This is a genomic window from Mesorhizobium sp. CCNWLY176, from assembly GCF_037153935.1.
Classification (GTDB): domain Bacteria; phylum Pseudomonadota; class Alphaproteobacteria; order Rhizobiales; family Rhizobiaceae; genus Mesorhizobium_M; species Mesorhizobium_M zhangyense.
In genome coordinates, this window is sequence record NZ_JBBBDZ010000023.1 from 1 (window position 1) to 56,491 (window position 56,491).

53 protein-coding genes (1 of these 53 cut by a window edge) are annotated in these 56,491 nt (G+C 60.0%); 14 read left to right on the plus strand and 39 right to left on the minus strand.

Going from position 1 to position 56,491, the window contains the following annotated elements; genetic code table 11:
• Nucleotides 1-165: 165 nt before the first annotated feature.
• Nucleotides 166-933: a DUF6236 family protein gene (locus WBQ96_RS26105; RefSeq protein ID WP_442920855.1), complete on the minus strand. Its 768-nt coding sequence runs from the start codon at nucleotides 931-933 to the stop codon at nucleotides 166-168.
• Nucleotides 934-1,074: 141 nt separating this feature from the next.
• Complete coding sequence (locus WBQ96_RS26110) at nucleotides 1,075-1,644, minus strand: hypothetical protein (RefSeq protein WP_336552756.1); 570 nt, start codon at nucleotides 1,642-1,644, stop codon at nucleotides 1,075-1,077.
• A gap of 307 nt (nucleotides 1,645-1,951) precedes the next feature.
• Between WBQ96_RS26110 and WBQ96_RS26115 the strand changes: the two genes are divergently transcribed.
• Nucleotides 1,952-2,218, plus strand: coding sequence for a hypothetical protein (locus WBQ96_RS26115; RefSeq protein ID WP_336552755.1), 267 nt, complete (start codon nucleotides 1,952-1,954; stop codon nucleotides 2,216-2,218).
• A gap of 1,222 nt (nucleotides 2,219-3,440) precedes the next feature.
• On the opposite strand, the gene WBQ96_RS26120 is transcribed toward WBQ96_RS26115, so the two are convergent.
• From WBQ96_RS26120 to WBQ96_RS26135, 4 genes are read right to left on the minus strand one after another with little or no spacing between them, the layout of a single operon-like run.
• Complete coding sequence (locus tag WBQ96_RS26120; RefSeq protein WP_336552754.1) at nucleotides 3,441-4,364, minus strand: ABC transporter permease; 924 nt, start codon at nucleotides 4,362-4,364, stop codon at nucleotides 3,441-3,443.
• A gap of 15 nt (nucleotides 4,365-4,379) precedes the next feature.
• A complete protein-coding gene (locus WBQ96_RS26125; RefSeq protein WP_336552753.1) occupies nucleotides 4,380-5,435 on the minus strand; it encodes an ABC transporter permease in 1,056 nt (351 codons plus the stop codon).
• Entirely contained in the window at nucleotides 5,428-6,981 is a 1,554-nt protein-coding gene (locus WBQ96_RS26130) for an ABC transporter ATP-binding protein (protein ID WP_336552751.1), read from the minus strand. Before WBQ96_RS26130 ends, WBQ96_RS26125 begins: the two co-directional genes overlap by 8 nt.
• Nucleotides 6,981-8,096, minus strand: a complete 1,116-nt coding sequence (locus tag WBQ96_RS26135) for a BMP family ABC transporter substrate-binding protein (protein ID WP_336552750.1) — start codon at nucleotides 8,094-8,096, stop codon at nucleotides 6,981-6,983. Before WBQ96_RS26135 ends, WBQ96_RS26130 begins: the two co-directional genes overlap by 1 nt.
• A 222-nt stretch (nucleotides 8,097-8,318) precedes the next feature.
• Between WBQ96_RS26135 and WBQ96_RS26140 the strand changes: the two genes are divergently transcribed.
• Both WBQ96_RS26140 and WBQ96_RS26145 read left to right on the plus strand, forming a co-directional pair.
• A complete protein-coding gene (locus tag WBQ96_RS26140) occupies nucleotides 8,319-9,278 on the plus strand; it encodes a LysR family transcriptional regulator (protein ID WP_336552749.1) in 960 nt (319 codons plus the stop codon).
• The gene (locus WBQ96_RS26145) at nucleotides 9,275-10,333 is read left to right on the plus strand and encodes an isopenicillin N synthase family dioxygenase (protein ID WP_336552747.1); all 1,059 of its coding nucleotides are present in this window, start codon (nucleotides 9,275-9,277) and stop codon (nucleotides 10,331-10,333) included. The genes WBQ96_RS26140 and WBQ96_RS26145 overlap by 4 nt, the downstream gene beginning before the upstream one ends.
• A 55-nt stretch (nucleotides 10,334-10,388) precedes the next feature.
• On the opposite strand, the gene WBQ96_RS26150 is transcribed toward WBQ96_RS26145, so the two are convergent.
• A complete protein-coding gene (locus WBQ96_RS26150) occupies nucleotides 10,389-11,330 on the minus strand; it encodes a phosphoribosylaminoimidazolesuccinocarboxamide synthase (RefSeq protein WP_336552745.1) in 942 nt (313 codons plus the stop codon).
• A 266-nt stretch (nucleotides 11,331-11,596) separates the two neighbouring features.
• On the opposite strand from WBQ96_RS26150, the gene WBQ96_RS26155 reads away from it, so the two are divergent.
• The 6 genes from WBQ96_RS26155 (at nucleotide 11,597) to WBQ96_RS26180 (ending at nucleotide 18,779) form a co-directional block, all read left to right on the plus strand.
• Nucleotides 11,597-14,632: an ATP-binding protein gene (locus WBQ96_RS26155; RefSeq protein ID WP_336552743.1), complete on the plus strand. Its 3,036-nt coding sequence runs from the start codon at nucleotides 11,597-11,599 to the stop codon at nucleotides 14,630-14,632.
• Nucleotides 14,633-14,647: 15 nt separating this feature from the next.
• Nucleotides 14,648-15,829, plus strand: coding sequence for a YcaO-like family protein (locus WBQ96_RS26160; protein ID WP_336552740.1), 1,182 nt, complete (start codon nucleotides 14,648-14,650; stop codon nucleotides 15,827-15,829).
• Nucleotides 15,819-16,601, plus strand: a complete 783-nt coding sequence (locus WBQ96_RS26165) for a TfuA-like protein (RefSeq protein ID WP_336552738.1) — start codon at nucleotides 15,819-15,821, stop codon at nucleotides 16,599-16,601. The genes WBQ96_RS26160 and WBQ96_RS26165 overlap by 11 nt, the downstream gene beginning before the upstream one ends.
• 62 nt (nucleotides 16,602-16,663) lie before the next feature.
• Nucleotides 16,664-17,869, plus strand: coding sequence for a hypothetical protein (locus tag WBQ96_RS26170; RefSeq protein ID WP_336552736.1), 1,206 nt, complete (start codon nucleotides 16,664-16,666; stop codon nucleotides 17,867-17,869).
• Between the two features lie 24 nt (nucleotides 17,870-17,893).
• Nucleotides 17,894-18,427, plus strand: coding sequence for a hypothetical protein (locus WBQ96_RS26175; RefSeq protein ID WP_165113922.1), 534 nt, complete (start codon nucleotides 17,894-17,896; stop codon nucleotides 18,425-18,427).
• Between the two features lie 40 nt (nucleotides 18,428-18,467).
• Nucleotides 18,468-18,779, plus strand: coding sequence for a hypothetical protein (locus WBQ96_RS26180; protein WP_336552734.1), 312 nt, complete (start codon nucleotides 18,468-18,470; stop codon nucleotides 18,777-18,779).
• 305 nt (nucleotides 18,780-19,084) lie between these two features.
• On the opposite strand, the gene WBQ96_RS26185 is transcribed toward WBQ96_RS26180, so the two are convergent.
• The 11 genes from WBQ96_RS26185 to WBQ96_RS26235 form a co-directional block, all read right to left on the minus strand.
• Nucleotides 19,085-19,528, minus strand: a complete 444-nt coding sequence (locus tag WBQ96_RS26185) for an acyl-CoA thioesterase (RefSeq protein WP_336552732.1) — start codon at nucleotides 19,526-19,528, stop codon at nucleotides 19,085-19,087.
• A 5-nt stretch (nucleotides 19,529-19,533) separates the two neighbouring features.
• Entirely contained in the window at nucleotides 19,534-20,694 is a 1,161-nt protein-coding gene (locus WBQ96_RS26190) for an iron-containing alcohol dehydrogenase (RefSeq protein ID WP_336552730.1), read from the minus strand.
• A gap of 46 nt (nucleotides 20,695-20,740) precedes the next feature.
• Entirely contained in the window at nucleotides 20,741-21,214 is a 474-nt protein-coding gene (locus WBQ96_RS26195) for a YbaK/EbsC family protein (RefSeq protein ID WP_336552728.1), read from the minus strand.
• Nucleotides 21,215-21,232: 18 nt separating this feature from the next.
• A complete protein-coding gene (locus WBQ96_RS26200) occupies nucleotides 21,233-22,051 on the minus strand; it encodes an MBL fold metallo-hydrolase (RefSeq protein WP_336552727.1) in 819 nt (272 codons plus the stop codon).
• Between the two features lie 3 nt (nucleotides 22,052-22,054).
• The gene (locus tag WBQ96_RS26205; protein ID WP_336552725.1) at nucleotides 22,055-22,849 is read right to left on the minus strand and encodes a TatD family hydrolase; all 795 of its coding nucleotides are present in this window, start codon (nucleotides 22,847-22,849) and stop codon (nucleotides 22,055-22,057) included.
• A gap of 12 nt (nucleotides 22,850-22,861) precedes the next feature.
• Nucleotides 22,862-24,412: a methionine--tRNA ligase gene (gene metG / locus WBQ96_RS26210; RefSeq protein WP_336552723.1), complete on the minus strand. Its 1,551-nt coding sequence runs from the start codon at nucleotides 24,410-24,412 to the stop codon at nucleotides 22,862-22,864.
• An 89-nt stretch (nucleotides 24,413-24,501) separates the two neighbouring features.
• Nucleotides 24,502-25,557, minus strand: coding sequence for a DNA polymerase III subunit delta' (locus WBQ96_RS26215; protein WP_336552721.1), 1,056 nt, complete (start codon nucleotides 25,555-25,557; stop codon nucleotides 24,502-24,504).
• The gene (gene tmk, locus WBQ96_RS26220; protein WP_336552719.1) at nucleotides 25,554-26,225 is read right to left on the minus strand and encodes a dTMP kinase; all 672 of its coding nucleotides are present in this window, start codon (nucleotides 26,223-26,225) and stop codon (nucleotides 25,554-25,556) included. Before tmk ends, WBQ96_RS26215 begins: the two co-directional genes overlap by 4 nt.
• 78 nt (nucleotides 26,226-26,303) lie before the next feature.
• Nucleotides 26,304-27,419 (minus strand): D-alanyl-D-alanine carboxypeptidase family protein, encoded by a 1,116-nt coding sequence (locus tag WBQ96_RS26225; RefSeq protein WP_336552767.1) that lies wholly within the window; start codon nucleotides 27,417-27,419, stop codon nucleotides 26,304-26,306.
• Nucleotides 27,420-27,584: 165 nt separating this feature from the next.
• Complete coding sequence (locus WBQ96_RS26230; protein ID WP_336552717.1) at nucleotides 27,585-28,811, minus strand: septal ring lytic transglycosylase RlpA family protein; 1,227 nt, start codon at nucleotides 28,809-28,811, stop codon at nucleotides 27,585-27,587.
• A gap of 185 nt (nucleotides 28,812-28,996) precedes the next feature.
• A complete protein-coding gene (locus WBQ96_RS26235; protein ID WP_336552715.1) occupies nucleotides 28,997-29,863 on the minus strand; it encodes an AraC family transcriptional regulator in 867 nt (288 codons plus the stop codon).
• A gap of 121 nt (nucleotides 29,864-29,984) precedes the next feature.
• Between WBQ96_RS26235 and WBQ96_RS26240 the strand changes: the two genes are divergently transcribed.
• Nucleotides 29,985-30,929 (plus strand): phytanoyl-CoA dioxygenase family protein, encoded by a 945-nt coding sequence (locus WBQ96_RS26240; protein WP_336552714.1) that lies wholly within the window; start codon nucleotides 29,985-29,987, stop codon nucleotides 30,927-30,929.
• A 62-nt stretch (nucleotides 30,930-30,991) separates the two neighbouring features.
• Here WBQ96_RS26240 and WBQ96_RS26245 read toward each other — a convergent pair whose 3' ends face one another.
• The 6 genes from WBQ96_RS26245 to WBQ96_RS26270 form a co-directional block, all read right to left on the minus strand.
• A complete protein-coding gene (locus tag WBQ96_RS26245; RefSeq protein ID WP_165113957.1) occupies nucleotides 30,992-31,681 on the minus strand; it encodes a D-lyxose/D-mannose family sugar isomerase in 690 nt (229 codons plus the stop codon).
• Nucleotides 31,678-32,709 carry a hypothetical protein gene (locus WBQ96_RS26250; RefSeq protein ID WP_336552711.1) on the minus strand — a complete coding sequence of 344 codons (1,032 nt, stop codon included), beginning with the start codon at nucleotides 32,707-32,709 and terminating at the stop codon, nucleotides 31,678-31,680. The genes WBQ96_RS26245 and WBQ96_RS26250 overlap by 4 nt, the downstream gene beginning before the upstream one ends.
• A gap of 10 nt (nucleotides 32,710-32,719) precedes the next feature.
• Nucleotides 32,720-33,835, minus strand: a complete 1,116-nt coding sequence (locus WBQ96_RS26255; protein WP_336552709.1) for an ABC transporter ATP-binding protein — start codon at nucleotides 33,833-33,835, stop codon at nucleotides 32,720-32,722.
• A gap of 3 nt (nucleotides 33,836-33,838) precedes the next feature.
• Nucleotides 33,839-34,783: a carbohydrate ABC transporter permease gene (locus WBQ96_RS26260; RefSeq protein ID WP_336552707.1), complete on the minus strand. Its 945-nt coding sequence runs from the start codon at nucleotides 34,781-34,783 to the stop codon at nucleotides 33,839-33,841.
• Nucleotides 34,780-35,733: a carbohydrate ABC transporter permease gene (locus WBQ96_RS26265; protein WP_336552705.1), complete on the minus strand. Its 954-nt coding sequence runs from the start codon at nucleotides 35,731-35,733 to the stop codon at nucleotides 34,780-34,782. Before WBQ96_RS26265 ends, WBQ96_RS26260 begins: the two co-directional genes overlap by 4 nt.
• 84 nt (nucleotides 35,734-35,817) lie before the next feature.
• The gene (locus WBQ96_RS26270) at nucleotides 35,818-37,071 is read right to left on the minus strand and encodes an ABC transporter substrate-binding protein (protein WP_336552766.1); all 1,254 of its coding nucleotides are present in this window, start codon (nucleotides 37,069-37,071) and stop codon (nucleotides 35,818-35,820) included.
• A 246-nt stretch (nucleotides 37,072-37,317) separates the two neighbouring features.
• Between WBQ96_RS26270 and WBQ96_RS26275 the strand changes: the two genes are divergently transcribed.
• The gene (locus WBQ96_RS26275; RefSeq protein WP_336552703.1) at nucleotides 37,318-38,367 is read left to right on the plus strand and encodes a LacI family transcriptional regulator; all 1,050 of its coding nucleotides are present in this window, start codon (nucleotides 37,318-37,320) and stop codon (nucleotides 38,365-38,367) included.
• A 70-nt stretch (nucleotides 38,368-38,437) separates the two neighbouring features.
• Nucleotides 38,438-39,262, plus strand: a complete 825-nt coding sequence (mazG, locus tag WBQ96_RS26280; protein WP_336552702.1) for a nucleoside triphosphate pyrophosphohydrolase — start codon at nucleotides 38,438-38,440, stop codon at nucleotides 39,260-39,262.
• A gap of 6 nt (nucleotides 39,263-39,268) precedes the next feature.
• On the opposite strand, the gene hflX is transcribed toward mazG, so the two are convergent.
• The 8 genes from hflX to dusB all read right to left on the minus strand — a co-directional run bounded on the left by hflX (nucleotide 39,269) and on the right by dusB (nucleotide 49,987).
• Nucleotides 39,269-40,666: a GTPase HflX gene (gene hflX, locus WBQ96_RS26285; protein WP_442920854.1), complete on the minus strand. Its 1,398-nt coding sequence runs from the start codon at nucleotides 40,664-40,666 to the stop codon at nucleotides 39,269-39,271.
• Nucleotides 40,667-40,912: an RNA chaperone Hfq gene (hfq, locus tag WBQ96_RS26290; RefSeq protein WP_006202172.1), complete on the minus strand. Its 246-nt coding sequence runs from the start codon at nucleotides 40,910-40,912 to the stop codon at nucleotides 40,667-40,669.
• A gap of 287 nt (nucleotides 40,913-41,199) precedes the next feature.
• Nucleotides 41,200-42,576 carry a Trk system potassium transporter TrkA gene (gene trkA, locus WBQ96_RS26295; protein ID WP_336552700.1) on the minus strand — a complete coding sequence of 459 codons (1,377 nt, stop codon included), beginning with the start codon at nucleotides 42,574-42,576 and terminating at the stop codon, nucleotides 41,200-41,202.
• A 35-nt stretch (nucleotides 42,577-42,611) separates the two neighbouring features.
• Nucleotides 42,612-43,976, minus strand: coding sequence for a nitrogen assimilation response regulator NtrX (gene ntrX / locus WBQ96_RS26300; protein WP_165113994.1), 1,365 nt, complete (start codon nucleotides 43,974-43,976; stop codon nucleotides 42,612-42,614).
• A complete protein-coding gene (locus WBQ96_RS26305; protein WP_336552698.1) occupies nucleotides 43,966-46,251 on the minus strand; it encodes a sensor histidine kinase NtrY-like in 2,286 nt (761 codons plus the stop codon). The genes ntrX and WBQ96_RS26305 overlap by 11 nt, the downstream gene beginning before the upstream one ends.
• 120 nt (nucleotides 46,252-46,371) lie before the next feature.
• On the minus strand, nucleotides 46,372-47,829 hold the full coding sequence (gene ntrC, locus WBQ96_RS26310; protein ID WP_336552697.1) for a nitrogen regulation protein NR(I): 1,458 nt from the start codon (nucleotides 47,827-47,829) through the stop codon (nucleotides 46,372-46,374).
• Nucleotides 47,826-48,965: a two-component system sensor histidine kinase NtrB gene (locus WBQ96_RS26315; RefSeq protein ID WP_336552695.1), complete on the minus strand. Its 1,140-nt coding sequence runs from the start codon at nucleotides 48,963-48,965 to the stop codon at nucleotides 47,826-47,828. Before WBQ96_RS26315 ends, ntrC begins: the two co-directional genes overlap by 4 nt.
• Nucleotides 48,962-49,987 (minus strand): tRNA dihydrouridine synthase DusB, encoded by a 1,026-nt coding sequence (gene dusB / locus WBQ96_RS26320; RefSeq protein ID WP_336552694.1) that lies wholly within the window; start codon nucleotides 49,985-49,987, stop codon nucleotides 48,962-48,964. Before dusB ends, WBQ96_RS26315 begins: the two co-directional genes overlap by 4 nt.
• Nucleotides 49,988-50,126: 139 nt before the next feature.
• Here dusB and WBQ96_RS26325 point away from each other — a divergent pair, with 139 nt between their 5' ends.
• A complete protein-coding gene (locus WBQ96_RS26325; protein WP_336552693.1) occupies nucleotides 50,127-51,350 on the plus strand; it encodes a bifunctional 2-C-methyl-D-erythritol 4-phosphate cytidylyltransferase/2-C-methyl-D-erythritol 2,4-cyclodiphosphate synthase in 1,224 nt (407 codons plus the stop codon).
• Nucleotides 51,347-51,832, plus strand: a complete 486-nt coding sequence (locus WBQ96_RS26330) for a CinA family protein (protein WP_336552692.1) — start codon at nucleotides 51,347-51,349, stop codon at nucleotides 51,830-51,832. The genes WBQ96_RS26325 and WBQ96_RS26330 overlap by 4 nt, the downstream gene beginning before the upstream one ends.
• Nucleotides 51,833-51,841: 9 nt before the next feature.
• Here the strand turns inward: WBQ96_RS26330 and WBQ96_RS26335 are convergent, their stop codons facing one another.
• The 7 genes from WBQ96_RS26335 to WBQ96_RS26365 form a co-directional block, all read right to left on the minus strand.
• Entirely contained in the window at nucleotides 51,842-52,297 is a 456-nt protein-coding gene (locus tag WBQ96_RS26335) for a GNAT family N-acetyltransferase (protein ID WP_337035946.1), read from the minus strand.
• Nucleotides 52,263-52,739, minus strand: coding sequence for a type II toxin-antitoxin system RatA family toxin (locus WBQ96_RS26340; protein WP_336552690.1), 477 nt, complete (start codon nucleotides 52,737-52,739; stop codon nucleotides 52,263-52,265). The genes WBQ96_RS26335 and WBQ96_RS26340 overlap by 35 nt, the downstream gene beginning before the upstream one ends.
• Complete coding sequence (gene lipA / locus WBQ96_RS26345) at nucleotides 52,739-53,713, minus strand: lipoyl synthase (RefSeq protein ID WP_336552688.1); 975 nt, start codon at nucleotides 53,711-53,713, stop codon at nucleotides 52,739-52,741. The genes WBQ96_RS26340 and lipA overlap by 1 nt, the downstream gene beginning before the upstream one ends.
• A gap of 8 nt (nucleotides 53,714-53,721) precedes the next feature.
• Nucleotides 53,722-54,000 carry a GlsB/YeaQ/YmgE family stress response membrane protein gene (locus tag WBQ96_RS26350; protein ID WP_091913706.1) on the minus strand — a complete coding sequence of 93 codons (279 nt, stop codon included), beginning with the start codon at nucleotides 53,998-54,000 and terminating at the stop codon, nucleotides 53,722-53,724.
• 75 nt (nucleotides 54,001-54,075) lie between these two features.
• On the minus strand, nucleotides 54,076-55,521 hold the full coding sequence (lpdA, locus tag WBQ96_RS26355; RefSeq protein ID WP_336552685.1) for a dihydrolipoyl dehydrogenase: 1,446 nt from the start codon (nucleotides 55,519-55,521) through the stop codon (nucleotides 54,076-54,078).
• A gap of 17 nt (nucleotides 55,522-55,538) precedes the next feature.
• The gene (locus tag WBQ96_RS26360; protein ID WP_336552683.1) at nucleotides 55,539-56,114 is read right to left on the minus strand and encodes a GNAT family N-acetyltransferase; all 576 of its coding nucleotides are present in this window, start codon (nucleotides 56,112-56,114) and stop codon (nucleotides 55,539-55,541) included.
• A protein-coding gene (locus WBQ96_RS26365; protein WP_336552682.1) for an SGNH/GDSL hydrolase family protein crosses the window boundary here: on the minus strand, nucleotides 56,111-56,491 show its 3' portion. It continues 261 nt past the right edge of the window; the window shows 381 of its 642 coding nt (coding positions 262-642); its start codon lies beyond the right edge, outside the window — the gene reads right to left on this strand; the stop codon is at nucleotides 56,111-56,113. Before WBQ96_RS26365 ends, WBQ96_RS26360 begins: the two co-directional genes overlap by 4 nt.

Sequence of the window (56,491 nt, forward strand, 5' to 3'; positions counted from 1 at the left end):
GCGGTCCAAAGAATGGTATCGGATCAAAAACGGCCGAGGCTCTAATCGCCGCTGGATGAAAGTTCAGTGGCAGGTCAGCACCGCCCGGCCGCTGATCTTCTTTACAATGCCAGCAACATGATGCCCGCTGCTCCGAAAGAGGTGGCGTTTTTTTGCTTTTCGTTGTCAGACAAAGAAAAGTTCTTGATGATATGATGAAACGTATTTGTAGGGCGTCGGGATTGCATTCCGCCCTTTAAGAGCTGACCCCACACTGAGGGAAAGTGCACTAGGAATGCTTGAAAGTAGTGCCGAAATCATTGGCAACGATAAAGTGTGCGCGGCGAGGGCGGCAATTCCAACTGGAAGCAAATTCAAGTTTGCACTGATATCTGCAAGGCGGAATTTAAATTTCGCTTCACGAGCGGACTTTATGTGATCGCCTATCGAGTTTTGCAGTCTTTCAATCTCTGTATTCCATGCGAGCGGGCCATCGCCGGCACTGATTACTCTTTGGTAAACCTCTTCGAGGTGATGACGCAGGGAAAGCAGCTCAGCTCTTCGCTTAGTTCGGAATTCCAATATATCGGCGAGGGCAACGTCCCGGTTGGGAACTGGGATTGCTTGATGTATCCTGACAAGAGCACCACGGCCAATATCGAGCGTGTGTTCAGGAAAGGAAATTGAGCGATCTCCAGTCGCCAAACTCCATTTCCCAGGTTCGCGCGCGTCTAGAGTCTTGAACGCTTCTACATGTGCGTTGCGCAAGATGTCTGAGCCCCATCCGCTTGGCGGAGTAACTTTGGTTCGCTGCAAGACATTGGCATCAATCAGGTATTCTGCATCGGCAGCCAGCCCAAACTGTATATAGTTCTGTTCGGGGAAATCCAGTTTGTCCCAAAACAGCAAATACATCCGCAGTTCTTGCGGGTCCAAATCAGTGGACTCGATCATTGCGGAGTTTCCGCTGATTTGGATGGGTGGCGAAACTACCAGCCCTCGTTCTTGGTTCATGGCTTCCCCCATTTGTTGTTCACAGCCGCTTCGATTGCCCTTCGTCCGGTCGGTCGCCGGGGCGATGCCGTTGATGGTGACCTAGAGTTTTTTCGCAGCCTCGGTATCGAGATCATCTAGGATTTTACTGAGCTTGTCCCAGAGTGAGGTTAGAGTGTGCTGCAGTTCGAAGATGGTAAGTCGGTTCCCGAAATGGCGAAACTCGATCTGGCTGGAGGAATTTGACCAGGTGTAGATATCGTTGTCGAGTTTATTGCCCCCCTGGCTCTGCCATACCTCAACTCGGTGTCGAGGCTCGCCGTACGCCTTTTTCATCGTCTGCTGAAGTGAGTTGAATATCTCCGCCGGCCCGTTTGTTATGATCCAAAAGAGCCGCAACGTTCCACGATCGTCAGGGATGAAGTAGAATTCCGTGTTTAAGCGGGTGCCTGCTAGGCCTACGCCGGCTTCAAGGGCCATTGGTGCGCCTCCAGACATTGGCGCGTCGTAAAAGAAAACGCATTTGACCATGCCGGCAGCTTCAAAGGCGTCGCTATACAAGGGTACAGAACTGTATCCGCTATCGTTTGCGCGTTTGTCATTCGAGCAAACAGGTGCTGCACCAGGGGCCTCGGATTCGTCGGGATATGGCGTTTGCTTGAATGCCTTCAAGCTCACCCCCAATTTGAACTCGCGTCGAGAATAGGAATCCGGCCATTGATCTGCCGCTATACTAGGCGACGCGAACACAACAGCTATAAACGCAAAAAACGCAGTTCTCATCCCCGAAGCCCCCGTGGAAAAACAGAATGGCCTGCGACCCTGGGCAGGGCAAGCGGGCTTTCGCTGCAGTCGAAGGTTTCTTGCGGTAAGTTGCGGCGCCAGATACGGCTGTAATTCCGCCCGCTACCGACGGCGATGTCGTTCTGGCCGGCCACGGACTTAGGAGCGATAGCTGTGGAACCGATCCTTCGGTCCGATGATCTGGAACATTGGTTTTCGGAAAAACGAAAACAGCTTGGCTTCGTCCCCCGCGAAAACCGCGCCAGATGCCGGCGGAGACGGATATGTCGAGATCATGATTTTTAGGATCGAGCTCGAACTCCAATCGCCGGACCATTGCTCGATAAAACGCGAGTGCCGCGGCGCGGTGGTAGTGAATTCCAGGGATGCCCAGCCGCTCCTCGCACAGCCGGAAGCCATCTGGGATGGGCTGCCTGCCAAGATGATATTGCTTGTGCATTGATCCCCTCCTTACCCATCGCCTAGGGTGTCAAAGGGCAGGGTGGGCGTCAACTCTTAGTCATTCCAACGGACTCGTAACTCGCCGTCTAGTGCTCTTACGGCCTTGGCTAACACTTTCGCATTGATGTAAAGCCGCCACTTGTTGCTTTTAAAATAGCATTTGGAGCCGGACAGGGCGTCTGCGTCAGGCATCGTGTACCCTAGAGATCTGCAACGATCGCGAATTGCATCGACTATTTCTATACCTGATGAGACGTACGGAATTTTTGGCCGCCGGAGTCCATGTCGCCTAGCCTGCATCTGAATGGCATTCCACGTAACCTGCGGAAATTCTAACTTGATCTCATCGATAGTTGCTCGCGGGTATAGCTTCCTCAACCGCGTTATTTCAGCGGCCGTCCATTGGTGTTTGATATTCTTTGTTTTTAATCCCATTACGCGACAATGATAACCTATGGCTTGACGCGATCGGTTGGGCAGAGCCTTCGCCAATGCAGCCATGTCTGGATGGAGAGATCGGCAGAGATGTTCCTCGTCAGTTGTCCACATAAGAGCGCCGGAGAACGTCCTACCAAGCCGCGTAAACCTGGCGCGCTGTCGCTGAGCCAAAGCGGCCGCTCGTGCAAATTCCCTTAGTTGCATATGAGGAGAGTTTATCCTCCTGAGATCAAAAGGCCTTCGAGGTAAGAAGCCATACCATTCAATTCGGAGAGCGTCATGTTGACGGGTTTCGTGGATACACCACATCAAAGATGTTGACCTGACCGGGCGGGCCAGAACCTTCCTCCTTCCGAGAAGAAGGTTGGAGCGGCGGACCTGAGTCACTGTGTTGACCTGAACCAGCGATCTTGAAAGAACCTATCGTGAACCTCTTGCTACCATTTTGCTACCGAACTCGGTAGCACGGTAAAGTACAAGGCGTGACAGATAGGTGAGGGGGCGTCTCTATCTGATTGATATTTCGGGATTTGTCGGGACAACGAGGTACGTGCAAATATGCCTGTAAGCGAATTTCAAGACCGGTGCCTTAAACCACTCGGCCATCCCTCCAAACCGTTGAAACTATTGCAATTTTCTCGACCCCAATTCGAGGGAGAGATGCTTGCAATCCAGTTTGCAACTATACGGTCAGGCGGGCTTGCTTATAGCCTTCTTTGGCGTGCCGTCAACTTTCCTGTCAGCGTATTTCAGCGGCAGGCAGCCTCTGTTCCTCGGCGATATGTCTATTGCTTGTCTTGTCGCAAATAGACCCTGCCGAGGAAGGCGGGCTCGCCGGAGCGCCGGCCGCTCATTGAGCCTGCCACCAGCACGACAAGCGTCAGCAGGTATGGCAACGTCATCATGAGATAGACGGGAACGTCGGCACCTATGGCCTGCAGCCTGGGTACAAGAGCATCCGCACTTCCGAACAGAAGCGCGCCCCAGAGAGCCCGGGCCGGATTCCAGCGCGAGAAGATGACGAGCGCGACCGCGATCCAGCCGCGCGAGGCGACCATTCCCTCCACCCAGACATGGCTTGTGGCAACCGAGAGATAGGCTCCGGCAAGACCGCAAAGCAGGCCGGATGCCAGGACAGCCCCGAACTGAACCAGTTGCACGTCGATACCCGCGACGTCTGCCGCGGCAGGATTTTCCCCGACGGACCGCAACCTGAGACCATGTCGGCTCTTGGAGATCCACCACCAGAGCGCGCCGACCAGGATCGGCAGCGCCAGTGTCACCGGGTCCTGCACCGCGAAGATGCGCCCCAATGCCGAGCCGCGGTCTATCCCGAAGAAGTCGCCAAGATTGGGAATGCCCGAAAAGGTTTTCTGGACGTATGGGCGCCCTACGACGCCGGTAATGCCCAGCCCGATCGCGACGACGGCGAGGCCGGCGAGCGTATGATTGGCGCGCAAGACGACTGTCGATATTCCGAACAGCAGCGCCATAGCCATCGCCGCCGCTGAACCGGCGGCTAGGCCAAACCAGGGATCAGCTCCGGAAAGTACAGTCACCGCGCCGGTCATCGCGCCAACCGCCATCAACCCTTCCGCTCCGAGATTGAGAACACCGGCTTTTTCGCAGATGATGAGGCCGAGGCTCGCCAGCAGCAGCGGCGTCGCATAGCTCGGAATGATGGCGATCCAGCCGATCAGAAAATCCATGCGACCATCTCTTCCTTAGTTCGGCCGTTTGAGCGAATAGGTGCTGAAGAACTGCGCCATCAAAATCGACATCAACACCGTGCCTTGCATCAGTACGATCATGGCTTCCGAGATCGAGTAGAAAACCTTCAGGACATTCCCGGCGGTGAACACCGCGCCGAGCGCGAAAGAGACCACGACCACCCACAGCGGCTTCGCGCGGGCCAGATATGCGATCACGATCGCGCTGAAGAGATAGCCGTTGCCGACTGACTGGTTGAGGCGGTGCTCCGTTCCCGCCACGATCATCATGCCGGCAACGCCTGATAGGGCGCCGGAGAGCAGCACGAGCCCTACGGCTGTTCTGAGCACCGGCAGGCCGGTGGCGAGCGCGGCCTTGGCGTTGAAGCCTACCGCATCGGCGTAGAAGCCGGCACGGCTGTGTTCCATCACGAACCAGACGGACAGTGCGATACCGGCAACCAGGAAGATTCCGGTGTGCAACTGCCCCCATCCCAGAATGGAAAACCAGCTCGCCTCGGGAAAGGTGGCGGTCACCGGAAAGCTGTTGGCCGGATCTCTCCAGACCCCGAACAGAAGATGCTGCACGAGCAGAAACGCCACACTTCCCAGCAGCAGCGTCGAGATGACCTCGTTGACGCCCCATCTGAGCTTCAGAAAGAGCGAAATCGCAATCCAGCCGGCTCCCGCGAGTGCTGCCAGCACGAACATCGTCGGCAGCCTCAGCGCTTCGGGCCCGATGCCGTTCAGCGCCACCCACGTCGACGCGATCGCACCGAGCCACAGCTGGCCCTCCACGCCGATGTTCCAGAACCGCACGCGCATGGCAACGGCGGAGGCCAGGCCGACGAGCACCAAAGGCAAGGCGGCCGTCGCTGTCTGGGAGAGACCATCCGAGGTCAGAAACGTGGCGATCAGGAACTCATCGACAAGGGCGCTCGCCGGCACGCCCGCATGCACGAGCAGCATCGCCGAAACCGTCAGCCCGGCGAGCAGCCCGCCTGCATAGCTGAGGCTGGTCAACAAGAAGCCGGGATTTTGCCTGCGAACGAGGAAAGCGGTATCAAGCATGGCCTGCTAGAAGGCCTCCTATCCATTCAGGCGTGACATCGCCGACCTGACGGCAGCCGACGATCGTGCCCCTGTTCATGACGGCCACCCGATGGGAGAGGGACATGACTTCCTGGAGATCCTCGCTGATCAGCAGGCAGGCCGCGCCGGCTTCGACAGCTCTGCGGATCGAGGATCGAACGAACTCGGTCGCCTTCATGTCCAGCCCGCGGGAAGGGGAATGCGCGATCAGAACCTTCAGGCCTTGGCCCAGTTCCCGCGCCAGCAGGACTTTCTGCGCGTTTCCTCCCGAGAGCAGAGAGGCCGGCCGGTCTGGCGTCGCGCCACGGATATCGAACGCCTCGATGGCCTCGGCGGCCTTTTCGCGCATCGCCCGCCGCCGCAGGAGAAACGGGCCGCCGAAGCTGCCGCCGGGGATGGTCGTGAGCGCTAGATTGTCGGCAATGGAAAGCTCCCGGATCAACCCGCTGTCAAAGCGGTCAGAGGGGATGATGCGCAGGCCGGCCTCGCGGCGCTTGCCCGGCCTTGCGGCGGAAATATCCTCGCCGTCGAGCATGATCGCGCCTGCATCGATTTTTTCGAGCCCGAGAAGGCAGGCAACGAGTTCCTCCTGGCCGTTTCCGCCGACGCCGGCGATGCCGAGGATTTCGCCGGCATGCAGCTCGAAGGCCAGATCGTCTAGGTTCTGCCGGTGAGCTGTCGCCTGCGCGGAAAGCCCTTCCACGCGCAGACACACATCGCCCGGCCGGGATGATGGACTGCCGGCAACCGTCAAGGCATCGCCCACCATCAGCCGCGCCACCTCGGCTTCGGTGAGGTCGGCGACGCGCGCACCGTCAAGCACCGTCTCTCCGTGCCGCATGATCGTGACCCGGTCGCAGAAAGCGGCAACCTCGCGGAACTTGTGCGTGATCAGAACCACGGCGTGACCTTGCCTCGACAACCGTTGAGCGAAGGAGAGGAGCGTGCGCGCCTCCTCGTCGGTCAGCACCGCCGTCGGTTCGTCCATGACCAGAATTCGGGCGCCCAGAAGCATGACCTTGACGATCTCGGCACGCTGGCGTTCGGCGATCGAAAGGTCTGCCACCTGTCTGTGCGGATCGACGGGCAGGCCAATTTCTCGCGACTTGGCGGCAACGATCGCCGCCGCATCGGCCGGCGTTTTCACCTTGGACTTGCGGCCGAGGCCGAGGAGCACGTTCTCGGCAACGGTAAAACTCTCGACCAGCCGGAAATGCTGATGCACCATGCCGAGACCAGCGGCGGCGGCTTCCAGCGGGCTGCGCAAACTGATCGCTTCGCCATCGATCGATTGGTAGCCACCGTCAGCTACATAGACGCCGGCCGCCACGTTCATCAAAGTGGACTTGCCTGCACCGTTCTCACCGACGATGGCATGCACTTCCCCCCATTCGAGGCAGAAGGACGCATCACGAAGTGCTGCTTTGCCGTCGAACGACTTGCCGATGCCACGCATTTGCAGCGCCGCCGGTGCACCCGGCGGTCGTTGCGTTCCTTCGCCTGCTTGCTGCAAAGCTGTCGTCATTACTTTGCCGGCATGGTGCCGATCACGCCGTCGACGAAATAGTCCATCGACCAGAGTGCTGCATCGTCGACCTTCCCGCCGGCATCGACGACGACGGTGCCGTCCTGCTTTTTCAGGGGACCCTGGAACGGATCGAGCTTGCCTGCGATGATGTCCTGCTTTGCAGCCTCGATCTTTGCCTTGGTTTCCTCGGAAACCGTAGGACCAAAGGGAGCAAGCTCGACCACGCCGGTTTCGAGGCCTTCGAAGGCGCCGAATTCCTCGGGTTTCCAGTTGCCGTCGATGATCTCCTTGATCGTCGGCACAAGGTACTTCTCCCAGCGGAAGACGACGGAGGTCTGGATCGTCTTGGGCGCGGCATGCGACATGTCGAGCTGGAAGCCTATCGATGGCACGCCGACCTTTTCGGCGGCGTCGAGTGCGGAGGTTGCGCTCAGATTGGTGGCGAGCACGTCGGCCTTCTGATCGAGAATAGCCTGCGCGATCTGCCCTTCCTTCACCGGATCCCACCAGGAGTTGGCGAAGACCGCGACCGTTTCGATCGCAGGATCGACCGAGCGGGCGCCGAGCGCGAAACTGTTGATATCCCAGTTCACCACGCCGACCGGAAATCCGGCGAGGATGCCGATCTTCTTCGTCTTCGTCGCCTGACCTGCCGCGATGCCTGCCAGGTACCAGCCTTGGTAGGTGCGGGCATAGAAGCTTTCCATGTTGGGCCCGTTCTCCGTGCCCGAGGCACTGAGAAACGCCACGCTCGGATAGGCCTTGGCCGCTTCGGCCATCGGGGCGCTATAGCCATAGGTGGTGCCTATAATGATGTTGAAGCCGCGCTTGACGTAGAGATCGATCGCCGCGCGTAGCTTCGTGGCCTCTTCCGGAATGTTTTCCGTCACTGCGACGGGCACCTTAAGCTGCTCCTCCACGGCCTTGCGGCCGGCCTCGAGGGCTTCGTTCCAGCCGCCGTCCTGCGCCGAACTTGCGTAAATGAACGCGACTTTGGGCGCGCCTTCCAGCGTAAAGGCATAAGCGCCCGAGGCGGCACAGGAAGCGAGAACTGCGGCCGTTGCCGCGAACAGACGAGCTGAAGCGGACGGCTTCGTGTTGCGCTCTTTCATTTCGTGGTTCCCCTTTGTTTTTCTTTGATTTTCTCAGCCGAAAGCATGCCGCGTCCGCGCGGCTTCCCTGCACGGTGACGGTTGCCGCCGGAGCGTCTTTTTTGATTTGGCAAAAGCGAATTGGCTCTTGTGCAGCGCATAACAGCCGATTACGTTCGTTCATGCAACAAAAATAATCATGCCTGTTTTTTGGGCATTTTGTGCAGAAATGTGAACGATCAAATGAACACCGATGCGCTGGCATCATTTGTCAAAATTGCAGAACTGCGGTCATTGTCCGCTGCGGCGAAGCTGTACGGCCTGCCGAAATCCACGCTCAGTCTCCGGCTGAAGCAGCTTGAAGACGATCTGAAAGTCGCTCTCTTCGAGCGCTCCGGGCGTGTGCTGTTGCTGACTGACGCAGGACAGACCCTGCTCGGGCATGCTCGTCAGATCCTGCAAGGCTGTGATGCGGCGCGGGCCGCCGTGACGGAACTGAGCGACGACGTGACCGGAACCTTGCGGATCGGCGCCACGGGCGAGTTCGGCACGGCCTACTACACGCAGATGCTCATGGCGTTCAGAAAGCTCTATCCCAAGGTGGAAATCGAGCTCACTTTCTTTTCGCCGCACGTTCTCTACGCGCCGGAGAGTCTCGACATGCTCGACGCCGTGATTTCATGGGACGAGGGCATCGAAGGTGGCGAAACGCTCTCCACCGCGAAATTCGCACTCTTCGCCAGCAAGAACTATGTCGAGCGCGCCGGGATGCCGCAAAAACCTGCCGATCTGGTGGACCACCAAGGCATCGTCTATCGCACCTCGGCGGGCTTGCAGCACTGGCGGCTGCAGAAGGGTGCCGCGCAGGAAAGCATCCTGCCGCGCAGCAACCTGATCGCCAACGACTACTGGACGATCAAGTACTTCGCCGTTGCGGGCGAGGGCATCGCCTATCTGCCGCACTTCTTCACCACGATCGAGTGTGAACGCGGTCACCTCATTCCGCTGCTCGACACATGGGAGTCTGCGGAAAAGCGCGTCAGCATCCGCATATCGCGTCCGCACGCTCCGTCGCGCAAGATGGCCGCCTTCATGGATGTCTGCGGCCGCTACTTCTCGCCCGGCTTCGTTTTCACGGGGCCGCGCTACTACGTCGAGACAATCTTCGATGCAAACAAGCAAGAAAAGGGAACAGAAAAATGAAGGTACTTGAAACCGGCAACGGCGCGCGTGCAATGAAAGGGGGAGGGCTCGACCCGCAGCGTGTCAGCTTCGACAAGATCCCGATCATCGATCTTGAGCCCATGTTCACGGGCGATGAGGCGGCCCGGCAAAAGCTCGCCCAGGAACTGCGCAAGGCCTGCACGGAAGTCGGCTTCCTCTATATCAAGAACCATCACGTTCCAAAGGACGTCATCGATACCACCTTTGGGGTCGCGGAGGCGTATTTCGCCGAATCCGACGACGTGAAGATGGAGAACCACGTTTCCAAGTCGAAGAACAATCGCGGTTACGCGGCGCTGCTGGAGGAGAATACGGACCCGACCGCGCGTGGCGACCTGCACGAATCTTATGACATTGCGCTCGACGTTCCTACCGACGATCCCGACGTGAAGGCCGGCAAGGTGCTCTACGGTCCCAACCAGTGGCCGGCGGGCAAGCCGGAATTCCGAAAGGCGTTGGAAACCTACCATGCCGAGATGCTGACACTGAGTGGCCGTCTGCTCCATGCCTTTGCTCTGGCTCTCGATTTGGAGGAGACGTATTTCGACCAGCTGGTGGGCAAGCCGCTCGCGACTTTGCGGGTGCTGCATTATCCGCCGCAGTTTGGCGAGATCGATGACCGCCAGATCGGCATCGGGGCACATTCGGACTACGAGTGCTTCACGATCCTGGCCCAGAAGGAAGGCATTTCAGCCCTGCAGGTGCTGAACGCGTCCGGCGAGTGGATTGCGGCCGATCCCATTCCCGGCTGCTTCGTGGTCAACGTGGGAGATCAGATGGCGCGCTGGACGAATGACCTCTTCGCCTCGACCGTCCACCGCGCGGTGAACCGCTCCGGCAAGGAACGCTATTCGATCCCATTCTTCTTCGGTCCGAACTACGATGCCCTAATCGAGGGGCTTCCCAGTTGCATCGATGAGGCTCACCCTGCGAAGTACCCCCCGATCACCTCGGGCGAGTACGTCAACGGCCGCTTCATGGCGACATTTGCGCACTATGCCGCGCAAAGCGAAGCCACCGATACTGCCACTTAAGCTGATAATCGTTACATGCGCGGCCGTTCCTATGGCCGCGCATCGAAATCTGCCCTTAAAAATAGCGCTCAAGGTTCGCGCGGATGCGATCCAGCACGGTGTGCCCGGAAATATCAGGCACGAATTTGTTGCCGGTGATCGTCTCATAGGCCTGCGTGTAGACCGCCGAGGCCTGTTGAACTATCTCGTCGGGAATCTTCGGGATCGGCTCCTTGTAGGGATCGCACCGCGCCGAGACCCACGACCTGATGAAATCCTTGTCGAAGCTCTCCGGCCGGCTGCCGCTTGCCAGTGCCTGTTCGTAGCTCGCCGCGATCCAGTAGCGGCTGCTGTCGGGCGTGTGGATTTCATCGGCCAGGATTATGTTGCCGTTCTTGTCGGAGCCGAATTCATATTTGGTGTCGGCGAGGATGAGGCCGCGTTCGGCGGCGCGCGCCTGGCCCCGGTCGAACAGCTGCAAGGCGTAATTCGACACGGTGTCCCACTGCGCCTGCGTGAGAAGACCCTGCTCGATGATCTCGTCCTCGGACAGGGGCTCATCATGACCGCCATCGAAAGCCTTGCTCGTCGGCGTGATGATCACTTCCGGTAGCTTCTCGTTGTCGCGCAACCCGTCCGGCAGGATGATCCCATACATGCCCCGCTCGCCCTTCCTGTATTTGGTCAGGATCGAGGTGCTGGTGGTTCCCGCCAGATAGCCGCGTACGACGATCTCGACAGGCAGGATGTCGAGCCGAGTGCCGACGACAACGTTTGGGTCGGGATATTCGAGGACATGGTTCGGGCAAATATCGGCAGTTTCCTCGAACCAGTATCGAGCTGTCTGCGTCAGGATTTCTCCCTTGAACGGGATCGAGGTCAGAATGGTGTCGAAGGCGCTGAGACGGTCCGTGGCGATGATGATGCGTCGCCCGTCCGGCAAGTCGTAGTTTTCGCGGACTTTACCCTGATAGCGGCCCGGCAATTCGGGGATGAAAGCATCGGACAGGACGCGCATGTGATTTTTCTGCCTTCCGGAAAGCGGGGAACGCCGTCGCATACACCTTCGGTCGTGACCATATCAATCAGGAAAGTCTCTTCGCAGGACAAGACGAACAACAGCGTTGATCGGTGCGGCCGTCTGTCGGCCTGTTACAGTTCTGCTTGCAAGCATTCATTCGTGCGAGCAAAGTAAACTATCTACAAATTCCGACTTCATAGCAGAAATTCTGTTGTCGACGTCAAACTGTGACGAAATACTACGAATGATGGTGTCATAGCTGAATGCATCCGCTGTGGTTGAATGGAGACGATCCCCGCATCGAACTCTCCGGCGAGAGACGGCAAGTAACGGCTCTGTTTTATGACATCGTTGGGTCGACGGAGATGCTTGAAAGGAGTGACCCGGAAGACTTTTCGAATATTGTCAGCGTGTTCCACAGGACGGCGATGGCAATCATACAGGAGAATAACGGATATCTTCACCAGGAGCTGGGGGACGGCGGGTGTAGCTATTTCGGATATCCGATGCAGTTCGAGGATGCCGCCGAAAAGGCGGTTCGGGCGGCGTTGGCGTTGGTTGAAAGATGCGGCAGACCACGCAAAGGACGAGAGCCCGGCGTGAAACTTCGCGTTGGCGTCGCCACCGGCATGGTTGTGATTTCCGCCGATGGGCGAGAAATAATAGGAACGGCTCCGGTACTGGCCGCGCGACTGCAGGCGGAGGCTCACCCGAATTCCATTTTCGTGTCGGATTCAACCTACCAACTCACCCGCGGAAGCTTCGAATACGGTTTCATCAAACATGCCCATCTGAAGGGATTCAGTGAGCCAATCCCTCTCTGGCAGGTATCGGGAACGCGTTCCGGTCACGACCGCTTTTCGATTTCCAGACGCCCGGAAGCACCGCTGCAGGGACGGAGCGCCGAATTGGGTATCTTGCGGCGCGCATGGAGCAAAGCCTGCTACGGCAAAGGACATTCCTTGGCGATCGTAGGCGATGGAGGGATAGGCAAGTCCCGTCTCGTCGCCGAACTGCGACGCGAAATCAGTGCGAACAACTCCGGTGAGGAGCGCGTTCTCCAATGCCATCTGCGCTTTACCAACCGGCCATTGCACCCGCTTCTCAACTATCTGGAGTTGCTTTTGGGCAGCGAGGCATGGATCGAAAGGGATGCCACCGCTTTTTGTGACAGGCTGACGGCCATCGGCATTTCGGTCAGCAAGGAAGTTGCACGACCGCTTGTTGCATTTGCGGCCGCAAAGACACGGCAAGCAACCGGCTATCTTCAGTCATCCGACAAATCGGCCCGGCGTTTCCGGGAACAGGCCATCGCTGCGGCTGCCGAACTGCTGTTCGTTTTTGCCGACAGCAAGCCTCAATTGCTCGTTTTCGAGGATGTTCACTGGGCCGACAGCATGACATGGGAGTTGATCGACCGCCTGGGCGAAGGCTGCCGGAACCGCGCCATGCTGATCGTCGCAACGTCGCGGCACCTGGCTGCCAGGAATGACGATCGAGAGCGTTTCTCCACAACGGTGCGCCTTTCCGGGTTGACCGCCGGCGCGATGACAGACTTGCTGGTTTCGCTGTGGGAGGGGCCTCTCCCGGCAGGGCTGGCACAGTTCATTCTCGACAAGAGCGACGGTGTTCCGCTCTTCGCTGAAGAGCTGGCGATGTTTCTTCAGCGCAGGGCCGCAGCCGGCACGACGGCGGCGGATTGGAACAATCTGCTGAACAAGAGCGGCATCACATCCCTGAACGATTTGCTGTCGGCCCGCCTCTCGGATGTCGGCAACACCCGCCGCACTGCCCAATTGGCCAGTGTCATAGGCCGGGAATTTGGCATGTCCTTTCTCACGCGGCTCCTGGGGCCCGAAAAAGCTGTCGATAATACGGACGCGGAACTTACCGAACTCGTCGCACACGGCATTCTTGAAACGAAGACCTCGGCACAAGGAACGATTTACAGGTTTCGTCACTCGCTTCTCCAGGAGGCGGCATACGCAAGTTTACTGCGGACGGATTGCCGCCAAATGCATACCCGCATCGCAGGTCTTCTGACCGGCGGAGAGTCGACCGGCATGGCGCACGAACTTGCTGCCTGGCATTGTGCACAGGCCGGCATGCATCTGGATGCCGCCGCCTATGCAACAAAGGCTGCAGAAGCTTGCATGATCAGGTCGGCAATGTCTGAAGCCGACACATTGCTGACTATGGCTGAAGAACAGCTGGCGCGGGTTTCCAAGAGACAGAAAAAAACTGAACTTCAGCTGGATGTCCTGGAACTTCGCGGTGTCGTCTCCGCGGCATTGTCGGGAGAAGGCTCGCAGCAGACACGCCGCATCTACGAGAGAGCGCTGTCTATCTATCGAAAGCAGGGGGGAGGCGACCCTGGAAGGCGCTTTGCGCTATATTGGGGCTGGTGGTTTACAGCACCCAATGTAACCGCCCAGCGAGCACGCGCGCAGACACTGCTTAACGACATGGGGGAAGCGCAGGATCCCGAGGTCCGACTGCAGTCGTTTCATTGTGCATGGGCAACAAATTTCAACGCAGCTCAACACGAGTTCTGCCTCAGCTGCGTGGCAAAGGGCCTTGAACTGTATGACGCCGGACGCGCGCTTCGTAACCGCACAATCTATGGCGGGCATGATGCCAAAGTGTGCGGGTTAGGGGAGAAGGCACTCTCCCTCTCGTTCATGGATGACCTTCCCGGTTCCGAGCGGGCGATAAAGGCGTGTTTGAGCGCTGCAGAAGAGACCGATCACGTCGGCAGCCTTCTGCATGCCCTGTATTACGCGGTCGTCCAGGGACGGTGCCAGGGCCGGCACGATGACGTCCTTCGGTTGACCAACCGTATGAAGGACCTTGCCGATCGGCATTCCATGGCCGCCAGCAGGGCGAAAGCGGATATGTTCGGTGGCTGGGCCGAGGCTCTTTCCGGCTCCTTCGAAGCCGGAATCCGACGGTTCCACGAAGGCCTTGGGCTGCAGGAGAAAATCGGGACGGACGACAACATCTCCATACAACTGGATATGCAGTCGGAACTGCTGGAGCGGGCTGGGCTGAGGGCCGAAGCCCTCAACGCCCTGGAAAGGGGCGTTGCCGAGAGCGTGAAGGGCGGACAGTTTTTCTGGCTGCCTGAACTCTACAGGCGCCGCGCCAAGCTTCGTGCGGCCGACGGAGCCAATCCAGCCGCGACAAGGCGTGATCTCAAGCGTGCATATGACATGGCATTCAAGCAGGGGGCTTTCGCGCTGGCTAAAAGGGCGCAATCGGACTTGCGGGATTTGGAAGCCGGCTCCACTGCTCGATAGCGAACGGGCCGCCAAGTGAGATTGTATGACAACTCGCATCCCTCATTCCTCGAGTTTTCGGAGGCGCTAGTCAGCGCGCCTCCAAATATCGGGGAGACGATCCAGCGTGTTTTGGACAGGCGTCAAGAGTTTGGAATATCGCGGCTCGGATCGATCACCGGCCTGGATCGGATCGGAATAGCTGTGGCTCAAGCCGTTCGGCCGGACGCTCGCTCGGTCGTGGTAAGCCAGGGTAGCGGACTGACAGTCGAGCAGGCGGCGATATCTGCCCTGATGGAGGGAATAGAAAACTGGGCGGCCGAACACGTTTCGCGGGAGAGAGTGCGAAGCGTTACGGTCCGAAATTGTCCGGATGCGGATATGTGGGCAGATTTGTGGGCGCTTATGCCCGAGGGTTGTGATCTGGAGCCCCTCGGCTGGATCGACGGCTGGGACATTCTCTCAAGCCGAAAATGCTCCGTTCCCCTGGCGCTTGTCGATGCGTGCTACACCTTGCCGTCTCCACATGCGCCCTGGCTGCCGCGCAACACGACAGGGCTGGCCGCTGGAGCAAACGTCCTTCAAGCCGTAAGGCATGCATGCCTGGAAATTCTGGAACGTGATGCGCGCTGCTGGGCTTTAGGCAAACCCCATTTTTTTGATCGCTATCAGGTCGAGACGGCCAGTTTGGTTGGCGGCGCGCCGGGCAAGATCGTCGCGCGACTGCGTCAGTCAGGCATGGAAACGGGCGTCTGGTCAATCCCATCTGCCCACGGGCTTCCGATTTACTGGTGTCACGTGATGGAAGGCGAGGGGCAGATGGAACTTGCGCCCTTGCCAGCCGAGGGTTTTGCCTGCGGTTTGTCGAATGATGAGGCTCTTTCGAAGGCCCTGCTGGAAGCCTGCCGGTCGCGGCTGACGACGATGGCAGGCGCACGAGAGGACGTGACGATCGATCTGTACCGAGGCAGCTTCGACCGGCACCAGCTTGGCTCATGGCGGAAGCAACTTGGGGCGAGGGGATCGCCGCTGCCGCCTGATCCGATCCCGGTTTCTCGTCCGGGGATTGAAGTCATCATCGACGCCTTGCGCTCGGCAGGTGCCACGGCTGTCGTGGTGGTGCCGCTTTTCGTCGACCAATCCATACCAGCCGCAGTCGTCAGGGTTGTCGCGCCGCCCCTCAGAACCTCTCCCGAGGAACTCGGACATGGCATGTGATGTTGTCGTGTTTCTTGGGCCGACCCTGCCCGTAACACTGGCGCGGAAACATCTCGACGCGCTTTATCTGCCGCCGGCAGAGCAGGGCAGTGTTTTCAAGGCAGTCGTCGACCACCGCCCGGACGTCGTGGCGATCATCGACGGCGTCTTTGCCCAGCGTCCTGCCGTTCGGCACAAGGAAATTCTCTGGGCAATGGCCGCGGGTGTCGAAGTTCACGGAGCTTCGAGCATGGGAGCACTCAGGGCTGCCGAACTCGCGCCAAATGGCATGTTCGGCCATGGCTTCGTCTATCGTTGGTATCGGCGTACGCCGCTTGCGGACGACGAGGAAGTAGCGGTGCCCATGGCTCCGCAAGAGCTTGGATCAGTGCCGTTGGGGGATGCTCTTATCAATATGAGGCTCACCTTCAAAAAGGCGCTTCGCCATGGTGTGATTGGCCAGCTATCCTGCAATGCGCTGGAAAAAGCCGCCCGTTCCCTGTACTTTGTCGATCGTCGTTACGCGCAAGTGATTGCTACGGCCCGACTTGCAGGCCTATCGCTATCGTCTGAACTTGACGCTTTTGAGCGATGGCTACCTGGGAATCTCGTTGATCGCAAGCAAGCCGATGCAGTGCGCCTGCTGCGTTACCTTGCCGATCGCGGCAAACAAATCCGTCCCAAGGAAGACACCGCGTTTACACTTACGGAGGCGTGGGCGATTGATCTGGAGTCGTCATCGTATTGGGACGACTACGTAAAGTATGGTCAACCATCGGATCGCATAAATTAACAATAATCAATGACATTCTAATGTAACCGTGAGAAATTACAGCGCTGCAGGGCGCTGTGTGAATGAACACTCTTACGACGCCGATAGATAATCCTGCCAAGAATTCCGAGAAAAATCTTGGAACACGTTTTCTTGTCTATCCGCAACCGCCCTTTGTCCGTGGCTATGAACACCCTGAAGTCGTTTGGCTCGCTCCAAGTCCCGGCGAGATTGCCGCCGGACCTGCTGACCACCGCATGTATGTCGCCGAGCCGGTCGAACCAAAATCTCCATATAAATTCCCCGAAATGCCTCCCTATGCAGGCAGGATCCGGCCACCGGTAGAACCCGGCCCGGACAGGCATTTCGATTATCTGACGCCCGGAACATTCAACTTCCTCAGCGCTCACGTCTACGCTTGCGTGCGCCGTGTGCTCGACATCTGTGAAGGCTATATCGGGCGCGAAATTCCATGGCATTTCGCGCCGATGGTCGAACGACTGGAGATCGTGCCGATTATTCCCGGCTGGGACAACGCACAATCAGGTTTCGGTTTTCTCGAACTGGGTGAAAATGACGATGCCGACCATCAGTTCTGCTACGGCTTGAATTTCGACGCCGTAGCACATGAAGTCGGGCATCTCGTTTTGCTCAGCGAACTCGGCTTGCCGCAGTTCACGGAAGGAGGGCCCGACTTCTTTTGCTATCACGAGGCGATAGCCGACTTCATATCCTTGCTCGGTCTGCTGCATTTCGACACGGCGCTGGACCGCGTCCTGCGTCGGACCGGCGGCAATCTTCTCATCCACAATGAACTAGACAGATTTGCCGAGACAGGCGACGAGAGCCAGCTCCGCAATTTCAGCAATTCGCTTCGTCTGAATGACGTGAGTTTCGAGGTGCATGACCGCTCGAAACCCTTTGCAGGAGCGCTCTTCGATTGTCTTCTGGAGGTACATCAGTCGCTTTTGTTCGACCGGGGAATTTCACGGCTCGACCCGCGTAAATACAGCGACCTGCGCAGGCAGATGCCGGTATCGCAGATCGAGGAACGCCTGAGCGCGACGAAGTCGGACTACAGGTTCAGGCACTTCGCCACCAAAGCCGCGCTGACGGATGCCAGGGACATCATAGGTGAAGCGATGATCCGTTCCTGGAGGACGCTTGATCCGGACCATATCAATTTCGAGGACGCCGCTGCCGCGTTTCTGCATGAGGCGGAACTCGGTCGCGGCCGCTCGAATGTCAATCAATTCGAAGATTGCTTCAGATGGCGGGAAATACTGTGAATTTTCTGAAAGGAGAGGGTGACCATGAGCGAAGACAATTGCGACATTCCAGCCCCCGCGAGTACAGGCATATTCATCCCGGAGGAGATTTTCCTCTATGGTGTCAAGCTAAATAGAAAAGAAGATTATGCCGATATCTATGCAGGTGACGGACAGGAACTGAGAGTTCAACTCAATAGAAATAAATTGGTAAGCAGAAATAACTATTCGATTGTTGCGGCTTATGGCTACGCATATGAGGGTTATTGTTACCGCTTCGACAGGGTCCGTCTCCTCGTTGTCACCGTTTCCAAAGATGAGGATCCGGTTGGTTGCGGATACGATTTCGAGAAAGCTTCCACGCCTGCCGCGAAAGCAGGGGGCGCCCCCACTTCTCCAGCGCCCAAATACAGGATGTGGCGCATCATGGCGGACACGAAGATGCTGGAACTCGCAACGGCATTCAACGATGCGAAAACGCTCATTCTGGACGCCAATCTGCCAGGTGTCAGAGCGCCCAATTCATACTCCATCACCGTGAGGATGGCCCATCGAGGTGGGCGAATGACACGGGATTGAACCCGCGCAAATCAGGTTGGATGAAAGAGGAGCATCTTACATGACCATTACCGTCAAGATCAGCTTCGGGCGCGATACAGAAGATCTGTCAATCTACGACCAATACGACGACGGCAATCAACTTGGGACGACAAAAAAATACAAAAAAACAGATAAACAATCTCCAAATCCGTTAATCTTGGACGTTGCGACAAAAACCACCGGCGGCCGAGGAAGATTGCGCATGGTCGAGACTAAAAGTGGAATTACACTGACCGACGAGACGATTGATGTCTGGGAAAACCAAGTCAATATTTGGCCGGTTATTGATACCGTTCAGGATCTCGCAAGGGTGATAACTGAGAACCAGTAAAAACGCTTCCGTCCACGCTGATGGATCGAAGGGCTATGTAGGGAAGGGTGGCTAACACCCCGCCGCCCGGCGACCGTCGGCCGAAAACGCAAACTTGTAGATCGTCTCGTGGCTGACCGAGATCGGATGACGCTCCAGCCGCGTGCGACCGGCGATCTGCTGAAACCATGGCTCTGTTGCATTTGAAAATGGAATCTGCCCGCAATATACGAATAAGTCGCATAAGATAGATTATGGAACTTAATGATGGTTGAATAGCGCGTTTTCCTGCTTCCGGATGACCTTAGCCAGTGTCAGATCGACCTTCAGCCCTCAACGAAAATCGCGGCCAAAGCATCCCTCAGACGATCGTTGAGCGGTTTCGGCCGGCGCGTTTGCCTGTCGACGTAGACATGGACGAAGAAGCCTTCGGCCGCAGCGTGAGTTTCGTCGTTGCGGAACAGTCCGACCTCATAGCGCACGGACGACGAGCCGAGCCTTGCCACGCGGATGCCGGCGGTCACGGTGTCGGGAAACGCAAGCTCCGAAAAATACCGGCAGCCGGTTTCGACCATCAGGCCGATCTGGTCGCCGGCATGGATGTCGAGCACACCGGCATCGATCAACCAGCCATTCACAGCGGTGTCGAACAGCGAGTAATGCACGACGTTGTTCATATGGCCGTAGATGTCATTGTCCATCCAGCGCGTGCCGATGGTGCGGAACGCCTTGTACGAGGCGCGCTGAGATGGTGAAGCCCGTTCGCTCATGCTCCTCACCATGCCGCCCGGTAGATCGTCAGCGCGTCGGCTTCACTGACTTCGCGCGGATTGTTGACCAGAAGCCGCTGCTGCTTCATCGCGTCCGACGCCATCCTGGCGAGATGTTCTTCGCCGATCCCGACATCGCGCAGGCGCGGCTGGAGCCCCAGTTTGCGCGAAAGCGCTGCCAGTTCCTCGATGAAGCCCGTACAACGGGTCTGCGTGCTTTCCTCGCGTGCCAGATGCGGAAATGCGTCGGCGGCGATCTCGGCATAGAGATGGGCTGCATCCGGCGCGTTGAAGCGCAGCACGTGCGGCAGCACCAGCGCATTCGAGAGCCCGTGCGGAATGTGGAACGTGCCGCCGATCGGATAAGCCAGCGCATGAACGGCAGCCACCGGTGAATTGGCGAAAGCCTGTCCGGCAAGCATCGAACCGAGCAGCATCGCGCCGCGGGCCTCGACATTCCCGCCATCGAATACCGCCGTTTCGATGTTGGCACCGAGCAGTTGCAGCGCCTGTTTCGCCAGCATTTTCGACAGCGGATTGTTGTTGGCATTCTTCGACGCATAGGCCTCGATGGCGTGAACCATCGCATCGATACCGGTCGCAGCCGTGATTGCCGGCGGCAGGCCGAGCGTCAGCTGCGCATCGAGCACGGCGATGTCCGGCAGGATTACGGCGCTGGAAACGCCGCGCTTTTCTTCGTCACCAACGGTGATGATGGAGACCGGCGTCACCTCAGAACCGGTGCCCGCCGTGGTCGGCACCAGCACCAGCGGCAGCCTCGGACCCTTGGCGTTGCCGACGCCCCAGGCATCGTCGATGTTTTCGCCGGAACCGATCAGCAGCGCGGCAAGCTTGGCGACATCGAGCGAAGACCCGCCGCCGAAGCCGATGACGCCGGTAGCACCTGCCGAGCGTCCCGCGTCCACGGCCTTCATAACGGTCGCGAGCGACGGATCGGCTTCGACCGCATCGAAAATTGCGACTGACGCCCCCTCTCCCTGCAACGAAGCGATGGCCGGATCGCACAGGCCGAGCCTGCGCAGACCCGGATCAGTCACGAACAAAACGGAGCCGCCCAACTTCGTTCCAACGATCTTTCCGAGGCGTGCTGCCGAGCCGGATTCAAAGACAATGGAGGCAGTCGTACTGAAAATAAAGGAAGACATTACAAGGACCTCGGCTGCATTTCTCACCTTTCACATGCCTGCTTTTCTAGCCTGCCGCAAGGTCGGCTATGGCTGCGCGTGCGGCTGTGAGCAAGGCTTCCGGTTCGGCGGCGAAGACGGCATCGTGCGCGCCGGCTGCGGCCCAGACTTGGCGCAACGACAACAGTGATCGATCGGCAAATGCCGGGATGGCCGCCTTGTGACCGATCGGCGAAACGCCGCCAATGGCAAAGCCGGTTTCGTCGCGAATATAGCGTGGATCGGCTCGCTTGAGCGGTTCGCCGGCCAAAGCCGCTGCCTTGGCAAGGTCGAGCTGGTTAGATCCGGAAAGCAGGAAGAGATAGAGCCGTCCGCTATTCTCTCCCTGGAAGATCAGTGATTTGACGATCTGGGCAACGCTGCAGCCGCATTGTTCGGCTGCTTCTTCCGCCGTGCGCGTGGAAGCACCCATGCGGCGGACTTCGATCTCGAGCCCGGCGGCGGCCGCTGCTTCAGTGACGCGTTCGATGCTGCCGGCCATGGTGAGATTTCTCTGCCTTCAGTTTGATTCCAAAGGAATTTCCAGTTTCATTCCATCATACGCCGGTTCGATATGAGCCGGCGTTTCCGCATTCACCGTGTCGTAGTCCAGCGGCACATGCATATGCGTCAGAACCGCGCGTTTCGGCGCCAGCGTATCAATCCATTCCAGCGCCTCAGCGAGCGAAAAATGGCTCGGATGGGTGCGATATTGAAGCGCGTCGATCACCAGTAGATCCAGCCCTGTCAGGCGCTCGGCGGTCGCTGGCGGAAAATGGCTTACATCGGGGCAATAGGCCAGATCGCCGATTCGAAAGCCGAGAGAGATGATGTCGCCGTGGATCTGCGGCAGCGGCATGAAGGTGAGGGCACCCCCCTCTCCTTCGATCACGACGGGGTTGGAATGTTCGATCTCATGCGCCCGCAGGATCGGCGGATAGGAACTGCCGGCTGGCGTCTTGAAGCAATAGCCGAAGGCTTCATAGAGCCGGTCCAGTGTCGGCTGGTCGGCGTAAATATCCATCAGCTGTCGTTGCTCGAGGACATAGCCGCGCAGATCGTCAATGCCGTGAATGTGGTCGGCATGCGCATGGGTGTAGATCACGCCGTCGATGCGCTTCACGCCGGCCATCAGCATCTGCTCGCGGAAATCGGGACCGGTGTCGATCACCACCCGCGTCGTCGCGCCGTCCGGCCTGATGCGCTCGACCATGGCGGCTGCGCGCATGCGACGGTTTTTGGGGTTCTGAGGATCGCATTTTCCCCAGTCTCCGGTGATGCGCGGCGTACCGGGCGACGAGCCGCAGCCGAGGATCGTCAGGCGAAGCGTATCCGCCATCCGTCAACCGCCCAGCGCGGCTGGCCGCGGCATTTTCGTGAACAATCTGAAGAAGTTATCGGTTGTTATTGCGGCGATTTCATCTTCGCTGACGCCCAATGTCTCGCCGAGAACTTTTGCCGTATGCGCGACATAAGCCGGTTCGTTGCGCTTGCCGCGAAACGGTATCGGCGCGAGATACGGCGCGTCGGTTTCGACCAGCAGCCGGTCGCGCGGCACGTCGGCTGCGATTGCCCGCAATTCCTCGGATTTCTTGAAAGTCAGGATGCCCGAGAACGAGACGTAGCCACCAAGCTTGACGCCGGTCTCGGCAAGCGCGCGGCCGGACGAAAAGCAGTGAAGAATGAAGGGGAAGGCCCCCTTCCCTGTTTCCTCTTCGAGGATCGCCGCCATATCAGCGTCAGCATCACGCGAGTGGATGACCAGAGGCAGCCCCGTCTCGCGCGCTGCCGCGATGTGATTGCGAAAACTCCGCGCCTGGGCGTCTCGCGGCGCCTTGTCGTAGAAATAGTCGAGGCCCGCCTCGCCGATCGCCACCACCTTCGGATGCGCCGACAGCCTGACCAGTTCTTCAGTCGTCACGTCCTGCTCCTCGCCGGCATTGTGCGGATGCGTACCGACGGAACAGAAGACCGGATCGAATTGTTCAGCGATTTCCAGGATCGATGGGAACCGCTTCACGCGGGTCGAGATCGTAACCATGCGTTTGACGCCGGCGGCCTGGGCGCGCGCGATGATGGCCGCGCGCTCCTCGGCGAAGTCCGGAAAGTCGAGATGGCAGTGACTGTCGACCAGCATCTTAGAACGGCCTCACGCTGCCGGTGCTTCCGGTTCGACATAGCGCGGAAACACCGGTTCCGGCGCCGGTAATGGCGTGCCCGCAACCAGCGCGTATTCATCCGACACCTTGTCGAAGCCGCGTGCGTCCGCCGGCACCGCCAGCAGGTCGAGCAGCTTTGCAGCAGACGTCGGGATATAGGGCTGGCACATCAGGCCGACGCGCCGGATCGTCTCGGCGGTGGTGTGCAACACGGTTTCCATGCGCGCCGGATCGGTCTTCTTCAGCGCCCATGGCTCCTGCCCCGCGAAGTAGCGGTTGGCCTCGGCGACGACGGCAAAGATCGCGGCAAGGGCGTGATGAATCCCCTGCTCCGACATGGCCTTGCGCGCCGTTGCGAGGGCTGCATCCGCCTGATCGAGGATCGCCTTGTCCGCATCGGTCAACGCCCCGCGCGTCGGCACGACGCCACCGCAGTTCTTGGCGATCATCGACAGTGAGCGCTGCGCCAGATTGCCGAGATCGTTGGCGAGATCGGCATTGGTGCGGTTGACGATGGCGTCGTGGCTGTAGCTGCCATCCTGGCCGAACGGCACTTCACGCATGAAGAAATAGCGCATCTGGTCGAGGCCATAGCGCTCGATCATCGCGAACGGATCGACGACATTGCCGACCGATTTCGACATCTTCTCGCCGCGGTTGAACAGGAAGCCGTGGGCGAAAACGCGGCGCGGCAATTCAATGCCGGCCGACATCAGGAAAGCCGGCCAGTAGACGGCATGGAAGCGCACGATATCCTTGCCGATGATGTGGGTTGCCGGCCAGTAGTCCCATTTCGGGTTTTCCGTGTCGGGGAAGCCGGCAGCGGTGATGTAGTTGGTCAGCGCGTCGACCCACACATACATGACATGCTTGGGGTCGCCCGGCACCGGCACGCCCCAGTTGAAGGTCGTGCGCGAGATCGACAGATCGCGCAGGCCGGATTTGACGAAGCTCATCACCTCGTTGCGGCGCTCGGTGGGTGCGACGAAATCCGGCCGCTCCTCATAGAGCGCCAGAAGCTTGTCCTGATAGGCCGACAGGCGGAAGAAATAGGTTTCTTCCTCGGTCCATTCGACCGGCGAGCCAAGCGGCTCGCGGCGCACGCCGTCTTCGCCGACAGTCGTTTCGCCTTCGTCGAAATAGGCTTCCTGGCGTACCGAATACCAGCCGCCGTAGCGGTCCAGATAGATATCTCCGTTGGCGGCCATGCGTTCCCAGATGGCCTGGCAGGCCTTGTAATGCCGTTCCTCAGTGGTGCGGATGAATTCGTCGTTGGCGCACCCAAGCGCCTTCAGCATCGACTGGAAGACAGCAGAGTTCTTGTCGGCCAGCGCCTTCGGCGTGATGCCTTCCTTCTCGGCCGTCTGCTGCATCTTCAAGCCGTGCTCGTCGGTGCCGGACAGGAAGAAGACATCCTTTCCGTCCAGCCGCTGGAACCGGGTCAGCACGTCGCTGGCAATATCCGTATAGGCATGCCCGATATGCGGGTTGCCGTTGGGATAGAAGATGGGAGTGGTCAGATAGAATTTTTCGCGTGACATGAGTGCGCCGTCAAAAATGTGCATTTGGAAAGATGTCGCGGTCAGATAACGCATCGGAACGGCGATTGCCATCCCGGCGCGGACAAGCGTCACATTCGCATTGCGGCATTCAGGCGGTCGATCATGGTCAGCGCGTGCTGCTTCTTGTCGAGGTTGTAGGTTTCCGTCTCAGATATAGCCATTAGCGCTTCCTGCCAAGCATCGGAGAGCTTTTTTGCGCGCGCAAGGTCGCCGGCGCGGGCCGCATTGCTTGCCGAATCCGACAGCCTGTCGAGCGCATGCCGGTTGAAGATGTCGAATCGGATCGCCTGATCGCGGGCGGCGACAACGTCGGCAAGCTTGTGCGCCGCGCCAACTTCCAGCCCTTGTGCATCCGCCAGCGTGTCGATCGCCTCGGCAATTTCCAAGCCGCCATATTGCGTCAGAAGGATGGCGGCGCGTGCGCTGCCCCCAGCGCGCTCGGCAAGGGCCGCACGAGCCTGCTCACCATCCGGCGGCGGCGATTCAGCGCTGGCAAGAACCTTCATCAAGTCTTGCGGCGTCAGCGGCGAAAGCCGGACCGTCTGGCAGCGCGAGCGGATGGTCGGCAGCAGGCTGCCCGGCGAATGCACGATCAGGATGAAGACGGTGCGCGACGGCGGTTCTTCAAGGTTCTTGAGAAGCGCGTTCGCCGCATTGGTGTTCATGTCGTCGGCGGGATCGACTATGACCACGCGGTAGCCGCCGTCATGGGACGTCATCGACAGGAAGCGGTTCACCTTGCGGATTTCATCGACGGTCAGAACCGTCTTGAAGTTCTTCGTCTTGTCGTTGAGCGGCCGCGTCAGGTGCAGGATCGCGGGATGCGCGCCCGTGGCGATCTGCCGAAACAGTGATGACGCCGGGTCAGGATTGGCAAGTGCTGCCGGAGCTGATTGGCTCGACGGATACTTCAACAGATGATGCGCGAGGTGGAAGGCCAGCGTCGCCTTGCCGATGCCTTGCGGGCCAGCGAGAAGCAGGGCATGCGGCAGCTTGCCGGCGCGGTAGGCGGAAGCCAGCATCTCGGCCACCTCGCCATGTCCGAAGAGCCGCGGGTTTTCCGAAGGTTCCGGCACGCCGTCAAGCGTGTCGTGCTGTTCGGGTGCAATGCGTTCGAACATCAAGCCTCCTGCGCCCGGTCGCCAGTGGCGCCCACATGGGCTTCCAGCGCGGCAAAGACTGTCGCAGTAACCACGTCCTCGACGTCATGAGGCTTCTGCGCCGCATCGATGACGACGCAGCGTTCGGGCTCGTTGCGGGCGATTTCGAGATAGGCCTCGCGGCGCTTGCGGTGGATCTCCAGCGTTTCCTTCTCGAAGCGGTCAGCGACTTCATCACCGCGCCGTACGGTTGCGCGTTCCAGTCCCATTGCCGGATCGATATCGAAGATCAGAGTCAGGTCCGGCATCATGCCGTTGACCGAAACACGCTCGATCGTGGCCATGAATTCCGGTTCGAGATTGCCCGCTCCGCCCTGATAGACCCGCGACGAATCGACGAAACGGTCGCAAAGCACGATATTGCCGCGCTCGATTGCAGGGCGGATCACCTGCTCGATGTGATCTGAGCGGGCAGCCGCAAACAGCAGCGCTTCCATTTTCGGGCCGAAAGATTCGGCAGCACCCGACAGGATGACATGGCGCACAGCCTCGGCGCCGGGCGAGCCGCCGGGCTCGCGCGTCACGGTCAGGCCGTAGCCCTTGGCGCGCAATTTGTCGGCCAGCCGCTTGATCTGCGTCGACTTGCCGGCCCCCTCGCCGCCTTCGAAAGTTATGAAAAGTCCGCGCGCCAATTCAGTCCATTCCTCGTTTGGCCGGATGAATTGATCCGAACCAGCCGAACCTGTCTTATGCCGCGCGCGCCGAAAGGTCTATGTCTGCGGCGCCTTGCGCAGCCAGCCAACAAGCAGTTCGCCGACCGCGTCCAGCGCGCGCTGATGCAACGAGCCGAGCCCGACGCTTTCGCCCGCATAGAGCGGCGTTTCCTGGCTGAGCGTGTCGCCGATAGAAACACGCAAGGTGCCGATCTGCGTGCCCTCCTCCACCGGCGCAACGATCGGACCGTTGTAGATAATGCGTGCGTTGAAACGGTCCTTGTTGGTGATCGGCACCAGAATTGAAACCGGCCCCTTGGCTTTCAGTTCGACACCGGATTTGGCGCCGCCATAGACGGTGGCCTCAGCAACCACCTCTCCATCCGCGAAAAGCTCGGTCTTCTCGAAGGAACGCATGCCCCAGTCGAGCAGCTTGCGTGCTTCTTCCGCGCGCTCGCGGTCGCTGGTCATGCCGCTGAGAGCCGCAAAGATGCGCCGGCCGTCGCGGCTGACCGAGCCGACGATGGCGTAGCCGGACTCTTCGGTGAAGCCCGTCTTCATGCCGTCGGCGCCGATATCCATGGCCAGAAGTGGATTGCGGTTGCGTTGGGTGATCTTGTTCCAGGTGAAATCGCGCTGCGAATAATATTTGTAATATTCCGGATAGGTCTTCCAGATGTGCATGCCGAGCTGCACGAGTTCGCGCACCGTGACGACCTGCCCTTCGGCCGGCAGTCCGGTCGAATTCACGAACACAGACTTGGTCAAGCCGAGTTCGCGTGCACGGTCGGTCATCAGCGCAGCAAAGTTGGCTTCCGAACCGGCCATGCCTTCCGCGATGATGATGCAGCCATCGTTAGCCGACTGCACGACGACGCCCTGGATCAGGTCTTCGAGGCGGATGGTCGACTTCAGCTTGGCGAACATGGTGGAGCCACCTGAGCTTGCGCCACCGGTGCGCCAGGCGTTTTCACTGACTGCGAACGTGTCGTCCAGCGTATAGCGCCCTGCCTTGATCGCATTGAACACGACTTCCATGGTCATCAGCTTGGCCAGGGATGCCGGCGGAATCAGCGCGTCAGCGTCTTTCGAGAACAGGATCGAACCGGTTTCGGCATCGACCATGAAGGCCTGTTTCGCTTTTGTTTCAAAGAGTTGTGCCTGTGCTTGCATAGACAGCAAGAAGACAAGCGCGAAGCCGAAAACCGCAGCGAAGGGAGAAGACCTGACTGACATGGTGAGTCCCGTTGCCTGGACGATGCACGGACGGTAACAGGCTTTCAGCGACAGGATCAACCTTTCGCCGTCAAGCCTTGCATCACGTGTTTGGTAGCTGGATCAGTTGCGGATCGTCATCGCGTCCGGCGCGCCGTGCGACCAAGCCGTTTCGAGCATGTCGTCCAGCGAGGTGCGTCCATCGCTGAAAAGGCTGACCGTGTAGAACGTGGCGCCATCGGCCATCGATTTCTCGACCGTTGTCTTGCCGACAGCAGAAAGCGCTCGGGAAAGGCGGTCTGCCTCACCCTTCGAATGGAACGTACCGACCGCGACGTAGGCCACGAACGCATCCGGTGGGGTCTGGCTCGCATTGAGCCGCTTCCAGGATTGCGTGACGTCGTTTGCCGACATGCGCGTGCCGTCGAGCGCTGCGAAGGCGTTGGCTGCGCTGTGAATGCGCTCGTCTGCATAGGACATGGTGGCAAGAGCAAGCTGCGTCGGTGCGCCTTGCGGGCGCTCCGGAACGATCGGGCCGAATTCCGGCAGCACGATATTGCCGAACGCAACCGATTGCGCTGCCGAGCCAGCGGCGGGCGCAAAGGGCGGCGCATCGGTCATCACGCCGGGAAACGGCGTTGCCGCAGCGCTGCCACTTGGCGTTGCCCCATTCATGGCGATCATCACGCCGGTGGGCAGGCCGTCCGAAGGATCGGGCGCAGCATTGCCCGGCCGGTACGAGGCCATCAGGTATTGATCGTCACGCCCCTCGAGCGGCGCGCGGCCGACATATTCCACCTGCACCTTGGCGACGCCGACATGCGAATAATCCAGCATGTCGGCTGCCTGCTTGGACAAATCGATGATGCGGCCATCCGAGTAAGGCCCACGATCGTTGACGCGGACGATGACGGAGCTGCCGTTCTTCAGATTGGTGACGCGGGCATAGCTGGGCAGCGGCATCGTCGGATGCGCTGCCGTTAGATGCGTCATGTCATAGATTTCACCGTTAGCAGTCAGGCGACCATGAAAGGCGTCGCCATACCAGGAGGCAGCGCCGACCTTTTTGTAGCCCTTGTCTTCCTTCGGGTAGTACATCTTGCCGCGAACCATATACGGCTTCCCGGTCTGGTCGCGACCGCCGCCACGCGGCAGGTTGGAGCGCAAATTGGAGACGCGAGGGCTCGCTCTCACGCCATATTCGGATTCGGCGAAATATTCCTTGGACCGCTTCTTGCCGGCAACAGGCTTCGACGGCGCAGACGCGCAGGCCACGAGAGCTGCGGCGGAAAGCGCCAGAATGGCAATGGTGGAAGCGCGGCGAAAATGCCCGCGCGCCAGAATAAGCATTAGTGATGGTCCCCAGACGTTCTCATGCACCTACGCAGAACATGTAAAGGGACGCCTCGAATAACGCCGCACAGCGTCTGGCATCCCTACCGCAACTCTCCTTTTACGCAGGAATTAATTAGCACGCCATTAACCGATTGTGTTCGCAAACGGGCAAGAATGCGGCGAGCGCCGGTCACGATATATTAGCGCGTGTCTTGAAAGCTGTTGCGATACTCGCGCGGTGTGAGGCCTTTCAATGCCTTGAATTGCCTGTTGAAATTGGCAAGCGTTTCATATCCGACCGCATCGGCGATATGAGCGATGGGTCTTTCCGTGCCCGAGAGCATTGCGCAGGCTTCGCCCACTTTCAGGCGCATGATGTAGTCCGATATGGAAACATGCGCATGCCTCCGAAACAGGCGGTGCAGGCCCGACGGGCTGAGGGCTGCGACCTCGGCCAGTTCGCCAAGCGACAGGCCTGAAGCGTAGTTCAGATGAATATGGTCGAGCACGCGGTCGAGCCGCGAGCGATCGACGCCGGCGCGCGCAGGAACGCTTCTGGCGCTGGCAAGGGGTTCGGCGCCTGCATCCTGCGCCAGCATGTTGAGCACACGCAGAAGGCTGAGCAAGCGCTCGTCAGGCGATCGCGAGAACAGGTCTTCGATCAGCGGACGTGCACGGTCGGCATAGGACTGTCTAAACCTCAGGCCGTTTGCGGCGCGCTCCACCATGGACGCAATGGCGCTGAATTCGACGAGTGTGGCACTCAGCGTGTTTGCCCAACTGGGTAGAAACCACATCACCAGCGCGACGTGCGGCGCGCTGTCTTCAATCTTCTCGGTCGAATGCCATGTGTGCGGCAGGTTCGGGCCGATCAGCACGAGGTCGCCGTCGTCGTAGCTTCCGATGTGATCGCCGATGAAACGCTGGCCGCGTGAATTGCAGGTCAGCGTCAGCTCCAGCTCGGGATGGTGGTGCCATTGAAACGGAATCCCGTCATCGAGGCGACGATTGAGCATCGCCCAGGATGTACCCGGCTCAGGCCGCAATCTTTCCAGGAACGGCTTCATTCTGGCTTCTTTCAATCCAAAACGCCAAGATAGTATCAGTATGTGCCGTGCGAGTACAACATTGGGGGCCAGCAAGCGGTATCCTTCAGCATCATCATGGTTTGAGATGGAGGAGAAACCCATGGCGCATGCAACGGATTTGAAACAGGACGCCCACCCGACCTCGAAAAAGGTCACGACGCAGCTCAAGGACATCGAGAAGAAGCTGCCGCTACGGGTGTTGAGCGAGGCCGACTGGCAGCACTGGATCACCAGGGGCTATGTCATCGTGCGCAATGCGGTGCCGCAGGAAAATGTGCAGCAGCTCGTCGATCTGCTTTGGGAATTCGACGAGAAGGACCCGAAGGACCCTTCCACCTGGTATGCGCCGCAGCGGCGCGACCACCAGATGAAGGAGCTCAACGGCGCCGGCATGGTGGAAATCTACAATCACCAGCATCTATGGGACAATCGCCAGATGCAGCGCGTCTACGACGCCTTCGTCGACATATGGGACATGGAAGAGCTTTGGGTGGCGATCGACCGCGCCAACCTCAATCCGCCCAAGAAGACCCCCGGCAATGTCAACGGCTTCATCCACTGGGACAGCGATACGTCGCTGCGCCCGCTGCCGATCGGCGTTCAGGGCGTACTTTCGCTCGTCAAGCAGGACGGCGATATCGGCGGCTTCCAGTGCATTCCCGAGTTGTTTTCGAATTTCGAGGAGTGGGTGAAGACGCAGCCGGAAGACCGCGATCCGCACCATCCGGACCTGGCCGGACTGACCATAACCAATATCGAAATGAATCCCGGTGACCTGTTGATTTTCAACACACTCCTGGCCCACGGGGTGCGCCCGAACTACTCCAAAGACCGCGTGCGGATGGCGCAATACATCTCGATGTTCCCGGCCGACGAGGACGATCTGGTCGAGCGCACCGCGCGCGTCACCTCATGGCGCGAACTGGAAGCCCCGCAGCGCGCCTCCTTCCCCGGCGACCCGCGCGACTGGGAGAAGAAAAATGCCAAGACCGCCGAACTGACTGAACTCGGCAAGAAGCTGCTTGGCCTGAAGAACTGGCATTGATCTGAGACAAAACCGGCGGCTTCGCGTCAAGCGAGGCCGCCGTTTGTTCGTTTAATCGGCAGTCAGGCGTTGCCGTCGATGAAACGGTCGTAGTCCGAGACAAGCAGGCGCAACGGTGCTTCGTCTTCCTCGATGTTGGAAAAACGGCCGATCGGATCGGCAAAGATGTTGTCGGTGAGGTCGTCGTTGACCGTGGAAACTTCCCCAATCAGCACATCGCCACCCTCGCCCCAGAATGCGTGCCATACGCCCGGGAGCAGGGTCACGCTCTCGCCCGGATCGAGCTTCAACAGTCCGCCTGCCGGCAGTTTTCTCACCACGCCGTCGGTCGGAACTTCTACTTCCTTGTGGCGATCGATGCCGCCGTCTTCAGCCGGCATGAAAAGTTCCAGAACGAGCTTGCCACCGCCGCGATTGATGATGTCCTCGGCCTTCACGATGTGGCGGTGCATCGGCGACAGCTGGTCCTTGCGCGAGATCATGATCTTTTCGGCATAGAGCATGCCGGTGCCGCGCGTCAGATCCTCGGCGCGGCCATTGCGGACGGTGAAGAGGAACAGGCCGAGCTCGTCATATTTGCCCTGCCCGTAATCGGTGATGTCCCAGCCAAGGCGGGAATCGACGATACCGGCAGGCCGGCGCGTCTTCAGTTCCTCCGGCGACCAATAGGCGAAGGGCGGCATGACATAGCCGAAGGAGCGAATGAAGGCGTCGCCCTCGCGGATGATCTCATTGATGCGGGAGCGTTTCATGTCGAAGTTCCTTCATGTGTCGAAGCATCCATTCTGGACGCGGAAATCCTGTAGCGTGTGGTCCATCGTTCGCCGGCGGTGAAATTCCTTCCAAGCGAAAGACTGTCAGGCGCCTGGGGAGCAAAACGTGTGTCGTCGAACCAGGCGTTCACCGGCTCGATGCCGACACCGCGAAAGCTGCTCGACCATGGCGGCGCGCTGCGCCCGCGATCGGAGAGCCAGATCAATGCGGCGGGAAAATCATCCCGGTTCCAGTCGAGTTGAACGCGATAGCCATCATCGGGATAGAGAATCCTTATGCAGCCGGACGCACCGTCGATCTGGATGATCTCCTCGGCAAGACCGCTTGGCTGACTGGAAAGATCGGCAACGCTTCCGTTCTCCAGCGGAACCTGTTCAAGCGAGGCGAATATATCGTCGGGTTTCAGGCGCGACACGCCTGGTTCGACGATTTCAGGAAATGTATGGCCTTGCGAGAAAACACCCGGATCAAGCAGCAGCCTCTTGCCCTGCTCTGGCATCCGGAAAATCGGATGGAGCCCGACCGGCAGCAGGCAATCCGCCCGCGCTTCGACAGTCAGCGTGATTTCGACGGCCGCTTCGCCCGGCACACCGGCAATGTGGCGTTCGACCCGTTTGATCGGATGATCCGATGGATAGTCGATTGCCAGAGCGATCTCAGCCGCCGTCTCGCTTGTGACGTGCCAGGCATTGTCCGTGGCATAGCCATGGTGATGCGGGTCGACCGCCGTTTTGCCGAACGGGACGCAGGCCCATTCGCCGCCAAGCTGGCGCAGATGCGCGGGAATGTTTGTGTTGGCGGCAATTTCCGTATCGTCAATCCACGGCGCCTCGGCAAATGGCGTCACCGAAGAACCGTCATCCAGAACCAGTGTCAGATTGTGAAGCGACCCGCCGATGGCGAAGATTTCCGCATGGCCGCGATCCCAGGACAGCGCCCAACGAGAACGTTCCGCAGATCGAGCGGATTCGTCTGCCGACAGGGCCTGATCACTGGGCGCCAACACCGGCTTCTCCTCAGAGTATCCGCTGGCCGTTGGCCGGATCGAAGAACACCGCCTTGTCGAGATTGAAGGCCAGTTTCGTCTTCTGCCCGGCAACAACATTGACGTCGGCGCGCAGACGCGCGGTCACCTGCTTCTTGCCGAGACGGGTGACGGCGAATGTGTCGGAGCCGGCAGGTTCCACCACTTCGATCAGGCATTCGCTTTCGGCGATGTTTTTTGCGTTGCGGTCGGCGCCGTCGCGGTCAGTCAGCGCCTCGGGGCGGATACCAAAAATCACTTCCTTGCCGTCATGCGCGGCAAGTCCCTTCGGCGCGTTCGGGATGCCGAGCGCCAGCGGCTCCATCTCGTCGCGATTGGTTGAAATCGACACGCCCGAACCGTTCTTCGTAATCGTCACCGGGATCAGGTTCATCGCCGGCGAGCCCATGAAGTCTGCAACGAACAGATTGGCTGGATTGTTGTAGATCTCGGCCGGCGTGCCCGATTGCTGCAGCAGCCCGTCCTTCAGCACAGCGATCTTGGTTGCCAATGTCATTGCCTCGATCTGGTCGTGGGTGACATAGACGATGGTGGTGCCCATGCGCTGGTGCAGCCGCTTGATCTCGGTGCGCATGTCGACACGCAGTTTGGCGTCGAGATTGGACAGCGGCTCGTCGAACAGGAACACCTGCGGATCGCGCACAAGCGCCCGGCCAATCGCCACGCGCTGGCGCTGGCCGCCGGAAAGCTGGCTCGGCTTGCGGTCGAGCAGATGGCCGATCTGCAGCATCTCCGCAACCTGAGCGATCGCCTTGTCGCGCTCCGGCTTGGGTACGCCGCGGATTTCCATGCCAAACGCGATGTTTCCACCGACTGTCATGTTCGGGTAGAGCGCATAGGACTGGAACACCATGGCGATGTCGCGCTGCGACGGGTGCAGCCCGTCGATCACCTTGCCGCCGATGCTGATCGTGCCGCCGGTTGTCGTCTCGAGGCCGGCGATCGAATTGAGCAGCGTGGACTTGCCGCAGCCCGACGGCCCGACCAGCACGAGGAAGCCACCTTCCTCGATTTCCAGGTCGATACCCTTCAGCACCTTCACATTGCCGAAGGTTTTTTCGAGATTGCGGATTTCGAGAAACGCCATGCCTTACCCCTTGACTGCGCCGGCCATCAGCCCGCGCACGAAATAGCGTCCCGCGATAATGTAGACGAGCAGCGTTGGAAGTGCCGCGATCATCGCCGCAGCCATGTTGACATTGTATTCGACGACGCCGGTCGAGGTGTTGACGACGTTGTTCAGCGCCACCGTCATAGGCATCGCGTCGCCCGTGCCGGCATAGGCGGAGGCGAACAGGAAGTCGTTCCAGATGTTGGTGAACTGGTAGATCACGGTGACGACGAAGATCGGCAGCGAGTTCGGCAGCATGATGCGCCGGAAAATCTGGAAGAAGCTCGCCCCATCGATCTGCGCGGCCTTGATCAGCTCGGTCGGAAACGCCTCGTAATAGTTGCGGAAGAACAGCGTCGTGAAGCCGAGACCGTAGACGACATGCACGAAAACCAGGTTGACGGTCGGATTGCCGAAGCCGAACGAGAAGCCCGTGGCGTTGCGCAGTGTCATGCCGAAGCGGCCGAGGCTGCCCAGTACAGTCGCCATCGGCAAAAGCACAGACTGGAACGGAATGAAGCAGGCAAACAGCATCAGCCCGAACACCAGCGTGTCGCCGCGAAAGCGCCATTTGGTCAGGACATAGCCGTTGAGCGCGCCGAGCAGCGTCGAGATCAGCACCGCCGGAACCACCATCTTGATGGAGTTCCAGAAATATCCCTTGATACCGGCGCAGGTCAGGCCGACGCATGTCTCGCCCCAGGCTTTCACCCATGGCTCGAAGGTGGGGGATTGGGGCAAAGCGAGCATGTTGCCGCTTTGGATTTCGTCCATGGTCTTGAACGAGGTGACCAGCATGACGAACAGCGGCATCAAGTAGACCAGCGCAAAGAACGCCAGCAGGCCGTATATGACGATGCGGTTGAGCGTCCGCGAACCGCCCGCGCCGGTTTTCGGCCGTTCGGAAATGGCTGCGGCGCTCATCGCGGCCGCTCCTTCAGTTCGGAATAGAGGTAGGGAACGATGATCGCGGTGAGGGTCATCAGCATGATGACCGCGCTGGCGGAGCCGACCGCCATCTCGTTTCGCTTGAACGTGTATTCATACATGAAGTTGGAAGGCAGCCAGGCCGAGCCGCCGGGCCCGCCGCTGGTCAGCGCCACCACCAGATCGTAGGATTTGATGGCGAGGTGCGCCAGGACGATGAACGCCGAGAGGAAGACCGGCCGCAGCATCGGGATGATGATGCGCCGGTAGAGCTGGAAAGACGAGGCGCCGTCGATCTGCGCTGCTTTCATGATCTCGCCGTCGATGCCGCGCAGGCCGGCCAGGAACATCGCCATGACGAAGCCCGAGGCCTGCCAGACACCGGCGATCACCACCGTGTAGATGACGAAATCCTTGTTCTTGATCCAGTCGAAATGGAAGCTCGTCCAGCCCCATTGATGCAGCGTCTGCTCGAGGCCGAGCCCGGGGTCGAGGAACCATTTCCAGGCGACGCCGGTGACGATGAAGGACAGCGCCATCGGGTAGAGGTAGATCGGCCTGAGCACGCCCTCGCCGCGAATCTTCTGGTCGAGCAGGATCGCCAGGAACAGGCCAAGCGCCAGGCAGATGCCGATATAGAGAAAGCCGAAAATCCCCATATTGGTGATCGACGTATACCAACTCGACGGCGGATCGTTCTCGAACGTCCAGCGCCAGAGGCGCTGATAGGCGCGCGGGCCGGTGAGCGTATAGGACGGGAATGTCTTGGAATTGGTGAAGGACAGATAGACCGTCCAGAGAATGAAGCCGTAGACGAATACAATCGTGACGGCAAAGCTCGGGGCTAAAACGAGCTTCGGCAGTGCATCCTGCAACCATGCCCGCCCGGACGCCCGCGTGCTGTGCACCGGCGTCAGGTCTGTCTCGGTCTTGGCAACCGTGCTCATTGGTCCGTCCCCTCCCAGGGCCGTTTTGATCCGGAGACGGTGCCTCCCCCGCCAGTGGCGGGAGAGGCTTCGTCGTTCAAAGGCTTACTTGGCGTCGTCGATCGCCTTCACGAGCTCTTCGACAGCCTGCTCGGAGGTCGTGATCTGGCCGTGGACGAATTTGGAGACCACGTCCTTGTAGGCGTTGGCCACTGCCGGCGGGGCGCCATAGCCCTGGGCGAGCGAGCCGAACAGCGTGCCGCCATCATTGGCCTTCTTCAGGTCGGCGATGCCCTTCTTGCCGCAAGCATCGAAGTCGGTGTCCGGAACGTCGGTACGGGCCGGAACCGAGCCTTTGACGACGTTGAATGCCGACTGGAAGCTCTTCGACAGCGTGGCGGTTGCCAACGCAACCTGGGCTGCCTTGCGGTCATCCGGAACGTTGAACATGCCGAACATGTCGGAGTTGTAGATCACGCTGCCGTCGGTGCCGGGGAAGCGGTAGCAGTAGAAGTCGGTGTCCGGGGCTTTCTTGGCGGCAACGAATTCGCCCTTGGCCCAGTCGCCCATGACCTGCACGAGCGCGTCGCCCTTGATGACCATGGCGGTGGCGAGGTTCCAGTCGCGGCCCGAGAAGTTCGGATCGACGTATTCCTTGATCTTGGCAAGGTTGTCGAAGGACTTCTTCATGGTGTCGGACTTCAGCGATTCATCGTCGAGGTCGTTCATCGCCTTCTTGTAGAATTCGGGGCCGCCCGTCGACAGGACGATCGAATCGAACATGGTGGCTTCCTGCCAGTTCTGGCCGCCGAGCGCGAGCGGAATGACGCCCGCTGCCTTGGCCTTGTCGAGCAGCGCGATCAGTTCGTCGAAGGTCTTCGGCTCGGAGCCGCCGATCTTGTCCATCACCGCCTTGTTGATCCACAGCCAGTTGACCGAGTGGACGTTGACCGGAGCCGCCACCCACTTGCCGTCATAGACGGAGAATTTCTGCAGGGCCGCCGGTACCGACTTGTCCCAGCCTTCCTTGACGGCGGTCTCCGTCAGGTCGCCCATCACGCCCGCCTGCGCGTAGTCGAGAACCGTATAGCCGAGCATCTGCGAGGCGGTCGGATAGGTACCGGCTGCGACCATCGCCTTCAGCGCGGTCATGGCAGCGTCGCCGCCACCGCCTGCCACCGGCACGTCTTTCCAGGCGTAGCCTTCCTTCGCCAGATCGCCCTTGAGGACATTCAGTGCAGCCGCTTCGCCGCCCGACGTCCACCAATGCAGCATTTCGACTTCCTTGACGTCGGCAGCTTTGGCGCCGCCCAGACTTAAAGCAATCAGCGCCACACCCGCGGCGAGCTTCGTAACCATACGCAGTGACATAGAATCCTCCCAGATGGCATGGCGATTGATCGCGCCAGCTGCAAATTTATAACGATATAAATCCTATCCCTGTCAAGGCATTCGTTCGATTGAGTTCGAATGTTGGGACATCACATTGAAAAAACACCGTTTATTCATGATTGCCGAGATATCGAGCATCACTGTTCAGTGTATTGATTTCCATTTATAACGATATAAATTGGCCGGTTTTCGGCGCATCGAAAGGCTGAGACGATGGACGGTGCCGACAGAAGCGGCAAACGCGACGCGGGCGATGCCGGCACGGCCAAGCCGACGCTTCGCACGATCGCCGAGATAACGGGGCTCGCCGTCACTACCGTATCGCGTGCACTCGGCGGCGCGCCGCAGATCGCGCTCGAAACACGTGAGAAGGTGCAGCGGGTTGCCGAGGAGATCGGCTACCTGCCCGATCGCGCCGCCCAGCGGTTGCGCACCGGGCGCACCAACGTCATCTCGCTCGTGCTCGATCCGCACGACGAAATCCTCGGCTTCGGCACGTCGCTGGTCAGCGGCCTGACAGCAGCGCTTCGCGGCACGCCCTACCATCTTGTCATCACGCCGCATTTCGCCAATGTGCCGAGCATCGACCCTATTCGGTACATCCTGCGCAACCGCATGGCGGACGGCATCATCTTCTCCCGCACCGAGCCTTTCGACGAGCGCGTGAAATTGCTTCTCGAACATGGCTTCCCGTTCGTCTGCCACGGCCGCACCGAACTCGGCACCCCTCACCCCTATGTCGACTACGACAATTTCAGCTTCGCCTATGAGGCGACCAGACGCCTGATCGAAAAGGGTCGCAAGCGGCTGGCAATCATCCTGCCGCCGCGCCGCTTCACTTTCTTCCAGCACATCCAGTACGGCTTCATGCGGGCCGTGCGCGAAAGCGGCGTCGAATTCGAGATTGCCGAAGGCATCGACCTCGACAGCACGTCCGCCGATATCAAGGCGCAGGTGTTTGCGCGAATGGCACAACCCAACCCGCCAGACGGTTATGTCTGCAGCGGCGAGGTATCGGCTTTGGCCGTCATGGCGGCGTTGAGCGACCGCGGGCTCAGGCCCGGAACAGATGTCGGCATCATCGCCAAGCAGACCTCCGGCCTGTTCAGCCTGATCCGCCCCGAGGTCGATACGATCTATGAGGATCTTGCCGATGCGGGCCTGCAGATGGGGCGCCTGCTTCTGGATGCCATCGGCGACCGCAATCTGGGCGAACTCCAATTGCTGCAGCAACCGAAGCTGAATTTCGGCAACGACGCCTGATCTGTGGACAATGCGCGTGGGCATCGCAAGGCCCATGTCGGCAATATCGTCAACGCGCTAGCATCACTCCATGCAGCCATCCAACGACATTTCGCGCCTCATCGAAATCATGGCAGCGCTTCGCGCGCCGGTAACGGGGTGTCCGTGGGACATCGAGCAGAATTTCGAGACGATCGCCCCATACACGATCGAGGAAGCCTATGAGGTCGCCGATGCGATTGCGCGGGGCGATCTCGACGATCTGCGCCAGGAACTCGGCGACCTGCTGCTGCAGGTTGTTTACCACGCGCAGATGGCCAATGAAGCCGGCGAATTCTCCTTCGGCGACGTCGTCGAGGCCATCACCACCAAGATGATACGGCGCCACCCGCATGTCTTCGGCGACGACAAGGCACGCAGTGCCGGCATGGCCAAGGGCATGTGGGAAAAGATCAAGGCCGAGGAAAAGGCCGAGAAGCGTAATGCCCGCCTCGCCCGCGGGCTTGACGCAGAAGACCATGGCAGCGGCTTTCTCGACGGCATTCCCGTCGCCTTCCCCGCGCTCACCCGCGCACTGAAGCTTCAGGAAAAGGCTGCGCGCGTCGGCTTCGACTGGGGCGAAGCCGGGCCGATCCTCGACAAGATCGAGGAGGAAATCGGCGAGCTACGCGAGGCGATGGCCAATGCCGACGAAGCTTCGATCAAGGATGAATTCGGCGACGTGCTCTTCGCGCTGGTCAATTTCGGCCGCCACCTGAAGATCGATTCAGAGGCTGCGCTCAGCGGAACCAATGAAAAATTCCGCAGCCGCTTCCATTACGTCGAGACTGCCCTGAACGCATCGGGACGAAGCCTTGAGGCAGCCAGTCTGGAGGAAATGGAAGAGCTCTGGCAACAGGCGAAGAAAACGAAGTAAACGCCGTTACCCGTTGTTTTTACGACGTAATCTGCTTTCGATCTCGTCGCGCGCGACAGCGGTGGCTTTCATGGAAATCGACACACTGCCATCTTCATTGTCCGTGCGCTTGACGATGTCGCCGTTGCGGTAAAGCCAATCGACCATGCCGAGCTGGCTCGGCGACAATGTCACATTCACCGGCTCCAGCTCTCCAGACAGCCGCTCTTCGATCAATGCTGCAAGCGCGTCGATGCCCTCGCCGGTGATGGCGGAAATTGCGACGGGGGGAGCCGGCGGCTTGCCGCTTGCGCTCTCGGCCAGCAGCCGTTCGCGATTGCCCTCGTCCAGCCTGTCGATCTTGTTCCAGACTTCGACGATGCGCTTGCTGTCAGCGGCGTCGACACCGAGATCAACCAGAATATGCTCGACATCCTCGGCCTGCGCTGCCGTATCCGGATCGGAAATGTCGCGCAGGTGGATGATCAGGTCGGCCTCGACCACCTCTTCCAGCGTGGCGCGAAACGCCGCGATCAGATGGGTCGGCAGATCGGAGATGAAGCCGACCGTATCGGACAGGATGATCGGCGTGCCATGTGGCAGTCGCACGCGCCGCAGCGTCGGGTCGAGCGTCGCAAACAGCATGTCCTCCGCAAGCACGCCTGCCCCGGTCAACCGGTTGAACAGCGTTGACTTGCCGGCATTGGTGTAGCCGACGATGGCGACAACCGGGAACGGCACCTTCTTGCGCTTGGCGCGGTGAAGGTCGCGGGTCCTGCGGACCGTCTCAAGCTCGCGTTTGAGCTTGATGATCTTTTCCTGCAGGGCGCGCCGATCCGATTCGATCTGCGTTTCGCCGGGGCCGCCGAGGAAACCCGCGCCGCCGCGCTGGCGCTCAAGATGGGTCCAGCTTCGAACCAGCCGCCCCTTCTGGTAGTTGAGATGGGCAAGCTCGACCTGCAGCGTGCCTTCCTTGGTGCGCGCCCGCCGGCCGAAGATTTCGAGGATAAGCCCGGTGCGGTCGAGCACCTTGGCTTTGGTCTCTTTTTCCAGATTGCGCTGCTGAACCGGCGTCAGCGGATGGTCGACGATGACCAGGTCCGCATGAGTTTCGCCAACGATTCCAGCGAGTTCTTCAACCTTGCCGCTACCCAGCAGCGTTGCCGGGCGCGGATCGTTCACGGTGACGATGGCGGTGTGCACAGGCTCGAGATCGATCGCGCGCGCCAGGCCGACGGCTTCCTCCAGCCGCGCCTCGGCCGACCGCGTCAGGCGCGGACGGTTCGAGTCCTCGTCGTTGCGTTGCTGGCGCGAAAGCACCGGCACGATGACGACGGCGCTGGTCGGTTTTTCCGCAGTGGAGCGCTCCGAGCCATCGGCCCGTGATCTATGCGCCCCGCTGCCGGCGTGTTTTTCTTGAGCCAATCAGGCGCCCTGGCTTTCCTCACCATCGAACATCTGAACCGGCTGGCTCGGCATGATGGTGGAAATCGCATGTTTGTAGACGAGCTGGGAATGCCCGTCGCGGCGCAGCAACACACAGAAATTGTCGAACGACGTCACCACGCCGGTCAGCTTTACGCCGTTGATCAAAAAGATTGTGAGTGGGTTCTTGCTCTTCCGAACCGAGTTCAGGAATAGATCCTGAAGATTTTGCGACCGTTCCGCCATTTTTCTTATCTTTCGCCGATCCCCCGTCGATTTGCGAGCCACTGCGCCAAAATAATTGACCCATGTCAAGCGCGCAAACCACCCCTTGTCGTAAGCCACGACAAGCGGAACGAGACATATTGAAGTAAATTCCTGCTAAGCCGTTATCAGCCTGACGTTTTTTCCGCAACGTCAAAAACACCGGATGCTTCGAAAGCACAGGCGATACCACCGGCGGTTGATCGTGACATTGCAAATTGCAACGATTTCAGAGCGCTTTTTCCGATATCGACGCCGATCGGCAATCTTCAAAAAAATTCCAGGCTGACGCGAAACATCTGCTCCACATGCCGAACGGCATCGGCAAGAGCGAAGATGACGACGCGATCCTTCGGCCTGATTCTCATCGCGCCGTTCGGCTTCAGCACCTGTCCGTCCCGATAGATTGCGCCGATGCGCATGCCATCCGGCAGGTCGAGATCGCGCAGGTAGCCGCCGACGAGCGGTGACGTTTCCAGCGCTTCGGCTTCGATGATCTCGGCAGCACCGCGCTGGATGCTGTGGACGGCGCGGATGCGGCCGCGCCGGACATGCTGCAGCACGCGGGAAATCGTTATCGAACCCGGATTGACGTAGGCGTCGATGCCGAGCGACTTGGTAAGGTCCTGGTAGGCCGGATTGTTGATCAGCACCAGATTGGCCTTGCAGCCCAGCCGCTTGGCCATAACGCTCGAAAGGATGTTGACCTGGTCGTTGTTGGTCAGCGCCACCATCAGGTCGGCGTCCTGAATATCGGCCTCGAGCAACAGCTTCTGCTCGAGCGCGCTGCCATGGAGCACAACCGTGCGCCGAAGCTGGTCGGCAACGGTGACGGCGCGTTCGCGCGTTGATTCGATGATCTTGATCCTGGTGCGGGTCTGGCGCTGTTCGATGGTCTTGGCGACGTACAAGCCTATATTGCCGCCACCCGCGATGACGATGCGCGTCGCCTCCTCCTCGTCGTGACCGAACAGGCCCAGGGTGCGGCGAACCTGATCCTTGGGCGTGACGACATAGGCAAGGTCACCCGGCAAAAGCTGGTCTGCCGAATGCGGTATGAACAGTTTTTGACCGCGGGTGACGCCAACTACGGTCGACAGGAGGTCCGGAAACAGCTCGCTCAACTGCGCCAGCGGCGTATGCACGACCGGGCAGTCCTCCAGGCATTCGATCGCCACCATCGCGATCTTGTTCTCGGCAAAACGCACGACATCGGTGGCGCCCGGCAGCGCGATGCGGCGCAGCACCATCTCGCCGACTTCCATCTCCGGCGAGATGATCACATCGATCGGCAGGTGCTCGCGCGAAAACAGGTCCTGATAATGCGGCTTGAGATAGGATTGCGCGCGAATGCGGGCGATCTTCATCGGCACATTGAACAATGCATGCGCCACCTCGCAGGCGACGATGTTGACCTCGTCGTGAAGCGTGACCGCGATGATCATGTCCGCGTTCTGTGCGCCGGCTGCTTCAAGCACTTCGGGGTGCGAGCCGTGACCGACAAAGCCGCGCACGTCCAACGTGTCGCGCACCGCCTGAATGAGTTCCGGCGCGGTATCGATGATCGAAACGTCATTCTTCTCGGCCGCCAGGCGCTCGGCAATGCCGTAGCCGACCTGACCCGCGCCGCAGATGATCACGCGCATTTAGCGCGCCAGCCGGTGTAGTGGATCGAACACGCTTAAACCCCGAGCGATTTGAGTTTTCGGTGAAGTGCCGATCGCTCCATACCAATGAACTCGGCCGTGCGCGAGATGTTGCCGCCGAAACGGTTTATCTGCGCGATCAAATATTCCTTCTCGAACATTTCCCGCGCTTCGCGCAGCGGCAGCGCCATGATGTGCTGGTCGGACTGGTTGGGCGCCCGCGGCATGACATCTCCGATCTCCGAAGGCAGGAGATCGGCCGTTATCGGCGCATCGACATCGTCAGCGCGAACCAGAATCATCAGGCGTTCGATGTTGTTGCGAAGCTGGCGCACATTACCCGGCCAGTTATGTGCCTGCAGCACGGCCATGGCGTCATCGCCGATGCGGCGCGGCTTGATGCCTGCCTGCCTCGCGATCTGCTTGATGAAACCGTCTACCAGGTAGGGAATGTCCTCGCGACGCTCGGCAAGACCCGGCACATGCACCGGCACCACCGCCAGACGGTGATAGAGATCCTCGCGGAAACGTCCCTCGGCGATCATGCCTTCGAGATTCTGGGCGGTTGAGGAGATGATGCGCACGTCGACCTTGACGCGCTTGGTGCCCCCTACCCGCTCGAATTGCTGGTCGACGAGCACGCGCAGGATCTTGCTCTGCGTTTCGCGCGGCATGTCGGCCACTTCGTCGAGATAAAGAATGCCGCGATGGGCCTCCTCCAGCGCGCCGACCTTGCGCTCGCCACCGCCATTCGATTCGGTGCCGAAAAGCTCGATCTCCATGCGTTCGGGCGTGATCGTTGCCGAATTCACCGACACGAAGGGGCCGGTCTTGCGCGCCGAAAGCGCATGGATCGCGCGGGCCGCCTGCTCCTTGCCGGAACCCGAAGGGCCGATGATCATGACGCGGCTGTTGGTGGGTGCAACGCGGTCGATCGTCTGCCGCAACTGGCTCATGGCCGACGACATGCCGATCAGGTCGAAGGATTCGCCGCTGCGCATCTTCAGTTCGGAAACCTCGCGCTTGAGCTTCGAGGTTTCGAGCGCCCGCTCGGCGATCAGGATCAGCCGGTCGGCCTTGAACGGCTTTTCGATGAAGTCATAGGCTCCGCGCCTTATCGCCGACACGGCCGTCTCGATGTTGCCATGGCCCGATATCATGACGACCGGGAGGCTTGGGTGCATCACCTTGATCTGATCGAGCAAAGCCAGTCCGTCGAGCCGCGAACCCTGCAGCCAGATGTCGAGGAACACCAGCCTCGGCACGCGATCGGCAATTGACGCAAGGGCGCTGTCGGCATCGTGGGCCGTGCGGGTTTCATGACCCTCGTCGCTCAAAATCCCGGCGACAAGTTCGCGGATATCTTCTTCGTCATCGACGATGAGAATGTCAGACGCCATTATCGACCTTTTCAGTTTCTCGTTCGTTTTCAACGTTTCCGCCACCTTGCCCCTTTGCCGAAGCTTCGGTGACGGAAGGAAGCAGAATGCTGATCATCGCACCGCGCCCGCCGTGGAAATCGGCGGGTGCGTCATGAAGTTCCAATTGCCCGCCATGGTCCTCGATGATCTTCTTGACGATCGCCAGGCCAAGGCCGGTGCCTTTTTCGCGTGTGGTCATATAGGGCTCGAGAAGCCGTTGGCGATTCTCGCGTGGCAGGCCCTTTCCATTGTCGATCACGTCGACACGAATCATCGTGCCCTGAAGCCGCGCCTGTATCCGGATAACGCCCGGTTCGCTGCCCTCTCGCTCGGTAGATTCGATCGCCTCGGCCGCGTTCTTGATGACGTTGCCGAATGCCTGGGACAGAAGGCGGCTGTCGAAGGTGCCCTTCAGCGGTGCGCTGCCGAAATCACGCTCGAAAGCGATGTCGGAACGGCTGACCTCGACCAGGAAGGAGGCCTCGTGCAGCGCTTCGCGCAGGTCGATGTTCCGCATTTCCGGTTTTGGCATGCGTGCGAAGGCGGAGAATTCATCGACCATGCGGCCGATATCGCCAACCTGCCTGATGATCGTGTCGGTGCATTGATCGAAAACCTCGCGATCCTCGGTGATGACCTTGCCGTAGCGGCGCTTGATGCGCTCGGCGGAGAGCTGGATCGGTGTCAGCGGGTTCTTGATTTCATGGGCAATGCGACGGGCGACGTCGGCCCAGGCGGAGGTGCGCTGCGCCTGCATCAGGTCGGTGATGTCATCGACGGTCACGACGTAGGATTTCTCGCCATGCTCGTTGTCGTCTTCTTCGATCGTCACCTGCACATTGAAGGTGCGCTCTGCACCGGCGCGGTAGAACGTTACCTGCTCCCGATATGCAGGGCGGCCTGAACTGCGGCAGATTTCGAAGACGCGGCCGACATGCGGCAGAATGGCGGACAGGTTCTGGCCCATCGAGGTTTCGGCCGATATCGCCAGCATGGTCTCGGCGGAGCGATTGACGATGGTCACGATGCCGTATGGATCGACGCCGATGACGCCGGCCGTGACGCCGGCCAGAACGGCTTCGGAAAAGCGCCGCCTTTCATCCACCAGATCCTTGGCTTGCAGGATTTCGTTGCGTTGCGACTTGAGCTGCAGGATCATCTTGTTGAATGTATCGCCCAGCGACGCAACATCGCCATCGGACTGACGGACGGGCACGGAAACGTCGAGATTGCCGGTAGAGACGTCGTCGGCTGCACCGATCAACTGCCGGATCGGACGCACGAGGCGGTCCGCGACCGCGATCCCGGTCCAGATGGCCGACAAAACGACGATGAGCGTGAGCGACAGGTAAGGAAGCGCGAGTGCTACCTGCGAGGTGCGGCGGTTTACTTCCAGCCCGCGATACTCGTCGGTATTGGCGCGAACGATCTCCCGGGCCTTGATGACCTCCGGATCGACGAGGCGGATCGTGTAGAGGTAGACCCCTTCGATCTCCTTCAGCTTGATGATCGCACCGACGATGTTGCGGGTGCGCGGCTCGATCATCTGCGGCGTTTCATTGGCTTCTGCCGCGGCACCCGGCGGCGGCTCCGGCATCGGGAAATCGGCGGTCGTCTGCGCGGTCATGACGAACGATCCATCCGCCTTGATCAGGGCTGCATGTGCCAGCGAACGGCCGGTGGCCTGCTGGCTCATGAAATTGCGAAAACCGGTCCGGTCGAGGCTGTAGAGCGCCCTCGCATTGTCAAGGTCGTAGGCCATCGACAGCGTCGTGCCCATAAGATTGCGGCCGTTTTCCAGGACATAGGCGTCAGCGATGGAGAGCGAGGAATTGACGATCGTCTTGGTGCGGATTTCGAACCAGCGATCGAGGCCGATATTCAGCGTGATCGAAGCAATGATTGCCACCGCAAGCGCCGGCACCGCGGCAACCAGCGCAAACATGGTGACGATGCGCACGTGAAGGCGCGATGCCGCCTTGCCGGTTCGGCGCGCATTGAGAATGCGGTGAACCTCGCGCACCACCAGCGCGGCAAGGAACAGGATGAACCCCGCATTGGCACCGATGATGATGAGGGTGATCGTCGGATTGGGCGTAAGCGGGGTCGCGCCGACCAATATGGCAAACGACACCGCAGCGGTCAGCAGAGCGCCGACCACGGCTATGACGCCGGGCAAAGCCAGAAGCCGCCTGCCATCAGTGCGCGCTGCCGGGAAGACAGATCGCGCGAATATTGAACTCTGAGTCGTCATGCCGCCGCTTGCAAAGCCTACAATTGCGTTGAATCTATGCAACACATTGTGGCGATTATGCAACAAAAGTGGCGACGGCGGTAAAGTTTGACGCGATTGCGGCGGAAATCCACCGCGAAATCATCCCTGCTTGGAAGCCCGGTAGACGTTGACGCCGAGTTCGCGGATTTTCTTGCGCAGCGTATTGCGGTTCAAGCCCAAGAGTTCCGCGGCCTTGATCTGATTGCCGCGGGTTGCCGTCATCGACGCCAGCACCAACGGGAATTCGACCTCGGCAAGGATGCGCTGATAAAGCCCCGGCGGCGGAAGTTCGCCACCAAAGGAGGCAAAATACCGCTGGAGGAAATGTTCGACGGCCTGACCGATCGACAGATCGTCGGGAACGAGGGTACCGCCGCTCATCGTCTGCTGGTCGCCGGTTTTGAGCTCGGTCTCGATGATCTCGGGCGAGATTTCGTCCTGCGCATAAAGGGCGGCCAGCCGGCGAACCAGATTTTCCAGTTCGCGCACATTGCCCGGCCACGGGTAGCGCTTCATCAGCTCAAGGCCGCCGCTCGAAATGCGCTTGACCTGCAATCCCTCAGCTTCGCCCTGCTTGAAGAAGTGCCGGACCAGATCGGGAATGTCCTCCGAACGCTCGCGCAGTCCCGGAAGCCGAAGCGGCACGACGTTCAAGCGGTAGAAAAGATCCTCGCGGAATAGTCCCTGATTGATCAGCGTGCGCAGATCCTTGTTGGTCGCAGCGACGATGCGCACGTCCGTCTTGATCGGCGTGCGACCGCCGACGGTCGTGTATTCGCCCTGCTGCAGCACACGCAGCAGCCTTGTCTGCGCCTCCATCGGCATGTCGCCGATTTCGTCGAGGAACAGCGTGCCGCCCTCGGCCTGTTCGAAACGGCCGGTCGAACGGTTCTGCGCGCCGGTGAAAGCGCCTTTCTCGTGGCCGAACAGCTCCGATTCGATCAGGTCACGCGGGATGGCGGCCATGTTGATCGCCACGAAGGGACCGTTACGGCGGCGGCCATATTCATGCAGCGCGCGTGCCACCAGTTCCTTGCCGGTGCCCGATTCGCCCGAAATCATCACCGTCAGGTCGGTCTGCATCATGCGGGCAAGCATGCGGTAGATGTCCTGCATAGCCGCCGAGCGCCCGACCAGCGGCATCGTCTCCGGCTGGTCGTCGTGCCGTGGCTCGATCTTCGGGCGCTTGGGCTCCGACAGGGCGCGGTTGACGATGTTCAGGAGTTCGGTGAGGTCGAACGGCTTGGGCAGATATTCGTAAGCGCCGGTTTCGGAGGCGCGAATTGCGGTCATGAAGGTGTTCTGCGCGCTCATGACGATGACCGGCAGTTCCGGCCGCGCCTTCTTGATGCGCGGCAGCATGTCGAAGGCGTTTTCGTCGGGCATCACCACGTCGGTAATAACCAGATCGCCCTCGCCCGCCGCCACCCAGCGCCACAGCGTGGCTGCGTTGGAGGTGACGCGAACGTCATGCCCGAAGCGCGACAGCGCCTGATTGAGCACGGTGCGGATGGCGGCATCGTCATCCGCTACGAGAATATTGCCGCGGACCGTCATTTCCGGTGTCCTTCGCTTGCGCCGTCATGGTGCGGCGCCGTTTCTTTCCACGCCGGCATCAGCACACGGAACGTGGTGCCGCGCGGGGTGGATTCGCATTCGATGATGCCGCCATGCTCGCCGACGATCTTGGCGACCAACGCCAGTCCAAGACCGGAGCCGTTCGGCTTGGTGGTGATGAACGGATCGAACAGGATCGGCAGTATGTCTTCCGATACGCCCGGCCCATTATCGTGAACGCAGAACTCCAGCGGCAGCGATACGCGATCCTGCGACCCTGCCACCGAAACACGCATGCCGGGACGGAAGGCGGTGGAGAGCGTGATTTCGCCGTCGGGCTTCGAGCCGATGGCTTCGGCCGCATTCTTGATCAGATTGAGGAAGATCTGGATGAGCTGGTCACGGTTGGCAAAGACCGAAGGAAGTGATGGATCATATTCTTCCAATATATTGATCTTGTTAGCAAAACCGTTCTTGGCCAGCGCCTTCACGTGGTCCAGCACGATGTGGATGTTGACCGGATAGCGGTCGATCGGGCGCTCGTCCGAAAAGACCTCCATGCGATCGACCAGCGAGACGATGCGGTCGGTCTCGTCGGTGATCAGCCGCGTCAAAGCGCGATCCTCGTCGGAAACCGCCGTCTCGAGAAGCTGTGCTGCGCCGCGAATGCCGGACAGCGGGTTCTTGATCTCATGCGCCAGCATCGCCGCAAGCCCAGTCACGGAACGCGCTGCCCCGCGATGCGTCATCTGCCGATCGATCTTGTCGGCCATCGACCGTTCCTGGAACATCACGACGACCGAGCCCGGCAGTTCCGGCACCGGCGCGACATAGATGTCGACGACCTTCTCGATGCCGAGACGCGGCGAAGACACATCGACGCGATATTCGTTGACGGGTGCGCGCCGTTCACGAACCTGTTCGACCAGCGCCAGGATCGGGCTGCCGAACGGTACGAACCGCGCCAGCGTGTTGCGCGCCAGAACATTTGCGCTGGAGCGGAAGAAGTCCTCAGCATCGGCGTTGGCGTAGGAGATAAAATCGTCCGGCGCGATCATGACGACCGGTCGGCGGATCGTGTTGAGCACGATCTGGGCCGCATCCGCAGCGCTCACCGGTGTGTCCATTATGCTCATGCAGCGTTCCTCGCAGGCATTTCGGCTTGCGCCTTGAAAGCCTGTCTCAATGTACGGATTACGATGGCCGGGTCGAAGGATGTCAGGATTTTCGCCCGCAGCTCTGCCACAAGGCCGTCGGCATGGCGATCCAGATACCAGCCAAGATGCTTTCTGGCCTGACGCAGGCCGCTTTCCACGCCGTAATGCGCCAGCATGTCCTCGTAGTGCGCGATCACATAGTCGGCGAGCTGTTCGGATGTTTGCGGCAGCCCCGGCGCGCCAATGTTTGCCGCTGTCGCAGCAATCGTTCCCGCGGCCCACGGCGATCCATAGCTTCCGCGCCCGACCATCACGGCATCAGCGCCGGATTGCGCCAGAATGCCGGCTGCGTCGGCGGCTGTGCAGACGTCGCCATTGGCGACAACGGGTATGGATACGGCTGCCTTGACGCGCGCGATTGCCCGCCAGTCGGCCTTGCCCTGATAGAACTGGCAGCGGGTGCGGCCGTGGATGGTGACCATCTTCACCCCCGCCTGCTCTGCCCGGCGTGCGAGGATCGGCGCGTTGAGCGCGCTTTCGTCCCAGCCAAGCCGCATCTTCACCGTGACCGGCACATCGACAGCGCCGACGACCGCCTCGATCAGCGTCAGGGCATGGTCGAGATCGCGCATCAGCGCCGAGCCGCAATAGCCGCCGGTTACCTTCTTGGCCGGGCAGCCCATATTGATATCCACGATATCGGCGCCCTCGCCGACTGCGATCCGCGCGCCTTCAGCCATATGGCCAGCCTCGCGGCCGGCTAGCTGGACCATGTGCACCGGCAGTCCCGAATGCCTGATGCGCCGCGCCGACTCGGCGTGCCCCTTGGCCAGTTCTCCGCTGGCTACCATTTCGGAGACGACGAGCCCGGCCCCATGCACATAGGCGCGCTCACGGAACGGCAAATCCGTGACACCGGACATCGGCGCGAGAAAAACGCGATTGCGGATTTTGACGCCACCGATTTCGAGCGGTTTGGCAAGGTCCGTGAAATCAGGCATGCACAAATACCAAGCAATCCTTCTTGTTGCACATTCTCTAGCCAGTTTTGGCTGCGCATGCAACGTCGAAGTGTTTCAACAATGTGGCGGTTTCGGGAAATCGCTGGCCTTCGGGCCGGGCTGCGACTATGCGTCTCGCATGGTAATAGAGCAACCTGAATCAACCGGAAAGCGGTCCATCGCAGCGATCATTCTCGCAGCCGGGCGTGGCGAGCGTGCCGGGCAAACCGACGGTCCCAAGCAATATCGCAGGATCGGCGGGCGCGCCGTCATCGCCTGGACGCTGGATGCTTTTTCCAACCACCCCAGCATCGGACCTATCGTCGTTGCGATACATCCTGATGATGACGCACTTTTCGCAGAAGCGGCAGGCGCGCTCCCAGACCGGGTGGTGACGGTGAAAGGCGGCAGGACGCGGCAGGAATCGACATGGCTTGCGCTGCAGGCGCTTGACGGCCACCAGCCGGAAGCCGTGCTCATTCATGATGGCGTGCGTCCGTTCGTCGATGCATCAATGATCGACCGCGTGATTGCCGCCATCGATGAAAAGCATGGCGCGCTGCCCGCTTTGCCCGTTTCCGACACGCTGAAGCGCGAGGCCTCAGACAGCACGATCGCGGAAACCGTCCCTCGGGCCGGCCTTCATGCGGCGCAGACTCCGCAGGGTTTTCCGTTCGAATTGATCCGCGAAACGCATCGCCGTGCATTCGAAGCCGGACGTATCGATTTCACCGACGACGCGGCAATCGCGGAGTGGGCGGATATTCCGGTGCGGATCGTTCTCGGCTCGCCCGACAATGTCAAACTCACGTGGGCAAGGGATATTTTCATGGCAGATCAACGCCTTGGCGGACGTAGCTCAAGCTTTCCCGACGTCCGCACCGGCAATGGCTACGATGTGCACTCCTTCGAGCCCGGCGATCACGTCACGCTGTGCGGCGTCGCCATCCCGCATGGCAAGCGGCTCTCCGGCCATTCGGACGCCGATGTCGGGCTTCATGCGCTGACGGATGCGCTGCTGGCGACTTGCGGCGCCGGCGATATCGGCACGCATTTCCCGCCTTCCGATCCGCAATGGAAGGGAGCGGCATCGCACATCTTCGTGGAGCATGCCGCGAAGATCGTGCGCTCAAACGGCGGCCGGATCGCCAATGCCGACATCACCCTGATTTGCGAAGCGCCGCGCGTTGGGCCGCATCGCGAGGCAATGACAGAGGCGCTGTCGAAAATGCTCGGAATCACCAAAAATCGCATTTCCATAAAGGCGACCACCAATGAAAAGCTAGGGTTTGTCGGCCGCGAGGAAGGCATCGCCGCGATTGCGACCGCCAGCGTGGTTTATCCGGGGGAACTGCCCGAATGAGCGATCTTCAACAACTTGCGATCGCCTTTCTCAAGGCATGCCGCGACCACGGTATCATGGCCGCCACGGCAGAATCCTGCACCGGCGGTATGATCGCCGCTGCCCTGACCGACATAGCGGGATCGTCCTCCGTGGTCGATCGCGGCTTTGTCACCTACTCCAATGAAGCCAAGATGGAGATGCTCGGCGTTTCCGCCGCCACGCTCGACGCTTATGGTGCCGTTTCGCGCGAGACCGCATATGAGATGGTTGCGGGAGCGCTTGCGCGTTCCAGGGCAGGCATAGCCATGGCGGTTACGGGCGTCGCCGGACCGGACGGCGGTTCGCCGGAGAAGCCGGTCGGCCTCGTCTGGTTTGGTCTTGCAGTAAAGGATTGGCCCATCATCACGGAAAGCCACGTCTTCGAGAACAACGGCCGCGATTTCATCCGCCGCGAAACGGTGCGGACCGCACTGGAAATGGGCCTTAGAGAACTGGGCTGAGACCAGCGCCTACAGCTGCAATGCCATGCCTATCGAGGCGGGTGCCGTGGGCTCAAACCCGAACTTTTCATAAAGATGCCGTGCCGGGCCATCAGCTATGAGGCTGACATAGGCAGTCTCGGGAGCCGTGGCGCGCAGGTGGCCGATCAGCGCCTCTATGATTTTCTTGCCGAGGCCCTTGCCCTGATGATCCGGATCAACGGCAATGTCGGTGATCTGATAGAAGCAGCCGCCATCTCCGATAATCCGCCCCATGCCAACCGTTTCGCCATTCCATATGAGGGTGACCGCATAAATCGTATTGGGCAAACCGAGAGCAGCGGCTTCAACCGTCTTTTCGCTCAGTCCCGCGATGCTGCGGAGCCGTCTATAGGTTTTGATATCAGGCGTGCCGACAACCAACAGATAGTCGCCAGCTTCGGAATTGTTGTTATCCAACTGCTTTGACCGATTCTGGCTTGCCATAGATTATTTCCGCCCGCTTTTCGAACGCCTCCACGAACATGCGGAAGGCGCGGTCGAACATCGCGCCCATCAGCGCGCCGAGAATGCGGCTCTTGAATTCGTAGTCGATGAAGAAATGAATGTCGGTGCCGGGGCCATTTTCGGGCGCGTCAAATCGCCAGATGTTGCTGAGGTAGCGGAACGGGCCGTCGAGATATTTGACGTCGATGGCATTCTCGTCCGGCTTCAGGTGAACCTGGCTGGTAAACGTCTCGCGGATCGCCTTGTAGCCGACGGTCATGTCGGCAACGAGCAATGTACGCCCATCGCGCTCCTTGCGGGAACGGACACTCAGCGCCTCGCACAGCGGCAGGAATTGCGGATATTTTTCAACGTCCGCAACCAGCGCAAACATCTGGTCGGGCGTGTGGCCGACGTGGCGGATGGTCTCGAATTTCGGCATTAAACAGCTTTGGCCGATTTCTTCAAATGGTCTTCGCGCGCTGCCCGCAGTTTTGCGAAATCGTCGCCGGCATGGTGCGACGAGCGCGTCAGCGGGCTTGAGGCAACCAGCAGAAAGCCCTTCGTCAGGCCAACCGTCTCGTAGGACTTGAACTCGTCCGGCGTCACGAACTTCTTGACCGCGTGGTGCTTCTTCGACGGCTGCAGATACTGGCCGATGGTCATGAAGTCGACATCGGCGCTGCGCAGGTCGTCCATGAGTTGAAGCACTTCGTTTCGCTCCTCGCCGAGCCCGACCATGATGCCGGACTTGGTGAAGATCGACGGATCGAGTTCCTTGACCCGCTGCAGCAAGCGGATCGAATGGAAATAGCGAGCGCCCGGGCGAACCGTCAGGTAGTTCGACGGCACCGTTTCGAGATTGTGATTGAAAACGTCCGGCTTGGCCGCAACCACGATCTCCAGCGCGCCTTCCTTGCGCAGGAAATCCGGCGTCAGGATTTCGATGGTGGTCGCAGGCGTCGCAGCGCGGATGGCGAGGATAACGTCGGCGAAATGTTGCGCGCCGCCATCGTCGAGATCGTCGCGGTCGACCGAGGTGATGACCACGTGGGAAAGGCCCATCTGCTTGACGGCCTTGGCCACGCTCTCCGGCTCGTTCGGGTCGAGTGGCAGCGGGCGTCCGGTCGCGACATTGCAGAAGGCACAGGCGCGGGTGCAGATCTCGCCCATGATCATGAAAGTGGCGTGCTTCTTTTCCCAGCACTCACCGATATTGGGGCAGCCGGCCTCCTCGCACACCGTCACCAGCTTGTGCGAGCGGACGATCTCGCGTGTTTCTGCATAACCCTTGGAAACCGGCGCCTTGACGCGGATCCAGTCCGGCTTGCGCAGAACCTCCTGATCAGGCCGATGGGCCTTTTCGGGGTGCCGCACGCGCGGCGTGGTCGAAACGAGATCGAGGACGGTAACCATTTATCTTCCTAGCTCGCACGCTGCGTGCGGCCGAATATCCAGAGAATGACGATCGCGCCGACGATGGCGACGAGCAGATTGCCGAAAAAGCCGTAGTAATTGACGTTCAGCAGGCCGGCCAGCGTTCCACCGACGAAGGAGCCGGCGATGCCGACCAGGATGTTGGTGAAAAAGCCGTGGTCGCGGTTCATCGTCTTTTCGGCGACATAGCCGGCGAGAAAGCCGATGATCAGCATGCCGAAAAAGCCGGTTCCCGGCATTCCCATAATTCCGTAACTCGGTTCCATCACCGCCTCCTCGCGTCCCCTAGTTCAAACTCCATATAAGTCAGAACCGCGCGCCGTAACAGGCCTGCCTACCTGCTATGCGTTCAGCGCGCGGCCATAAGCGTCGAGCACGCTTTCCTTCATCATTTCCGACAGAGTCGGATGCGGGAAGATCGTGTGCATCAATTCTTCCTCGGTGGTTTCGAGGTTCATGGCGACAACAAAACCCTGGATCAGCTCTGTGACCTCCGCGCCGACCATATGCGCGCCGAGCAGCTGTCCGGTCTTCTTGTCGAAGATGGTCTTCACCATGCCCTGGTCCTCGCCCAGCGCGATCGCCTTGCCGTTTGCAACAAACGGGAAGCGGCCGACGCGGATGTCGAGGCCCTGCTCCTTGGCCTTGGCTTCGGTGAGACCGACCGAAGCAACCTGCGGGTTGCAATAGGTGCAGCCGGGGATCTTCAACTTGTCCATCGGATGCACATTGGGCAGGCCGGCGATCTTTTCGACGCAGATGACAGCCTCGTGCTCGGCCTTGTGCGCAAGCATCGGTGGGCCGGCAACGTCGCCGATGGCGTAGATGCCGGGCACATTGGTCTTGCCATAGCCGTCGATGACGATGGTGCCGCGCTCCACCTTCACGCCGAGCGCTTCCAGCCCGATATTCTCGACATTGCCCTGCACGCCAACGGCCGAAATCAGCCGGTCGGCGGTGATCTTTTCGACCTTGCCGTCCTTCATCTCGACATGGGCGGTGACCGAGTTCGCGCCCTTCTCGACCTTGGTCACTTTCGCCTCGAGGATGATCTTCATCCCCTGCTTCTCGAACTGCTTTTTGGCGAATGTCGAGATTTCGGCGTCCTCAACCGGCATCACCTGCGGCAGAAGCTCGACCACGGTCACCTCGACGCCCATGGTGCGGTAGAAGCTGGCGAATTCGATGCCGATAGCGCCCGAGCCCATGACCAGCAGCGACTTCGGCATTTCCGGCGGCACCATCGCCTCGAAATAGGTCCAGATCAGCTTGCCGTCCGGCTCGATGCCCGGCAGCGCGCGCGGCCGGGCGCCTGTCGCGACGATGATGTGCTTGGCCGTGTAGGTGCCCTCGCCCTTGGTGTTCTTCGGCAATGGCGCCTGCGGCAGCATCGGCTTCTTGGCGGTCTTGGAAACCACGATCTCGCCGGGCTTGGAAAGCTTTGCCTCACCCCAGATCACATCGACCTTGTTCTTCTTCATCAGGAAGCCGACGCCGCCATTCATGCGCTCGGCAATGCCGCGCGAGCGGGCGACGACCGCCTTCAGGTCGGCTTCGATCTTGCCGTCGATCTTCAGGCCGTAATTTTTGGCGTGTTCGGCGAGATGCATGACCTCGGCCGAGCGCAGCAGCGCCTTGGTCGGGATGCAGCCCCAGTTCGAGCAGATGCCGGCTAAGTGTTCGCGCTCGACGATTGCCGTCTTCAGGCCAAGCTGCGCGGCGCGGATGGCCGCGATATAGCCACCGGGACCCGAACCGATGATGATGACGTCATAGTTTTCGGCCATGTGTTTCCTGCCTTTTTCTATGCCACGTTTCGGGTGAGCAGCACCCAGTCGTGTCTTTTGCTGTTTTCGGACAACGGCACCGCCTCGATGCGCTCGGCTTCGGCGAAGCCGTTCATGCGATATAGGTTCTGGGCCGTTTCATTGTGGCTTTCGGTGATCAGGCTGACCGGTCCACCGGCCATGTCGATTTCGCGTTCGAGCAAGGCGCGCCCGATACCCTTGCCGCGATGATGCTTGTAGACACCGAGGCTGTCGATGAACCGGTTGCCGACCACCTTGCGCTGCAACGCCAACAGCGGCTCGATCACCGGATGCGGCGCGACGATTTCATGCACACTCTCGTCCAGATCGTAGGCGATAGATGTTCCGGCGACTTCACCGTCCCATTCGGCAAGGACGGCGCTGCGCCATGCGCCCGGCTCGTCTTCCCTCATCTTGGCGCGCCCGCGCTCCAGTGCCGTGTCTGTTATTCCATTCATGACAGCGCCATACCACAGCCAGCTCGCAAAGCCGTGCGAAGCGACATCGACCAGAACCGCGAGTTCAGCGGCGTCGCGCCGTTCGGCGGGCCGAATGGCAAGACGCGCGCTCATTTAAGCTCCAGCATAACCCGCGCCACCGGCGCGATCGCCTCGCCGACCCTTCGCGTGTTTTCCGCGTCGAGATGCACGCCGTCGAGTGGCGTGGTTTCGGCAACGGAGCCGGCATCGAAAAAGCCGCAGCCAAGCTCGTCGGCGAGTGCCGCATATTGCCCTGCAAGTTCGCGCGAAGCCTTGTCGCCACCGGCAAACATTTCGGCAAAGTCGGCATCTTCGGTGCGGCTGACTGATGGCGGCGAAACCAGCAGGATTTCCGGCGCTTCCGCTTCAAGCGGGTATGGATGGCCCTGCACGATTCTGACAAGCCGCGACATGCCCTGCTTGGCCGCGATCGGATTGCCGTGAATCCACGGCTTCATGTCGTTGGAGCC

What these genes read in the sequence shown, in the direction of transcription:
- WBQ96_RS26360 (WP_336552683.1), bottom strand. Translation starts at nt 56,114, where the DNA reads ATGAGCGCGCGTCTTGCCATTCGGCCCGCCGAACGGCGCGACGCCGCT.
- WBQ96_RS26185 (WP_336552732.1), bottom strand. Translation starts at nt 19,528, where the DNA reads ATGAGCGAACGGGCTTCACCATCTCAGCGCGCCTCGTACAAGGCGTTC.
- WBQ96_RS26195 (WP_336552728.1), bottom strand. Translation starts at nt 21,214, where the DNA reads ATGGCCGGCAGCATCGAACGCGTCACTGAAGCAGCGGCCGCCGCCGGG.
- WBQ96_RS26135 (WP_336552750.1), bottom strand. Translation starts at nt 8,096, where the DNA reads ATGAAAGAGCGCAACACGAAGCCGTCCGCTTCAGCTCGTCTGTTCGCG.
- WBQ96_RS26230 (WP_336552717.1), bottom strand. Translation starts at nt 28,811, where the DNA reads ATGCTTATTCTGGCGCGCGGGCATTTTCGCCGCGCTTCCACCATTGCC.
- WBQ96_RS26145 (WP_336552747.1), top strand. Translation starts at nt 9,275, where the DNA reads ATGAAGGTACTTGAAACCGGCAACGGCGCGCGTGCAATGAAAGGGGGA.
- WBQ96_RS26150 (WP_336552745.1), bottom strand. Translation starts at nt 11,330, where the DNA reads ATGCGCGTCCTGTCCGATGCTTTCATCCCCGAATTGCCGGGCCGCTAT.
- WBQ96_RS26120 (WP_336552754.1), bottom strand. Translation starts at nt 4,364, where the DNA reads ATGGATTTTCTGATCGGCTGGATCGCCATCATTCCGAGCTATGCGACG.
- WBQ96_RS26140 (WP_336552749.1), top strand. Translation starts at nt 8,319, where the DNA reads ATGAACACCGATGCGCTGGCATCATTTGTCAAAATTGCAGAACTGCGG.
- WBQ96_RS26260 (WP_336552707.1), bottom strand. Translation starts at nt 34,783, where the DNA reads ATGAGCGCCGCAGCCATTTCCGAACGGCCGAAAACCGGCGCGGGCGGT.
- ntrC (WP_336552697.1), bottom strand. Translation starts at nt 47,829, where the DNA reads ATGACGGTCCGCGGCAATATTCTCGTAGCGGATGACGATGCCGCCATC.
- WBQ96_RS26305 (WP_336552698.1), bottom strand. Translation starts at nt 46,251, where the DNA reads ATGACGACTCAGAGTTCAATATTCGCGCGATCTGTCTTCCCGGCAGCG.
- trkA (WP_336552700.1), bottom strand. Translation starts at nt 42,576, where the DNA reads ATGCGCGTGATCATCTGCGGCGCGGGTCAGGTCGGCTACGGCATTGCC.
- WBQ96_RS26275 (WP_336552703.1), top strand. Translation starts at nt 37,318, where the DNA reads ATGGACGGTGCCGACAGAAGCGGCAAACGCGACGCGGGCGATGCCGGC.
- WBQ96_RS26270 (WP_336552766.1), bottom strand. Translation starts at nt 37,071, where the DNA reads ATGGTTACGAAGCTCGCCGCGGGTGTGGCGCTGATTGCTTTAAGTCTG.
- metG (WP_336552723.1), bottom strand. Translation starts at nt 24,412, where the DNA reads ATGTCACGCGAAAAATTCTATCTGACCACTCCCATCTTCTATCCCAAC.
- WBQ96_RS26350 (WP_091913706.1), bottom strand. Translation starts at nt 54,000, where the DNA reads ATGGAACCGAGTTACGGAATTATGGGAATGCCGGGAACCGGCTTTTTC.
- lpdA (WP_336552685.1), bottom strand. Translation starts at nt 55,521, where the DNA reads ATGGCCGAAAACTATGACGTCATCATCATCGGTTCGGGTCCCGGTGGC.
- WBQ96_RS26105 (WP_442920855.1), bottom strand. Translation starts at nt 933, where the DNA reads ATGATCGAGTCCACTGATTTGGACCCGCAAGAACTGCGGATGTATTTG.
- WBQ96_RS26225 (WP_336552767.1), bottom strand. Translation starts at nt 27,419, where the DNA reads ATGCAAGCACAGGCACAACTCTTTGAAACAAAAGCGAAACAGGCCTTC.
- mazG (WP_336552702.1), top strand. Translation starts at nt 38,438, where the DNA reads ATGCAGCCATCCAACGACATTTCGCGCCTCATCGAAATCATGGCAGCG.
- WBQ96_RS26325 (WP_336552693.1), top strand. Translation starts at nt 50,127, where the DNA reads ATGGTAATAGAGCAACCTGAATCAACCGGAAAGCGGTCCATCGCAGCG.
- WBQ96_RS26240 (WP_336552714.1), top strand. Translation starts at nt 29,985, where the DNA reads ATGGCGCATGCAACGGATTTGAAACAGGACGCCCACCCGACCTCGAAA.
- WBQ96_RS26340 (WP_336552690.1), bottom strand. Translation starts at nt 52,739, where the DNA reads ATGCCGAAATTCGAGACCATCCGCCACGTCGGCCACACGCCCGACCAG.
- WBQ96_RS26170 (WP_336552736.1), top strand. Translation starts at nt 16,664, where the DNA reads ATGAACACTCTTACGACGCCGATAGATAATCCTGCCAAGAATTCCGAG.
- ntrX (WP_165113994.1), bottom strand. Translation starts at nt 43,976, where the DNA reads ATGGCGTCTGACATTCTCATCGTCGATGACGAAGAAGATATCCGCGAA.
- WBQ96_RS26205 (WP_336552725.1), bottom strand. Translation starts at nt 22,849, where the DNA reads ATGCTGGTCGACAGTCACTGCCATCTCGACTTTCCGGACTTCGCCGAG.
- WBQ96_RS26175 (WP_165113922.1), top strand. Translation starts at nt 17,894, where the DNA reads ATGAGCGAAGACAATTGCGACATTCCAGCCCCCGCGAGTACAGGCATA.
- WBQ96_RS26235 (WP_336552715.1), bottom strand. Translation starts at nt 29,863, where the DNA reads ATGAAGCCGTTCCTGGAAAGATTGCGGCCTGAGCCGGGTACATCCTGG.
- WBQ96_RS26165 (WP_336552738.1), top strand. Translation starts at nt 15,819, where the DNA reads ATGGCATGTGATGTTGTCGTGTTTCTTGGGCCGACCCTGCCCGTAACA.
- WBQ96_RS26125 (WP_336552753.1), bottom strand. Translation starts at nt 5,435, where the DNA reads ATGCTTGATACCGCTTTCCTCGTTCGCAGGCAAAATCCCGGCTTCTTG.
- WBQ96_RS26335 (WP_337035946.1), bottom strand. Translation starts at nt 52,297, where the DNA reads ATGGCAAGCCAGAATCGGTCAAAGCAGTTGGATAACAACAATTCCGAA.
- WBQ96_RS26330 (WP_336552692.1), top strand. Translation starts at nt 51,347, where the DNA reads ATGAGCGATCTTCAACAACTTGCGATCGCCTTTCTCAAGGCATGCCGC.
- WBQ96_RS26115 (WP_336552755.1), top strand. Translation starts at nt 1,952, where the DNA reads ATGATCTGGAACATTGGTTTTCGGAAAAACGAAAACAGCTTGGCTTCG.
- dusB (WP_336552694.1), bottom strand. Translation starts at nt 49,987, where the DNA reads ATGCCTGATTTCACGGACCTTGCCAAACCGCTCGAAATCGGTGGCGTC.
- WBQ96_RS26255 (WP_336552709.1), bottom strand. Translation starts at nt 33,835, where the DNA reads ATGGCGTTTCTCGAAATCCGCAATCTCGAAAAAACCTTCGGCAATGTG.
- WBQ96_RS26265 (WP_336552705.1), bottom strand. Translation starts at nt 35,733, where the DNA reads ATGAGCACGGTTGCCAAGACCGAGACAGACCTGACGCCGGTGCACAGC.
- WBQ96_RS26180 (WP_336552734.1), top strand. Translation starts at nt 18,468, where the DNA reads ATGACCATTACCGTCAAGATCAGCTTCGGGCGCGATACAGAAGATCTG.
- WBQ96_RS26200 (WP_336552727.1), bottom strand. Translation starts at nt 22,051, where the DNA reads ATGGCGGATACGCTTCGCCTGACGATCCTCGGCTGCGGCTCGTCGCCC.
- WBQ96_RS26315 (WP_336552695.1), bottom strand. Translation starts at nt 48,965, where the DNA reads ATGAGCATAATGGACACACCGGTGAGCGCTGCGGATGCGGCCCAGATC.
- WBQ96_RS26245 (WP_165113957.1), bottom strand. Translation starts at nt 31,681, where the DNA reads ATGAAACGCTCCCGCATCAATGAGATCATCCGCGAGGGCGACGCCTTC.
- lipA (WP_336552688.1), bottom strand. Translation starts at nt 53,713, where the DNA reads ATGGTTACCGTCCTCGATCTCGTTTCGACCACGCCGCGCGTGCGGCAC.
- WBQ96_RS26155 (WP_336552743.1), top strand. Translation starts at nt 11,597, where the DNA reads ATGCATCCGCTGTGGTTGAATGGAGACGATCCCCGCATCGAACTCTCC.
- WBQ96_RS26130 (WP_336552751.1), bottom strand. Translation starts at nt 6,981, where the DNA reads ATGACGACAGCTTTGCAGCAAGCAGGCGAAGGAACGCAACGACCGCCG.
- hfq (WP_006202172.1), bottom strand. Translation starts at nt 40,912, where the DNA reads ATGGCGGAACGGTCGCAAAATCTTCAGGATCTATTCCTGAACTCGGTT.
- WBQ96_RS26190 (WP_336552730.1), bottom strand. Translation starts at nt 20,694, where the DNA reads ATGTCTTCCTTTATTTTCAGTACGACTGCCTCCATTGTCTTTGAATCC.